The sequence below is a fragment of the Cryobacterium melibiosiphilum genome (genome assembly GCF_003602235.1).
Classification (GTDB): Bacteria; Actinomycetota; Actinomycetes; order Actinomycetales; family Microbacteriaceae; genus Cryobacterium; species Cryobacterium melibiosiphilum.
In genome coordinates this window covers 1-57446 of the sequence record NZ_QZVS01000076.1, presented here as the reverse complement: position 1 = coordinate 57446, position 57446 = coordinate 1, and the positions used below count along the sequence as shown (strand labels likewise).

Sequence of the window (57446 nt, the reverse complement as noted above, 5' to 3'; positions counted from 1 at the left end):
CGGGCCGACGGCCGTCGAGCTCTACGCTGAGACCCGGCTCGCCGGGATGACCCTGAGCGAGAAGGTGTCCAGCCTGCTGATGCTGCACCATCCGGGCACGGATGCCGCCGCGCTGCGGTCCTTCGTCGACATCCATGACCTGGGCGGGCTCATCCTGATGGGGGACAACGTGCCCGGATCGATGCAGCAACTGTCGACTATGACGGCGGCCCTCAGCGCCGAACCGGGACTTCCGCTGCTGATCGGCATCGACCAGGAGGGCGGGGCTGTCTCGCGCATTCCGAGTGACGTGGCACCGGGCGGCGAGGCGCTGCGCGCCCTGCCGCTCACGGCCACGACCGAATCGTTCGCGAGTCGTGGCTCGTTGCTCGAGCAGGCGGGCATCAACGTGAACTTCGGGATCGTGGCCGATGTTCCCGCCGGGCCCGGCGCGTTCCTCTACGACCGGGCTCTGGGCACGACTGCGGAATCCGCCGCCGACCGGGTCGCCGCGGCGGTCGCCGGGGAGACCGGCCGGGTGCAGAGCACCCTCAAACACTTTCCCGGGCACGGTGCCGCGGCAGGGGATTCCCATGTCTCGGTGCCGACCACGGGCATGTCGTATGACGACTGGCTCACCGATGTCGCCCCACCGTTCACGGCGGGTATCGATGCCGGAGCCGGACTCGTGATGTTCGGACACCTCGAATACGGTGCAGTGGATGCCGGACCGGCCAGCCTGTCACCCGAGTGGCACGAGATACTGCGTGACGAGCTCGATTTCGATGGGGTCATCATCACCGACGACATGCTCATGCTGAAACACACCGGGCTTCCCCAGTACGCCGACCCGGTCGCGACGGCGATCGCGGCGCTCGCCGCGGGCAACACCATGCTGCTCTATGTCCTGCCGCAGATCCCCGCCGCCGAGGGCATTGATATCCCGACCCTGATCGGCGCCCTCGCTGCCGCGGTCGCGGACGGCCGGATCGACGAGCAGCTCGTGGACGACAACGCCCGGCGCGTGTTGGAACTACGACGCTCGCTCGCCGATCCCGATGAGTCCGGCACAACGGGGGGATAACACCCGGTGAACAGTTTTCGGATCGGGGAATAACCCCGGCATACATGCGCTTGCATACATCCGAGGGCGAAATTTCATCGGCCCCACTCACGCGAGGAGCACCCATGAGCGAGACCATCACGACCATTCCCGGCTACAAGGCCGGAACCTGGACCATCGACAAGACGCACAGCTCGGTGAGCTTCAGCATCCGTCACATCGTCATCAGCAAGGTCAAGGGCACCTTCGATGATTTCGACGCGACCTTCGTGACCGGTGAGAACCCGCTCGAGTCCAGCGTCACCGCGTCGGCCAAGGTCGTCTCGATCAACACCAACGAGCCCGGCCGCGACGGCCACCTGCGCACCGGCGACTTCTTCGACGCCGAGACGTACCCCACCATCGACTTCGCCTCGACCGGAATGCGCCTCGTCAAGGGCGATTACCTCGTCGACGGCAACATCACCATCAAGGGCGTCACCAAGCCGGCCACCTTCGAATTCGAATTCGGCGGCTTCGGCGGAGACCCTTACGGCAACTACAAGTTCGGCGCCACCGCCAAGACCGAGGTCAACCGCGAGGACTTCGGCCTGACCTACAACGCCGCCCTCGAAACCGGCGGAATGCTGCTCGGCGACAAGGTCACCATCACCCTCGAACTGCAGGCTGCGCTCAACGCGTAACCCCCGGTTATTCCTGGAAGGGCTCCACTTCGGTGGGGCCCTTTTTGTGTGTCGTCGAGTCGGTCGCACGAGGCCCCACGGTAGGCTCGTTCGAACGGGTGTTTATGATTCGCGCGTGTGAGCGTGACGGCCGCACGGCGGCCAGCCCTCGGCATCCGCTGCCGAATCAGCCTGACCGATCGCCGTTGATCGGTCGCGCGGCCTCCTCCTGATCAGAAATGGTTCCACTTTGTCTAAAATTCCACATTCCCGGGCTGGTAAATTCACGCTCGCCGTCACGGCGCTCGTGGCCCTCGCTGGCGGCTTCGTCGGCGTCACCGCCGCCGCCGCGAGCAGCCCCAGTACCGAGGTCAGTGGCGAGACCTACATCATCGGCACCGACACCACCTTCGCGCCGTTCGAGTACCGCGAAGACGGCGAGCTGACCGGCATCGACATGGACCTGGTGCGGGACATCGCCGCCAGCCAGGGCTTCACCGTCGAGATCCAGTCCCTCGGCTTCGACGCGGCGCTGCAGGCGCTGCAGTCCAACCAGGTCGACGGGGTCATCGCCGGCATGTCGATCACCGACGAGCGCGAACTGATCTTCGACTTCTCCGATCCGTACTTCGACTCGGGCGTGCAGATGGCCGTCGCTGAAGCCAACACCGAGATCACCGCGTACGCCGACCTCGCCGGTGAAACCGTCGTCGCCAAGCGCGGCAGCGAGGGGGAGACCTTCGCGAACTCGATCAAGGACGAATACGGGTTCACGGTCAAGGCCCTTGCCGACTCCGCGACGATGTACGACGACGTCAAGGCCGGCAACTCGGTCGCCGTCTTCGACGACTACCCGGTGCTCGCCTACGGTATCAACCAGAACAACGGCCTGAAGTCGGTCACCGAGAAGGAACAGGGCAGCTCCTACGGTTTTGCCGTCAACAAAGGCCAGAACCCCGAACTGCTCGCCGCCTTCAACGCCGGCCTGGCCGAGCTCGAGGCCAGCGGAGCCTACCAGGACATTCTCGACACCTATCTGGATGCCCCCGCCGCGTCGAGCGACACGAGCTTCTTCGGTCTGCTCAGCGACAGCGCGCCGGCCCTCATGAAAGGCCTCGGCCTGACCCTGCTCGCCACGGCACTGTCGATCCTCATCGCGCTCGTGCTCGGCGTGCTGTTCGGGTTCTTCACGGTCTCGGAGAGCCGCATCCTGCGTGGAATCGCCACCACGTACGTCAGCATCTTCCGCGGCACCCCGCTGCTCGTGCAGGCATTCTTCTTCTACTTCGGCCTGCCGCAGCTGACCGGGCAGCCGATCGACGTGCTCGCCGCGGGCGTGCTCACCCTGAGCCTGAACGCGGGCGCATACATGACCGAGATCGTGCGTGGCGGCATCCAGTCCGTCGACGCCGGCCAGACCGAAGCGGGCCGCAGCCTGGGCCTCGGCTACGTCACGACGATGCGTCGTGTCGTGCTGCCGCAGGCCGTGAAGATCATGACGCCCTCCTTCATCAATCAGTTCGTGATGACCCTGAAAGACACCTCGCTGCTCGCCGTGATCGGTTTCGCCGAGCTGACCTACCAGGGGCAGCAGATCTACGCCGCCAACTTCCGCACCGGTGAGACCCTGCTGATCGTCGCGGCGATCTACTTCATCGTCATCAACCTGCTCACCATGCTTTCCAACAAGCTCGACAAGAGGTTCAACAAATGAGCGCCAGCGCCAGCAGCAAAATCAGTGTCCGTGGCCTCCGCAAGTCGTTCGGCAGCAACGAGGTGCTGAAGGGCCTCGACGTCGAGATCGCCGAGGGCGAGGTCGTCTGCGTCATCGGCCCCTCGGGATCGGGCAAGTCCACCTTCCTGCGCTGCCTGAACAAGCTCGACGACATCACCGCGGGCACGGTCGTCGTCGACGGCTTCGACCTCACCGACAAGACCGTCAACCTCAACGAGGTGCGCCAGCACATCGGCATGGTCTTCCAGCACTTCAATCTCTTTCCGCACATGTCCGTGTTGCAGAACATCATGCTCGCTCCCGTCGAGCTGAAACGCGGCAGCAAAGCGGATGCCCGCGCCACCGCCCTGACCCTGCTCGACCGGGTGGGCCTCAGCGACAAAGCCGACGCCCGCCCCGCCCAGCTCTCCGGCGGGCAGAAGCAGCGTGTCGCCATCGCCCGGTCGCTCGCGGTGAACCCCGACATCATGCTCTTCGACGAGGCCACCAGTGCCCTCGACCCGGAGATGGTCGGCGAGGTGCTGCAGGTCATCCGTGACCTCGCCGCCGAGGGAATGACGATGGTTGTCGTCACCCACGAGATGGGTTTCGCCCGGGAGGTCGCCGACCGGGTGATCTTCATGGCCGACGGCCTCGTCGTCGAGGAGGGCACCCCCGCCGAACTCTTCGGCAACCCGCAGCACCAGCGCACCCAGGACTTCCTCTCCAAGGTGCTCTAGGAGCCGGCCCGAGAGCCGCGACGCCCGGTGGGGATAGGGTGGGGAGGTGCAGTCGGACGAGGCAGAACACAGCGTCACGACGGCGAACGTGACGGGCCCCGGTGTCCCCGCCCGTGTCCCCGCCCGATTCCCGGCCGCTCGGCGTCCCTCGCTGTCGCTGAGGCTCTCCGTGCTGGTCGGCGCGATCACGGCAGGCGTCTACACGGTCTTCTCGGCCGTCCAGTGGCGCAGTTTCGCGGCACCGTCCTGGGACCTCGGAATCTTCACCCAGCTCGCCGGCCGTTATGCCACCCTGCAGGCGCCCATCGTTCCCATCAAGGGCGAGGGCTACAACCTGCTTGGTGACCACTTTCATCCGCTTCTCATGCTGCTGGGGCCGGTCTACGCGGTCTTTCCGCACGCTTTCACCCTCGTCGTCGTGCAGAACCTGTTGTTCGGCGTGGCGGCCGCGGTGGTCGCCTCCGCTGCCGCCCGCCGGCTGGGTCCCTGGCCGGGCGCGCTCTTCGGCCTCGCCTTCGGACTCAGCTGGGGCCTGCAGGGCGCCGTGTCGGTGCAGTTCCACGAGGTCGCCTTCGCGGTGCCGCTGCTGGCCCTGTCCCTCGCCGCCTACCTGCGCGAACGCTGGCTCGCCTGCGCCCTCTGGGCTCTGCCGCTGGTCTTCGTGAAGGAGGACCTCGGCCTCACGGTCTTCGCCCTCGGACTCGTTCTGGCCTGGCGCAGCCGCCGCCCCGGGGGCCTCTGGCTGGCCGTCTGGGGCCTGTCCTGGTTCGCGCTGGCCAGCTTTGTGGTGCTGCCCGCCCTGAATCCGGGCGGCCGTTGGGCGTATACCAGCAGCATGGACCTCGGCGGCCTGCTCGCCGACCCGCTCGCTGTCTTCCAGCCGGAGAAAAACGTCACCGTGCTGTTCCTGCTGCTGGCATCGGGCCTCGTCGCCCTGCGGTCTCCACTGGCGCTCGTGCTGCTCCCGACCCTGGCGTGGCGGTTCCTGTCCGATAATCACGGCTATTGGGGTCCCGGCTGGCAGTACAGTGCCGTGCTGATGCCTATCCTGTTCTGCGCGGCCCTTGACGGCATCGCGCGCCTGGGGCACAGCCCGCTGCCCCTGTCTCGCCGGTATAGCCGCGTCGTGGTCGGGGTGATCGTGGTCGTGGCCGCAGCGCTCACCCCACAACTGCCGCTCGCCCGCCTCGCCTCGCCGGCGACGGAGTTCAACACCGAACGGGCAGCGGATGCCGGTGGCGCCCTGGCCGTCATTCCCGACGGCGCCCTCGTCGAGAGTGATATCGGCCTCATGAACTACCTCGTCGAGCGCACAACCGTGTACTGGCTGGGCAATGAGAACCCGGTTCCGGACTACCTCGTCGTCGATCACAGGGCCGGCGGCCTGCCCGGAGAGTGGGACTCGGTGCAGACCGTGGGCGATGTGCTGCACCCCGACGAAACCTTCCGCACCATCTACTCGGCGGGCGGTTACGAGGTCGCCGAGCGCGTGCCGGGCGGCTGATCCACTGTCGCCGACTCACCCGATAGCGTCAGGCGCGTGAGCGGTAGTGCAGGTGGACGACCCCGTTGCCGAAGCGACGTTCCCCCACGAGCTCCAGGTCGAGCCGCACCCCGTCGGGAAAGAAACGGGTGCCGCCGCCCACGATGACCGGTGACAGAAACTGGTGGTACTCGTCGACGAGTCCCGCGACGATGAAAACGGCTGCGAGGGTCGGCCCGCCCACGCCGATGTCGGCATCCGTCGTCGCCTTCAGCTGCCGGATCGCCTCGACGTCGACGCGTCGCTCCAGCCTCGTGCGGCTCGTCGACACGGCGTCGAGGGTCGTGGAGTACACGACCTTGTCGGCCGCCTTCCAGAGGGCCGCGTAGTCGCGCATGACCGCGGGCTGATCGGCGCCGTCGAGGGTCTCCCAGACGGCCATGACCTCATAGAGCCGGCGGCCGTAGAACGAGGTGCCGATGCCGCGTTCGAGATCGTTGACGAAGGCGTGCACCTCTTCATCGGGCATACTCCAATCGAAAACGCCCTCGGCGTCGTTCACATAGCCGTCGAGCGAGGTGATGCCGGTGTAGATCAGCCTGGCCATGAGAGTTTTCCTGCCGTGAGGGGGACGATTTCGCCATCCTAGGCCGGTCTAATCGCCCACGATCTCCTCGCGCACCCGGCGCAGGTCTTCCATGAGTGACCCGATCAGGATCCAGTGGTCGGGGTGCGGCGTCACAATGCGCAGCGGCGCCGTCAGGGCGAGCACCTCCGGCGCCACCGGTTCGGGCGCGACCGTGGTGTCGCCCTCCGCCCGGGCGAGCAGCCGCAGGTCGTGCGCGGCGCGGGCGAGTTCCTTCGAGAACGCCTGCACGCTCGGTTCGTACTGCAGGGCGTGATCGTAGTGGTCGTGCAGGGCTCGTGTCATGCCGATCGCCCGGGTCACGAGCGTCGGCAGCCGGTCGATCATCTGCTGGTCGGCGTCGAGCCCCAGGCGCAGCTTCGCCTGGCGCGGGTTGAGCATGAGGCTTTCCTCGGCCTGCGCGATGGCCTTCTCGGCCGATTCCAGCATCGGGCGCAGCAGGCGCGCCTTGATCATCAACTCCATCAGATTGGCGGGGGACTGCGGCGCCTGCAGGGCGTGCACGATGCGGTCGAAGGTGTCGGCGACCTCCCGCGCGAGCAGGCCCACGGCGTCGCGGGCCGGTGCGATGAGCACCGGGGGAACGATGACGGCATTGACGATGAGTGCCACCCCGGCGCCGATGAACGTTTCGAAGATGCGATCGAGGGCATAGCCGGGGGTCGTGGCCCCGAGGGCGAGCACGAGCATCGCACTGATCGGAATCTGGCTCGCCGAGACCGGCGACAGGCGCAGGGCCCAGCCCACGAGGATGCTCACCACGATCGTGCCGAGCACCACCCAGCTCGACTGGCCGAGGAAGAAACCGATCGAGGAGGCGATGATGACACCGCCGATGACGCCCGCAGTGCGTTCGATCGCCCGGCCGAGGGTCTGGTTCACGCTCGGCTGCACCACGAGCAGCGCAGCGATCGCGGCAAAGATGGGCAGGTCGTTCGGCAGCAGCAGTTGGGAGAGCAGCCAGGCCAGAGCCACGGCCACGGAGGTTTTGACGGTCTGCAAAAAGGGGAGTCGCCGGGAGACTCGCAGGCTGGTGGTTATACGCACGGTCTAGGCTAACCCGGGCTCCGGGTCCAGCAGGGTCGCACCGAGTCCCAAAAATCGACCGTAGTCTCGGATGCCCCGGCGCAGGCCCGCCTGCTGCCTCACCGTGAGCGTTCCAAACGGCTGGGGCGACACCGTCACGGCACGAGCGGATGCGTTCTTGCGCCACGTTCCCACGACCCGCCCACCCGAGACGAGAAGCGGCAGGTAGATGCCGTTTTTGCCCGGGACCACCCGCAGGAAATTCACGTCCGAGATGAGCGCGGTGCGGTCGCGGTAGCCGATCAGGTACTCGTCGAAACCGGGCAGCGCGAGAACGCTGGATCGCTGGCGGGGCGGGCCGCCCGCATCCGCGCCCGTGTCGACGAAGAACAGCGGCGCCGCGTCGGGCGAGGTGCCCGTCTCGAACAGCTCGGTCAGGTGCGGACGAGCAACCGCGAGCCCGATGCGGGCCTGGGTGAGGGTGAGCTGGCTCCACCCGGCGAAGTCGGCGAGGGTGGCCGGACCGTGGCCGGCGAAGTAGCGCAGGGCGAACTCGCCGAGGGCTTCGTCGTGCTCCAGTTCGCGCGGGTTCGGCACCCACTCATCGAGCAGCACCAGGGCCTGCTGGTTGCCCGCCAGCGGCCCCCAGCAGAGGGTTCCGGTCTGGGCGAGAAACCAGATGGTGTGGTACCCGCGCTGCTGCGTGGTGTTGATGCCGCGCGAGTCGAGCAGGGCCAGAAACTCGGCCCGCGTCGCCGAGCGGCCGCCGCCAAGCGCCTCCAGGGCAATCTCACGGGCGCGTTCCAGGATCTGCGTGGTGAGTTCGAGCTGGGCATGTCGGGTCTTCGCCCCCGTGACGAGGCGTGCGGTGCTCAGGCGCAGCATCCAGTGCAGCTCGGTTGCGGGAACGAGGTGCAGGGTGCCGCGCATCGGCCACGACCGCACGATGAGCCCGCGGGTCACGGCCGCATCCACGTCGGCGGCCGTCGTGCCGGGGGAGCGCACGCCCAGCGCCCACTTCGACGCGGCGAAGTCCTGCGCCTGCACCGCGAGCAGTCGTTCGACGACCGCGAGTGGACTCGTGAGGGCACTCGCGCCGCTCATGTCGGCGAGGCCGTGACCCTGCACGCGCAGCCGCACGATATCAGCGAGCGAGGCCGGGTGGGCCGATACGGGAGGCCGAGCAGCGGCCGCATGCGGAATGCCCGATGACATCGGGAAAGCCTCCTCTAGTCGAAGATGTGCACGAGTTGCCACTGGTGCCCATCGTCGTTCCGGCCGTTAGGGTTCTGGTCGTCATCGAAGATCTGGCTGACGTCGAAGATGTGGGTTTCGCCGTCTTCTGCCGTCGCCTGAAAGCGCCAGCCGGCGATGTCGAGCGGCGGATGCCCCACTCCGTAACTGTGATCGGCCAACGGATTCCACCAGTCCGAGGTGCCCACGAGAGTGGTCGGAGTGTCGGTCACACGAAATCTCCGCGTGCGCCAGACCAGCCGCACCGGGTGCCCGGCCTCACTCGTGTAGACGGTCACGGGTTCGTGCAGAGCAGACATGGCATGCCGCCTCATTTCGTCGCATATCGAACACGCGTTCGATACAGCGACTATATCCCGGCACACGAAATATTGCCAGTGCCAATCTCGGCCCTGGGTGGATTGTGCGGTGCACCCGAGTGTGGTGCGCGGTGCCTCTAGCCCAGGTCGTCGTCGGTGCGGGCACCGAAGACGATCTCGTCCCAGCTCGGCATCGACGCACGACCGCGCTTGCCGGCGGCGGGAGGGGTACGGCCCTGGGCTTTTGCGCCCTGGGCGGCCTGGGTCGCCCAGATGTTTCGTGTCGGCGTGGCGGCCGGCTTGTCGGCCGGCTCGACCGCGCTCGGAACGGACGCTGCGGAACGTGCCGAGATCGCCGAAACCGATCCGGCGCCGTCGGCACGCGCGGCGGCCTCGGGCGAACCCTCGCGGCGCCGTCCGGTGCTCGCCGTTGCCGGTCGGGCCGCTCCCTCGTCGAAGCTCGCGGCTTCGCGCTCTCCTCGCCGGCGACGCAATGACTCGAGCAGGTCAGCGGTTTCGCTCATGCTCGAGGGCGGCTCTGCGGCGCGTTTGATGGCCGCCTTGGACACCGCATCCGTCGTGGACAGCGGACGTGAGTACGGAATCGGATCGGGGTGCGGTGCGGTGTCGTTGAGAATCTCGTCGGCGAGCGACTCTTTGAAGTTGAAGGCTCCGCTGTCGAAACGGGACACGTCCGCGGCACTCGTCTCCGAGCCGACCGCGCGCAGCCGGGGAATCAGGGAGCCCTTGAGCTCGCCCTGCTGTGAGAGCGCGATGGCCTCGCTGCCGATCGGCGAGAGCGCGTTCTTCTTGGGCTCGAAGCCCCAGCGGGCGTCGTGGTCGATCTCATCGGCGGTGAAGGACAGCTTGACGATCCAGCCGCCGCCGGGCTCCTTCCAGCTGGCCCAGCGCTCGTTGGTGGCGCCCAACGTGGCGAGGCGCTCGCGGATCACGCTGCCGAAGTTGGCGTCTTCATCGACGGGGTCGGGATCGATCGCGGTGTGCACCGGCACGCTGAGCGCGGAGGAGACCATGTATTCACGTTCGGCGACCACGGGGCCTTCGAATCGGCGCACATAGTCGAGCGACGCGCCCGTCACGGCGGCGACGTCTTCGGCGCTCATGCCCGAGCGGATGTGGGCCTGCACCTCTCGCGGGCTGAGCTTGGGCCCGGCGGGCGGATCAATCTGGGCTTGGCGAAGCCGGGACTGGAGCACGGCGTCAATGGCGATCCGATACCGATCCCCATCTTCGGAGGCTGCAAGCAGCGCACCGTTTTCGACCCCTATAACCTTCAATTCCTGCATGAAGAGCGCCTCTCGCGATTACCGACGCGTGTAAGACTGCCACGGGTCGGGAGAAAAACCGGGGAATACGCCGGGCGTGCCGCAAGTTGATGCCAGTGCCGAGGCGAAGTTTTGAACACGGTTTGCTATTCCACCCGGAATGTTGGAAACTGTGCCCGCCGATTTCGTTTATCGGCGCTACGGAAATGGATGGGCATGGCAACCGACTACGACGCACCGCGCAAGACCGAGGACGACTCAGAGTCAATTGAGGCCCTCAAGGAGCGCGTGCCCGACAAGATGTCCGGCAGCGTTGATGTTGACGACTCCGACAACCCCGGCGGGTTCGACCTGCCGGGTGCGGATCTCTCCGATCTCGACCTCGACGTCGTCGTCCTGCCTCCGCAGGCCGACGAGTTCACCTGCGTGAGCTGTTTCCTCGTGAAGCACCGCTCGCAGATGGGCCACGAGACCAAGCTCGGCCTGATCTGCCTGGAGTGCGACTCCTAAGACGCTCGAGAGCAGCACCACAGCAGTACCTCACCCTCAGGCTGGTCGCCGCGATTCATTGATCGCGGCTGCCAGCTTTGTTGGTTGACGGCTCGACACCAACCAGTACGGAGCGGGGTCGTTCGCGTCCACGATCGGAATGCGCACGATGGGGGAGACCCAGCCGCGAATGAGCATCCATGCCCGGGCATCCAGCAGCGGCCCGCGCTGCTGCGTGGCGTCGGCACCGGTGTACGCCTGCGCTTCGCCGAGCATGTCGACGGTGATGCGCGCCTTACCGGCGCTCAGGATTCCGTCTTTCACGCGTACGACGGGAGACGCTGCGATCAGCAGTGCGACGCAGCCGCCGTACAACACGGCGGCGGTGATGATGCCCGCCAGTAGTGAGATCGGGACCAGCACGAGGATGCTGGCCGGGATGACGAGGGCGGTGGCGATGAAGACCCAGGGTGTGGGCCACAGTTTTTCGCGGTACGTGGGCATTTCGGGGAGCACTGGGGGGTTTTCGGGGAGCACAGGGGGGTTTTCGGGCATGGCTCTATTCGATCAGAGTTCTGGACTACCCTCGACACGTGGCTGAAAGCGTAGAAGTACTGATAACCGCGTCCGTCCTCCCGAACTACGCGCATCCCGGTGATGCCGGGGCCGATCTGCATTCCGCGGAAGCCCTCACCCTCGCCCCGGGAGCGCGTTCTCTCGTGGGTACCGGCGTGTCGATCGCCCTGCCCTCCGGCTTCGCGGCCTTCGTGATGCCCCGCAGCGGCCTGGCGGTCAAGCACGGCATCACGATAGTGAACTCTCCCGGAACAGTGGATGCCGGCTACCGCGGCGAAATCAAGGTCGCCCTGCTCAACACCGATCTGACCGAACCGTTTCGCATCGAGATCGGCGACCGTATCGCGCAGCTCATCGTGATGCCCGTCGCCCACGCCACTTTCATTCCGGTCGAGCATCTTCCCGGCAGTCAACGCGGTGTGGGCGGCTTCGGCTCCACCGGTACCGCACCCGCAACCCCGAACCAGGACACGCCGAACCAGGCAGTCCAGACAGGAGGCGCACTGTGAGTGACGCCGAGACCCCCACCGAGATCGACGCTCCCCTCGAGGAGTCCGTCGAGGCGCCCAACGAAAAGTCGGCCCCCGAAGACCGCGCCACCGAGGGTCCGCTCGACGAGCTCGAGGCGAACCCGGTGCGCCCCTATGTCGATCTCGGGGGAATCAAGATCCTTCCGCGCGATGGCCTGCACCTGCGCCTCGAAATCGAGGAGGGCAGCAAGCGGGTTGTCGCCATCGGCCTCGACTACGCCGGATCGACGCTGCAGGTGCAGCCCTTCGCTGCTCCCCGTTCGACCGGACTGTGGAACGAGATTCGCGATCAGATTCGTGACCAGATCGGCAAGCAGGGCGGAACGACAACCCTGCGCGAGGGCCCGTTCGGTCCCGAACTCCTCGCCGAGATCCCCGTCGCGGCCGGCCAGGGTGCCGGCGGCGTCACGCGCCTGGCCCGTTTCGTCGGTGTGGACGGTCCGCGCTGGTTCCTGCGCGGTGTCATCGCCGGTGAGGGCGCCGTGAATCCCGAGGCTGCGGCCCAGGTCGAAGACCTCTTCCGCAGCATCGTCGTCGTGCGCGGCGCCACTCCGATGCCGCCGCGCGACCTCATTCCCCTGCGCATGCCGACGTCGGCCAAGACCGCTGACGACGCCGCGCCGACAGCGGTCTAGAAACGCCGGAGACCCGCCGCATGACGACCGACGCCGATCCACGCCCGCCCGAGCACCCGTCCGACGGCCCCGAGTCGCCGTCCGAAAAGCCGTCCGAGAAGCCGCCGGCTTCTGTGCAGGGTGCGTTTGCCGAGTCGATGGCCGGTGCGGCCCGTCGCGCTGGCTTCGCTGCGGCGACCGAGGGGGAGGCCATCAGCGGCCACGCCCTGCTCGCCACGATGGGCGGCATCCGGGGACTGGTCGAGGCCGTGCTGCCCGGCCTGGTCTTCCTGGTCACCTATTCGCTGACGATCGATCCGACGACGGATGTCGCGACCGACCCGATCGGCACCCTGCTGCCCTCGCTCATCGCGCCCCTCGTGATCGGGGTGATCTTCGTCGTGCTGCGCGCGGTGACCCGGCAGACCACCACCCCGGCCATCGGCGGTCTCGTGGGCACGGCCATCAGCGTGGCCCTGGCCCTGTTCACCGGCAAGCCCTCCGACTTCTTCCTGGTGGGCCTCTGGACCAACGCCGGCTATGGGGCGGCCCTGCTGATCTCGGTTCTCGTGCGCTGGCCCCTTATTGGGGTGGCGGTCGGCTTCCTCATGGGCGATGGCGTCGCCTGGCGGCTGGATGCGTCCAAACGCCGGGTTATGAACATTCTCACGCTCTGCTGGACCGGACTGTTCCTCGGTCGGCTCGCCGTGCAGCTGCCGCTCTATCTGGCCGACAACGTCGAACTGCTCGCTACGACCAAGCTGCTCATGGGCATTCCGCTCTACGCCCCGCTGTTGGTCGTCTCCTGGCTCCTCGTGCGCTCGGTGTATCGCAAAGCGGATGCCGCGATCTAATCCCGCCGTTCTCGTCCCACCGGTCTGGCAGCTGCTGCTACAGTTATCTTGACGTCAAGATAGTTTTCTATCTTGCTGCAACAAAAAGTTGAACGTGAACGGTAGGCCCGGCATCCGCTGGTAAGGCTTACCTTGCTGGCACGAAGGTGTGTCCGGCCACAAGGATTGAGGATTGCCGCCGGTACCCCGTCGGCTCCCACAAAGGAGAGGGCATCGTGTCTGCGGTAAACAGCTTTGGAGCAAAGGACACCCTGCGCGTTGGGTCGACGGACTATGAAGTCTTTCGTCTCGACTCGGTCGCAGGTTACGAGAAACTGCCGTACAGCCTGAAGGTGCTGCTGGAGAATCTTCTCCGCACCGAGGACGGCAAGAACATCACCGCCGCGCACATCCGTGCCCTCGGCGAGTGGGTCCCCACCAGCGACCCCGACACCGAAATCCAGTTCACGCCGGCGCGCGTGATCATGCAGGACTTCACCGGCGTTCCCTGCATCGTCGACCTCGCCACCATGCGTGAGGCCCTCGTCGACCTCGGCGGCGACGCCAAGAAGATCAACCCGCTCGCGCCGACCGAAATGGTCATCGACCACTCCGTCATCGCCGACCTCTTCGGAACCCCCGACGCCTTCGAGCGCAACGTGGAGATCGAGTACGAGCGCAACGGTGAGCGCTACCAGTTCCTCCGTTGGGGCCAGACCGCATTCGACGACTTCAAGGTCGTCCCCCCGGGAACCGGAATCGTGCACCAGGTCAACATCGAGTACCTGGCCCGCGTCACGATGACGCGTGAAGTCGCCGGCAACGTGCAGGCCTACCCCGACACCTGCGTCGGCACCGACTCGCACACGACCATGGTCAACGGCCTCGGCGTGCTCGGCTGGGGCGTCGGCGGAATCGAGGCCGAGGCGGCCATGCTCGGCCAGCCCGTCTCCATGCTCATCCCCAAGGTCGTCGGCTTCAAGCTCTCCGGCGAGATCCCGGCCGGCGTCACGGCGACGGATGTCGTGCTCACCATCACGCAGATGCTGCGCGCACACGGCGTGGTCGGCAAGTTCGTCGAGTTCTACGGGGCCGGCGTCGCGTCGGTGCCGCTCGCGAACCGCGCCACCATCGGCAACATGAGCCCCGAGTTCGGCTCCACCGCCGCCATGTTCCCCGTCGACGACATCACGCTCGGCTACCTGCGCCTCACCGGCCGCAGCGAAGAGCAGGTCAACCTCGTCGAGGCGTACTCCAAGCTCCAGGGCCTCTGGCACAACCCCGACCTCGAGCCCGTCTTCAGCGAGTACCTCGAGCTCGACCTCTCCACGGTCGTCCCCTCGATCGCCGGACCGAAGCGCCCGCAGGACCGCATCATTCTCTCCGAGGCCAAGAGCCAGTTCGAACGCGACCTGGACAACTACGCCAACGCGCCCGTCTCCCTCGTGGACGCGGCAATAGAGGGTACCTTCCCGGCGTCCGACCCGATCGGCTTCACCCCGCAGGACGAGCAGACGGCGCACAACCACGCGTTCGAGAGCGGACTGGTGCGCCACACGAGCCACCCGACCGTGTCGCACCCGCAGCCGACCGACGTAGTGCTCAAGGACGGCCGTGAGTTCACGATTGACAACGGTTCGGTCGCCATCGCCGCGATCACCTCGTGCACCAACACGTCGAACCCGTCCGTCATGCTCGCCGCCGGTCTGCTCGCCCGCAACGCCAGCCTCAAGGGCCTCAAGAGCAAGCCGTGGGTCAAGACCACGCTCGCCCCCGGTTCCAAGGTCGTCACCGAGTACTACGCGAAGGCCGGCCTCAACGGCTACCTCGAAGACCTCGGCTTCTACCTCGTCGGCTACGGCTGCACGACCTGCATCGGCAACTCCGGCCCGCTCGAAGACGAAATCTCTTCGGCCGTGCAGGAGAACGACCTCGCGGTCACCGCGGTGCTCTCCGGTAACCGCAACTTCGAGGGACGCATCAACCCCGACGTGAAGATGAACTACCTCGCGAGCCCGCCGCTCGTCATCGCCTACGCCCTCGCCGGTTCGATGAACTTCAACTTCGACACCGACTCCCTCGGCCAGGACACCGAGGGCAACGATGTCTTCCTGAAGGACATCTGGCCCGACGCCGACGAGGTGCAGAAGACCATCGACGAGTCCATCGACTCGAACATGTTCGACACCCAGTACGCCGGAGTCTTCGAGGGTGATGAGCGCTGGCAGTCGCTTGAGACCCCCGTCGGCGACATCTTCGCCTGGGACGCCGAGTCGACCTACGTGCGGAAGCCCCCGTACTTCGACGGCATGACCATCGAGACCAGCCCGGTCACGAACATCGAGGGCGCCCGCGTTCTCGCCAAGCTCGGCGATTCGGTCACCACCGACCACATCAGCCCGGCCGGTTCGATCAAGGCCGACGGCCCCGCCGGCCGCTACCTCGCCGAGCACGGCATCGAGCGTGGGGATTACAACTCCTACGGCTCGCGTCGTGGTAACCACGAGGTCATGATTCGCGGAACCTTCGCGAACATCCGCCTGCGCAACCAGCTCCTCGACAACGTCGAGGGCGGCTTCACCCGCGACTTCACCGTCGCCGGTGGCCCGAAGGCCGACATCTATGATGCCGCCCAGAACTACCAGGCTGCGGGCACCCCGCTCGTCATCTTCGGTGGCAAGGAGTACGGCTCGGGTTCCAGCCGGGACTGGGCCGCCAAGGGTACGAGCCTGCTCGGCGTCAAGGCCGTCATCACCGAGAGCTTCGAGCGCATCCACCGCTCGAACCTCATCGGAATGGGCGTTGTGCCGCTGCAGTTCCCGGTCGGCCAGAACGCGGAGTCGCTGGGCCTCGATGGCACCGAGATCGTCTCGATCGCCGGCATCACGGAGCTCAATAACGGCACGACGCCGAAGACCGTGCACGTGACCGCCGTGCCGAGTGAATTCTCCGCGGCCGGCAAGGCCACGATCGAGTTCGACGCCGTCGTGCGCATCGACACCCCCGGTGAAGCGGACTACTACCGTAACGGTGGCATCCTGCAGTACGTGCTGCGCTCGCTCGTCGCGTAGTTCACAGGGTAGGAAACCTGGTTCCAAACCGCTGGCGCGTAGACTCGAAACACTCGGGTCTGCGCGCCGGCGGTGGTTAATCGGCATGACTGTGCGCTCGCGCACGACCCATAAAGCAAAGGTGGCTGGGATGACCCTTCTGGAGACGATCCACGGACCGCGAGACCTTGACGGTCTCACGCACGCGCAGCTGGTGCAGCTCGCCGGCGAGGTCCGCGACTTTCTCGTACGCGAAGTCTCCAAGACCGGCGGCCATCTCGGCCCCAACCTGGGCGTCGTCGAACTGACCATCGCCATCCACCGCGTCTTCGATTCACCGACGGACGCGATCGTGTTCGACACCGGACACCAAACGTACGTGCACAAGCTGCTCACCGGGCGTCAGGACTTCAGCAAGCTGCGCCGGTTGACCGGCCTGGCTGGCTACCCGCAGCGCCGCGAGTCGGTGCACGACATCGTCGAAAGCTCCCACGCGTCGAGCTCGCTGTCCTGGGCCGACGGCATCTCTCGCGCCTTCGAGATGACCGGTCAGCGCGACCGCCACGTCGTGGCTGTCGTGGGCGACGGGTCACTGACCGGCGGCATGACGTGGGAGGCCCTCAACAACATCAGCGACGACAACACCCGCCGCCTGATCATCGTCGTCAACGACAACGGGCGTTCCTATGCGCCGACCATCGGCGGCATGGCGCGCTTTTTGAACACAGTGCGCACCCGCCGCAGCTATCGCACCGCCTACCTGCACAGCCGCGACGTCTTCGACAAGCTCGGCGGCCCGGGCCGGGCGATGTACCGCGGCGTGCGCGGCGGCCTGCACGGCTTCCTCAGCAAGGTGACCAACAACGAGGCGCTGTATTCCAACCTCGACATCAAGTACATCGGCCCGATCGACGGCCACGACGTGGAGGCCATGCAGGAGGCCCTCAGCCAGGCTAAGAACTACGGCGCGCCCGTGATCGTGCATGCGATCACCCAGAAGGGCAAAGGCTATGAGCCGGCCGTACAGGACTCCGCAGACCAGTTCCACGCCGTGGGCCAGATCGACCCCGAGACCGGGGAGTCCATCGAACTGCCTGGCAAGCCCTCCTACACCTCCGTGTTCGCCGACGAACTGCTGCGGCTGGCAACCGATAACGAGCGCATCGTCGCGATTACGGCCGCGATGCTGATCCCCACGGGGCTGCACAAGATGGCCGAGCGTTTTCCCGACCGCGTGCACGACGTGGGCATCGCAGAGCAGCACGCCGTGACATCCGCCGCCGGGCTCGCCTTCGGCGGCCTGCACCCCGTTGTCGCGCTCTACGCGACGTTCATCAACCGGGCCTTCGATCAGGTGCTCATGGATGTCGCCCTGCACCGGGCCGGCGTCACGTTCGTGCTCGACCGGTCGGGCGTCACCGGGCCCGACGGCCCCAGCCACCACGGCATGTGGGACCTCGCGATGCTGCAGATCGTCCCGAACATCCGCCTCGCCGCGCCGCGCGACTCGGCACGGTTGCGGGAGGAACTCGCGGAGGCCGTGCTCGTCGATGACGCGCCGACCGTGCTGCGGTTCCCGAAGGGCAGCACCGGCACCGAGTACGACGCCGTGCGTCGCCTGCCCGACGGCGTCGACGTGCTGCTCGAGTCTTCGGAGCAGGATGTGTTGATCGTCACGGTCGGCCCGATGGCCGGCATGGGCCTCGAGATCGCCGAGCGGCTCGCTGCGCAGGGCATTGGCGCCACCGTCATCGACCCGCGCTGGGTGGTGCCGGTACCGAAGTCGGTCATCGAGCTCGCCGCGCAGCACCGCATCCTGGTCAGCCTCGAAGACGGAATCCGGGTCGGCGGAATCGGCACCCGCATCCGCCAGGACCTCCGCGACGCGGGCGTCGATACCGCCGTCACCGAGCTCGGGCTGCCCGACCAGTTCCTCGACCACGGCACCCGAGCCGAGATCCTCGAACGTGTCGGCCTCACCCCGCAGGCCATCGCCCGCGACGTAGTCGCCATGGTGCTCGGCTCGAAAATCCCCAACGCCAAGCCGTTGCCGGCGAACCGCGCCGACACCGGCTCGATCACGATCACCCGCCGCGACACCTAAAGCTCCTCCCGGTTACGCGAGTGAGCACTTTATGCACCTCCCGCACGTGGGAAGTGCATAAAGTGCTCACTCGCGAGACCCCGCGGGGCGCTGGAGCCGGTTCTTAGGTCAGCTGGGCGACGGATGCCACCCCGCGGATCGCGGGGGAGTGGAACGTTGCCGAGAACACGCGTTCGCTGGCCCCGACCCGGTCGAGGTAGGGGGTGATGCCACCCATCTGGAACGGCCAGCCGGCTCCGAGGATCATGCACAGGTCGATGTCTTCGGCGGCGTGCACCACGTCGTCGTCGAGCATCCGCTTGATTTCGTCGGCGAGGCCGTCCTCGATGCGAGCCAGGATTTCGGCCCCGGTCATCGGCGTGGTGCCGCCGGCGACGATCGCCACGGCCTTCTTGTCGAAGCCGGTGACCCGGCCCTTGGCGTCGCGGGACAGGATCGCGCCGTGCTCGGCGAGGCGGTGCAGGTTTGTGCTCTCGAAGAACCGGTCGGGGAACGCCCCGTGGTGGGTGTCGAGCACGTGAGCGCCGACCGTGAGACCGACCAGCTCGAGCAGCTCGAACGGGGTCATCGGCAGGCCGAACGGTGCCAGCGCGCCGTTGACGACCTCGAACGGGGTGCCGGTGTCTACAGCGTGCATGGCTTCACCGAGCAGCTTGGCCAGTAGACGGTTCACCACGAAGCCGGGGGTGTCCCGGGTGATGACCGCGTTCTTGCGCAGCTTGCCGGCGACAACCATTGCGGTCGACAGAGTGACCTCGTTGGTTGACGGCGTGTTGACGACTTCGATCAGCGGCATCACGGCGACCGGGTTGAAGAAGTGGAAGCCCACCAGTCGCTCGGGATGCGTGAGGTTGGCCCCGATCTGCTCGACCGAGAGCGACGATGTGTTCGTCGCGAGGATCGTTTCGGGCGAGACGTACTGCTCGATCTCGGCGAAGACGGCCTGCTTGACCCCGAGCTCTTCGAACACGGCCTCGATGACCCAGTCCGCGTCGGCGAAGTCGGCCTTGTCGGTGGTGCCGGTGACGAGTGCGCGCAGCCGGTTGGCTTCATCCGCTGAAATGCGCTTCTTGCTTTCGAGGGTCGCGATCTCATTGTGGATGTACGCGACACCCTTGTCGACCCGGGCCTGGTCGAGGTCGGTGATGACCACCGGCACCCGCAGGCGGCGCACGAAGAGCAGCGCGAACTGGCTCGCCATGAGCCCGGCGCCGATCACGCCGACCTTGCCGATCGGGCGGGCGAGCACCTTGTCGGGCGTTCCGGCCGGGCGTTTGGCCCGCTTCTGCACGAGGTTGAAGGCGTAGATGCTCGCCTGCAACTGGTCACCCGAGATGAGGTCGGCGAGGGCGTCGTCTTCGCGGGCGAAGCCTTCGGCGGCGGTGCCGCTCTTGGCGGCCTGCAGCAGGTCGAGGGCCACGTAGGGCGAGCGGGCGACGGTGCCGATGCGGTTCGTGAGCATCTTGCGGGCGATGCCGACTGCGGCGTCCCACTTGACCAGGCGCTCGATCTTGCCGGGAACGTTGGGTCGGGACACCTGCACGGTGCCAGCGATGACCCCATCGGCCCAGGCGATCGACTGCTCCAGGAATCGGGCGGAGGGGAACAGCACGTCCGCGATGCCGAGCTCGAGGGCATCCGCTGCCTTGAGGGTTCGGTTGTTCTTGAGCGGGTTCTCGATGACAACCTTGAGGGCGTTCTCGATCCCGATCAGGTTCGGCAGCAGGTAGGAGCCGCCCCAGCCGGGGATCAGGCCGAGGAAGACCTCGGGAAGGGCGATCGCGGGCACGTTGGCGTCTACCGTGCGGTAGTCGGCGTTGAGGGCGATCTCGAGGCCGCCGCCCAGGGCGAGCCCGTTGATGAACACGAACGACGGCACCCCGAGGGTGGCTTCCTTCGCGAAGGCGAAGTGGCCGAGTTGGGTGAGCAGCTTGCCGACCTCGCGCGAGGGAATCTCGGCGACCTTGCTCAGGTCGGCGCCGGCCGCGAGGATGAATGGCTTGCCGGTGATCGCGACACCGTGGATCTCGCCGCGATCTGCGCGCAGCTTCAGGGCGTCGAGGGCGCCCGCGAACTCAAGCAGCGTGACCGGGCCGAGGGTGTTGGGCCGGGTGTGGTCGCGCCCGTTGTCGAGGGTGACGAGGGCGAGGGTGCGCCCGCCGCTGATCGGGATGTCCCGCACGAAGGAGTGCGTGACGACCTCGTCGGCGGACATTTCCACGAGCGGGGAGAAGTCGAGGGAGGCGTAGTCGGTCGGGCCGGTGGTCGTGGTGGTCGTGTCGGTCATCGCTTCACAGCCTTCTTGTTGAAGTTCGGGTTTTCCCAGATGACGGTGCCGCCCTGGCCGAGGCCGATGCACATGGCGGTCAGGCCGTAGCGCACCTCGGGGTGCGCGGCGAACTGGTGGGCGAGCTGCGTCATCAGGCGCACGCCCGATGAGGCGAGCGGATGCCCGATGGCGATCGCTCCGCCGTACTCGTTGACGCGGGAGTCCTCGTCGTCGATGCCGAAGTGGTCAAGAAAGGAGATGACCTGCACGGCGAAGGCCTCGTTGAGTTCGAACAGGCCGATGTCGGTGATGCTGAGGCCGGCCTTGCGCAGTGCTTTTTCCGTCGAGGGCACCGGGCCGAGGCCCATGACCTCCGGTTCGACGCCGGCGAAGGCGAAGCTGACCATCTTCATCTTGACGCTCAGCCCGAGTTCCTTCGCGGCGTCGCCACTCGCGAGCAGGCAGGCGGATGCGCCGTCGTTCAGGCCGGACGCGTTGCCGGCGGTGATCCGCCCGTACGGGCGGAACGGGGTGCGCAGGGCCGCGAGGCCCTCCATGGTGGTCTCGGGGCGAGGTGCCTCATCGCGGGTCGCGAGCCCCCAGCCCGCGGCGCTGCGGGTGGCGACGGGAATCAGGTCGGGCTGGATCTGACCGGCCTCGTAGGCGGCGGCGACCTTCTGCTGGCTGCGCAGGGCAAAGCGGTCGGAACGTTCCTTCGTGTACGACGGGAACCGGTCGTGAATGCGCTCGGCGGTCGCGCCCATCACGAGGGCGTCTTCGCTCACGAGGCGTTCGGAGAGGAACCGCGGGTTCGGGTCGGCGCCGAAACCCATCGGGTGGCGTCCCATGTGCTCGACGCCGCCGGCGATGGCGACGTCGTAGGCGCCGAAACCGATCGCGGAGCCCATCATGGTCACCGCGGTCATGGCGCCGGCGCACATCCGGTCGATGGCGAAGCCGGGAACCGACTTCGGCAGGCCCGCCAGCAGCGCTGCCGTGCGGCCGAGGGTCAGCCCCTGGTCGCCGGTCTGGGTGGTCGCGGCGATCGCGACATCGTCCACGCGGTCACCGGGCAGGGTCGGGTTGCGTTCCAGCAACCCGATCATGGCCTTCACCACGAGGTCGTCGGCGCGGGTTCCCCAGTACATTCCCTTTTCGCCAGCGCGTCCGAACGGGGTGCGAACCCCGTCTACAAATACGACTTCTGCTCTTTCGGCCACAATGCCTCCATCAAATCAGTTCGGGTCAGGGCCGATCCTAGGGGCGCAACATTTGTGAACGAGAATCGTTTGCCGCTTCCTACGACTCCGCTTCGGGCTCCGGCTCGTCGATTTGGTGATCTTCTACAAAAGCTTCGGCAATTACTTGTGCAGTCGCATCAATTTGCCAGGGGCGGGCGCCGAGCTCGGCGAGGGCCACGGCGATGGATGCCGCATCAGTCGGCTCCGGGGGAGTCCACGCGACGCGACGCAGATAGTCGGGCGTGAGCAGGTTCTCGAGGGGAATCGACAGGGCTTCACCGACCTCCGCGAGGGCCAGGCGGGCGAAACGGTAGCGCACGTCCGCTTCGGGGTTGCGTTCGCTCCAGGCGCGCGGCGGCGGCAGCGTGTCACCGGCGGGCTTGAGCTGCGGCAACTCGGTCGTGGCCTGGGCGGCCTGGATGGCCGCCCACCAGCGGTCGAGCTGGCTGCGGCTGGCGCGCCCGGTGAATTCGCGCAGGTTCGAGAGCGCCTGCCGGGTGGCGGGGTTGAGCTTGGCGGCTGCGATGATCGCGGCGTCGGGAATGAGACGACCGGGGGATACGTCGACGTCGCGGGCGTGGTCGTCGCGGGCGATCCAGAGTTCCCGGGCCACGGCAAGGTTGCGCACGCCGCGCAGCCCGTGCACGCCGCTCAGTCGGCGCCACGGTTCGGCCCGGGCCGGCTTGGCTTCCTTGGCCAGCACCGCCTGGAACTCCTGCTCGGCGATCCCGGTCTTGCGGGCTTCGACGAACATTTCCACCATGCGGTCGTACAGGTCGGGCAAGAGTTCCACGTCGAGGGCCGCGTAGACGAGCCACGGTTCCGGCAGCGGCCGGGTCGACCAGTTCGCTGCCGAGTGCTCCTTCTTCAAGTGGATGCTCAGCAGCTCTTCGACGACGGTGCCGAGGCCCACCCGGGGCAGCCCGAGCAGCCGGGCACCGAGCTCGGTGTCGAAGATGCGCTGCGGGTCGATGCCGACCTCGCGCAGGCAGGCCAAGTCCTGGCTCGCCGCGTGCAGAATCCAGACCTCGCCGGCGAGGGCATCGTTGAGTTCGGAGAAATCGCCGATCGGCGGCGGATCGAACAGAAAGGTGCCGGCGTCGCGGCGATAGATCTGGATCAGGTAGGCCCGTTGTGAATACGTGAAACCGGATGCTCGTTCCGCGTCGATCCCGATCGGACCGGTGCCCGCAGCGAGCAGTGTCGTCGCTGCGAGGTACCCTTCCCGGGTATCGATGACCCGGTGCTTACCGAGGTCGATCGTGTGGCCCTCGGTGATGGTACGGGGCTGGGGGTTCGATGGAACGGGGGGTGTGGCTGTGGTGCCGCGCGGGTCCTCGATCTGGGCGTCCCGACTATCCACGTGCTGCTCGGCGTGCTGACAACATACTGATTCCTTCCCCCGCGGGGGGTAGCCCAGCGAGCATGCAGAGCAGCTCGCCCCAGCCTTCGACATGAGCGGTGAGGTTGTGGTCGAGCGGCGTCCAGGAGGCACGCAACTCGATCTGGGCTCCATCGCCCTGCCGAGCCAATTCACCAAAGCCCGACGATAAAATCTTAGTCGCGGTACCGGATGCCGCAATATACCGGGCTCCGCGGGCGTCGAGGGCGTCGACCAGCCAGGTCCAGGTGACCTCGGCCAGGAACGGATCCAGACCGATTTCGGTCTCCAGCGGCGCTTGCGCAAAGCAGACGACCCGAAAGGCCCCGCCCCAGGCATCCGGTTCCTCGGGGTCATACAGCAGCACGAAGCGGCCCGTTCCGAGGTCGGAATCACTGCCGTGGCGCACCGGTGTGATGTCCGCCGAGAAGGCGACGGCGTAGGGTGCGAGTCGGCTGGGGGCCGGGATTTCGGTGACGACCAGTTCCGGGCGACGCAGTGCGCTGCGGAGCGCTCGAAGCGCGGCCGCGAATTCCGGGGGGAGCGATTCCTCTGTTTCAGGCACGTCTGCAGACTAGAGTTTTTTTTGAGCCCTGCCGTGAGGCACGCCGTCGAGGGCGGAGGTTACGTGTGGCTAATGTTCAGCAAAGTGGAGTAGCGCAGGCCGGCGGGCAGGCGAGAGAGCAGGCGAGGGAGTCTGTCCAGGCGGGCGCGACCGGCCTCGCTGCCGTCGCGGTCGCCGGCATCGTGCTCGCGGCGGTGGGCGTCGTGGTCATGGCGACTGCGACCGTGTTGACGGCGATCATGGCCCGCACGATTGTCACTCCGCCCCGCAGACGCGCCGACGACACTCGGGTGCTCGACGTCGACCAGGACATCGGCAGCGTCTCGCTGCAGGCTACGCCGGACTCCGTCCTGCCAGGCGAGTACAGCCTGTTCTTCGACGCCAATGCGGGGCACGCCCGCCTCGGCGACGTGCTCGGGGTCGCCCCCGGGTCGGTGACCCGCACTCTGCTGGGCGTTTATCACGGCAATCTGGCCACGGCCCGCACCGGCCGCCTGAGCGGATGGCTCTATCGAACTCCCGCAGACCTGGGTCTCTCCTACGAGAACGTGCTGATTCCGACGAGTGCGGGGGACGCACCCGCCTGGCTCGTGCCCGCCGCGTCCGGGACCGGGGCATCCGGCTCGTGCTGGGTGATCCAGGTACACGGGCGGGGCGTGACCCGCGAAGAGGGACTGCGAGCCGTTCCGGTCTTTCGCGAGGCGGACTTCACGTCCCTGCTCATCTCCTACCGAAACGACGGAGAGGCGCCGAAAAGCGGCGACGGTCGCTATGGGCTGGGCGATACGGAATGGCTCGACGTGGAGTCGGCCATCGAGTTCGCGCTGCGTCTTGGTGCGAGTGAGGTGGTGCTGATGGGGTGGTCGATGGGCGGTGCGATCGTGCTGCAGACGGCCACCCGCACTCGGCATCGCGACCGCATCCGTGGACTCGTGCTCGACTCCCCGGTCATCGACTGGGCCGACGTCGTCGCGCACCAGAGCACCCTGAATCGACTTCCGGTGGCCATTGCCCGCGGGGCGATGCACGTGATGGGGCGAAAATGGGGCGGCCTGTTCACCGGCCAGGCGGCGCCGATCGACTTCATGCGGCTGGACTTTGTGGCTCGCGCCGACGAACTCCTGCTGCCGATCCTGCTGCTGCACAGTGATGACGACGGATTCGTGCCCGTCACCGGCTCGCGCAAGCTGGCCCTTCGTCGCCCCGACATCGTCACGTTCGTTCCGTTCACGGTTGCGAGGCACACGAAGCTCTTCAACTACGATCCCGACGGCTGGACCGGCGCGATCCGGGACTGGCTCGCCACCCCCCATCCGCTGCCGGCCGCAGTGGTGACACCGGGATCAGCCGTGCCCAGCGCCACCGACGGGTCGATGTCACCGGGCACGGGTGGCGACGTTCAGCAAGCCTGACGCTAGTGCGGGGCGCGCTCGCGCAACTGGCGCTTGGTGCGGGCGAGCATCGCGGACATGCCGCGCAGCCGCAGCGGCGAGACCGCCCGTCGCAGTCCGATCGAGTCGGGAAAGTCGTCGGGCACGTCGAGCGCCTGCTCGACCGTCAGGCCGTCCAGGCCCTGCGCGATGATCGACACGAAGCCCCGGGTCGTCGGGGATTCCCGCGGGGCCGTGGCGAAGATATGCACGGAGCGGTCTTCCTCCACCTCGACGAAGATGTAGACGGGGGTCTGGCACTCTTCGACCCGCTCGAAGAGATCGGTGTGATCCCGGTAGCGTTCGGGCAGTTCGGGCAGCTCGTTCGAGAACTCGAGCAGCAGCATGAGGCGATCCCGCTCTTCGAGGGCGAGAAAATCATCCCGAATCGCGGCGAGCTGGGTGGGCAGTACTTCCGTGGTCATGAGGCTGTTCCGGTTATCGGGCGAGCACGCCGGCACCGACCGGTGCGGGGGCGATTCCGGCATCGGCGCCGAGTACGATCGGGACACGCACGGCGTTGCCCCACTCGGTCCAGGAGCCGTCGTAGTTGCGCACGCCCTCGAAGCCGAGGAGGTGGGTCAGCACGAACCAGGTGTGGCTCGAGCGCTCGCCGATCCGGCAGTAGGCGATGACGCTGTCGCCCTCGGTGAGGCCGGCCTCGCCCTTGTAGATGGCGTCGAGTTCGTCGCGGGTCTTGAACGAGGCATCGGGCGCGGCTGCACGGGCCCACGGCACGGACGCGGCGGAGGGAATGTGGCCGCCGCGCAGGGCGCCTTCTTCGGGGTAGGCGGGCATCGTGGTGCGGGCGCCGGTGTACTCCTCGGGCGAGCGCACGTCGATCAGGGGGTTGCCGAAGTGTGCGAGCACGTCGTCCTTGAACGCGCGAATCGGCTCATCGTTGCGCTCCACTTCGGGGTACACGGCGGGGGTGACGACCGTCGCATCCGTCGTCACGGCGCGGCCCTCGGCGATCCACTTGTCGCGGCCGCCGTCGAGCAGGCGCACGTCGGTGTGACCGAACAGGGTGAAGACCCAGAGCGCGTAGGCCGCCCACCAGTTGGTCTTGTCGCCGTAGATGACCACGGTCGTGTCGCGGGCGATGCCCTTGGAGCCGAGCACGGCGGCGAAGGCGGCGCTGCCGACGAAGTCGCGGCTGACCGGATCGTTGAGGTCGGTGTGCCAGTCGATCTTGACCGAGCCGGGAATGTGGCCGGTTTCGTACAGGAGCACGTCTTCATCGGATTCGACGACGACGAGGCCTGCGGTGCCGAGGTGGGCCTGGAGCCACTCGGTCGAGACCAGACGCTCGGGGTGCGCATAGGCGGTGAATTTGGTTGCCGGATCGAGTTCGATGGTCAAGATAACCTCCAGGTTGGGACGGAGCCAGGTGGTGCGGTGCCAGATGGTGCCGCACGGCGCGGATGGCCGGTGCGGGGCCGGCTGCCAGCGGATTAGGCTTGGACACCTGACATTCCTTAAGGCTACGCGGAATGGCTGGTGGTCGCCGTCTGCGTGGTCACCGTTCGACACAGAAGCCGAGAATTCGCACACACAAAAGACGGGTTGTTTCAATGACTGCAGCTGCCGCGCAGAAGGCCAAGCGCCAGGTTCCGAGGCTCACCGAACGTTCGCCCACCATCACGGGCGCCGAGATCGTGGCCGAGCTCGTTCCACCGCCGCAGTTCGAGCACGCCTCCTTCGAGTCCTACCGCCCCGACCTGGCCTACCCCTCGCAGATGGGCGCGGTCGAAAAGCTTCAGGCTTTCGCCGGCGCCGGCCAGGGCCAGCGCACCGGCGGGTTCTTCTCCCGCAGCCGCAAGGTGAAGGCCGAGCTTCCCGGCATCTACCTCGACGGTGGCTTCGGCGTGGGCAAGACCCACCTGCTCGCCGCTCTTTGGCACTCTTCGCCGGGTCCGAAGTACTTCGGAACGTTCATCGAGTACACCGCCCTCGTCGGGGCGCTCGGCTACCAGGAGACCATCACCCAGCTGCGCAGCGCGAAGCTCATCTGCATCGACGAGTTCGAGCTCGACGATCCGGGGGACACCATGGTCATGACCCGGTTGCTCGGTGAACTGGTCAAGACCGGAACCCGCGTCGCGGCCACCTCCAACACGCCCCCGAACTCCCTCGGCGAGGGCCGATTCGCCGCCCAGGACTTCCTGCGCGAGATTCGCGCCATGTCCGACAACTTCGAGACCCTCCGCATCGACGGCCTCGATTACCGACGTCGCAAGGCCGAGGGCCACGCCGTAGCCGTGGACCCCGAAACCCTCGACCACATGGTCTCCGCCTTGGAACAGCGCGGTTCCGCCGTCACCCGAGACGATTTTGGCGCCCTCATGACCCACCTGGCCACGGTGCATCCGTCGAAGTACGTCAAGGTGATCAACGGGGTGAGCGTCATCGCCCTCAGCAACGTGTTCCTGCTGACCGATCAGACGGATGCCCTGCGCCTGGTGGCCTTCATCGACCGCGTCTACGACGCGGAGATCCCCATCATTGCCAGCGGTCGCCCCCTCAGCGAGGTCTTCGACACCGAGATGCTCGCCGGCGGCTACCGCAAGAAATATCTGAGGTCCCTGTCGCGCATCGTCGCCCTCACGACCGGAGAGCTGCCGCCGCACGCCGAGTGAGGCTCGCGTTTGTGCCAGCACTGAAACCGACTTTCAGACACTCGTAACACAGCCTTAACACAGCTTTCCCCCGGCAGAAACCTGCCGGGGGAAAGCTGGGCGCATTCGAGCCGTTCGCGTCTGCGAGCGGCCGGTGCGGTCTCGGAAGGGTGGCTGGTCATGGGCACATTTCAAGAGGTAATTTCGGCTGACGCGATCACCGATGTGAACACGAATCTCAGCTCGCTGTGGCTGATGATCGCTGCCGCACTCGTGCTCGTGATGACACCCGGGGTCGCCTTCTTCTACGGCGGAATGGTCAAGGCCAAGAGCGTCATCAGCATGATGATGATGAGCTTCGGGGCCATGGGGCTGATCGGCGTGTTGTGGGTGCTGTACGGGTATTCTCTGTCCTTCGGATCGGGTGACGACTGGCTCATTCCCCACGTGTTGCTGAACCCGTTCCACAACCTCGGGCTGGTCAATTTTCTCGGCATCGACGGCTCCGGCTTCATGGCCACCTCCGACGTCGCCAACACCAATGCCCTCGCCTTCGCGGGGTTCCAGGCCACCTTTGCGATCATCACCGTCGCACTGATCTCCGGGGCGATCGCCGACCGGGCCAAGTTCGGGCCGTGGCTGGTCTTCGCCGGCGTTTGGGCCACCCTGGTCTACTTTCCGGTCGCCAGCTGGGTCTTCAACTTCACCGTCGGCAGCGACGGCGCCATGACCGATGGTGGCTGGAGCGTCTACCTGCTCGGGGTGAATGACTTCGCCGGCGGCACAGCGGTGCACATCAACGCGGGGGCGGCCGGCCTCGCGCTGGCCCTCGTGCTCGGCAAGCGGGTCGGATTCAAGAAAGGGTTGTCGAAGCCGCACAACGTGCCGTTGACCCTGCTCGGCGCCGCGCTGCTGTGGTTCGGCTGGTTCGGATTCAACGCCGGATCCGCGGCCGCCGTGACCACGACATCCGCTATCGCCTGGGTGAACACCCTCGCGGCGCCGGCCGCCGGCATTCTGGGCTGGCTGATCATCGAGCGCATTCGAGACGGCAAGCCCACCTCGATCGGTGCGGCATCGGGAGCCGTCGCGGGGCTCGTCGCGATCACCCCGGCCTGCAACATCCTGACCCCCGGCTGGGCGATCGTTTTGGGCATCCTCACCGGCGCGGTCTGCGCCCTCGCCGTGAACCTGAAGTTCCGGCTCGGCTTCGACGATTCGCTCGACGTCGTCGGCATCCACCTCGTCGGCGGGCTGATCGGAACCCTCTACATCGGTATCTTCGGCACCGGAATCGGACTCATCGACAGCGGTCGGTTCAACCAGCTCGGCGCGCAGGCTATCGGTGCTTTCGCCGTGATGATCTATTCCTTCGTGCTGGCCTATGCCATCGGCTGGGTGATCGAGAAGACGATGGGCTTCCGGGTGCGCAATGAAGACGAAATCGCCGGTGTGGACACCGTTGTGCACGGTGAAGAGGGTTACACGCTCGTCTCCGACTAGCATTCTGCACGGGTTGCGTACCGGTTGTGTGCGGATGTCGTGGGTCGATTGTGATCCTGATCGGGCGGTTCTCTACCCCTGAAAAATCCGTAACACGCAGGAAACACTGCGGTGCACTTGCCGAAACGTCCTCGCACAATACTGGTGCTCACACAGGCCCGGAGTACACGGGCATGGCACAGACAGGCATGGCACACACAGGCACCGCACACAGTGCATACGAGCGTGAGGACAATCAATGGATACCGGAAGCATCGCATGGGGGCTGACAGCCACCGCACTGGTGTTGTTCATGACACCGGGTGTCGCCTTCTTCTACGGCGGACTCGTCAAGGCGAAGAGCGTCATCAGCATGATGATGATGAGCTTCGGCGCACTCGGCCTCATCAGCGTGCTCTGGATCCTCTACGGCTTCAACATGAGCGCCGTCGAGTCCGCCGGCCAGTTCGCAGGCAACCCGTTTGGCGACTTCGGCCTGGGTACCCTGGCATCCGGCGAGACGGCTAACACCGACCTGATCGGTGCCGCCTACGGCGCCACCTTCGCCATCATCACCGTCGCCCTGATCAGTGGAGCCGTCGCGGATCGCGCGAAGTTCGGTTCCTGGATGATCTTCGCCGGTGTCTGGGCGACGCTCGTCTACTTCCCGGTCGCGGCCTGGGTGTGGGGCGGCGGCTGGATCCTCAACCTCGGCGAGACCCTCGGCCTCCCGGGCGTCATCGACTACGCCGGCGGTACCGCGGTGCACATCAACGCCGGAGCCGCCGCTCTCGCACTGGCACTGGTGCTCGGAAAGCGCGTCGGCTTCCAGAAGGGCATCACCAAGCCGCACAACGTTCCCCTCGTGCTCATCGGTGCCGCCATCCTCTGGTTCGGCTGGTTCGGCTTCAACGCCGGCGCCGAGTGGATCAACGGCCTCGCCAACGTCGGCCTCATCGTCATCAACACCCTCGGCGCGACCGCGGCCGCCATCATCGGCTGGATGATCGTCGAGAAGTTCAAGGACGGCAAGGCCACCTCGATCGGTGCCGCCTCCGGTGCCGTCGCCGGCCTCGTCGCCATCACCCCGGCCTGCGCCAACCTGACGCCCGGCTGGGCCCTCGTTCTCGGAATCGTCGCCGGCGCCGTCTGCGCCATGGCCATCGAGCTCAAGTTCAAGCTCGGCTTCGACGACTCGCTCGACGTCGTCGGCATCCACCTCGTCGGTGGCGTGCTCGGCACCCTGTACCTCGGCTTCTTCGCCACCGGCACCGGCCTCTTCACCGGCGGCGGCGACCTCGGCCAGCTCGCCGTGCAGGCCATCGCGGCCTTCGGAGTGCTCATCTACTCCTTCATCGTCGCCTACCTGCTCGGCATGGCGATCGAGAAGACCATCGGCTTCCGCGTCAAGAACGAAGACGAAGTTGCCGGCATCGACACCTTCGTGCACGGCGAAGAGGGCTACGCCCTCGACCGCGTCTAACGCGCTGTAGCAAGACCACGAAGGGCATCCGCCAGATGGCGGGTGCCCTTCTCCGTGCGTGCTGGGTGTGTTCTGCCCGCCGCTGGTCCCGCGCGAGTCTCGGCGCGAGTTCGCCGCAGCCGCGTGGGTACAGCGCACAGGCGCAGGTACAGCGCAACGGCGGAGGTGCAGCGCAACGTCGGAGGTGCAGCGCAACGGCGCAGGTACAGCGCAACTGCGGACAGACCGCGTTGGTGGCGATTCTGTCGGGCTGTTCAGAGCCGCGCGGGAGTAACGCCGCTGCGCGGTAGGCGCGCCCATAGCGCAGCGGCGTTACTACCGCGCAGCTGGCCGCACCGGACCCTGCATCGGCGAGACGGTCGCGATGCGCGGTAGTTGCGCCGCCGCGCTGGTCCAGCCGTGCCGCGATGCGCGGTAGCTGCGCCGCCGGTCTGATCCAGCCCGGTCGCACCAACCGCTGTGCCGCGGGGTGCGCGGCATCCGCTCGAAAAAGTTAGCCGCGCACGCAGGTGCCGGAGGAGACGGGAGCGCTCAGGGCTGCGGCGCCGTTCGCCACCGGGGCGACCTCTTCCATGGCGAGGGCGTAGCCCACGTTGGCGGTGTCGGTGGACTTGGCGAAGATGACTCCGGCGACCTGGCCGGCATCGTTGAGCAGAGGGCCGCCCGATTCACCCTGCTGCACGTCGCTCGCCAGGGTATACACCTGGCGCGGGGTGGGGTCCTGGCCGTAGATGTCGGCGACGCTGAGGGAACCGACCGAGAGCACCTCGGCGGGGTCGGAGACGAAGGGGCCGCCGAAGGGATAGCCGTCGGCGACGGCGAGGCTGCCGGGTGCGAGGTTCTCGGTCAGCTCGAGGGGCGCGGCCGAGAAGCCCTCCACAGCGATGACGGCGAGGTCGTCGACCGAGTCGAAGTAGACGATCTCGCCCTGCAGCGATTCGCCCGAGGGGGACTCGATGACGGGGGAGGTGACACCGGCCACGACGTGGGCGTTGGTGACGATGCGGTCCTCGGACACCACGAAGCCGGTGCCGGACTGGCTCTGGCCACAGGAATAGGCCGTTCCGGTGATACGCACCACGGACTGCTCGGCGAGGGCCAGGGCCGGGTTGTCGGTGTCGAAGACAGGAATTTCGGGGGCGGGTCCGGTGAAGGCATCCACGACCCGGGGCAGCCCCTGGTTGACCGCGGCCGAGCGCAGCTGGGCGATGAAGGTCTTGACCGGGTCGGGGGTCAGACGGTCGATTCCGCCGATCACCGTCGACGAGGCAATGGCGGGGGAGAGGAACGGAACGCCGAGCGAGCCCACGCTCATGGCGACCATCGACGCGACGAGTGCGGCGGCGGCGGCGGAAAAGACGCCGCCGAGAACCCGGTCGACGGGCCCGAGTTTGATACGGGCCACGCCGCGGCGCAGGGCCGAGCCGATCGCCCCGCCGATGGACAGTCCGATGAAGATGAGCAGCAGGGCGGCGGCAATGGATGCCGGGGTGCGCCATTCGGGTTCGGGCACCCACGACCCCACGAGGGGAACGACGAAGTAGGCCGCGATGCCACCGGCGATCAGTCCGAGAATGCCGAACACACTGCGGAACAGGCCGCTGCGAAAGCCATTGATGAGGGCCGCGATCAGGAGCAGGACGAGCAGCAGGTCGAGAATTGTGGATCCGGCCATGCGGGCGTTCGTCCAATCGATAGTGGGGTTGACGGGTGTCAGTAGTGGGGGTGCCGTGTGGCGATCGGGCGGGCCGTGGTGAGAAACCCACGCTCAGATCAACCCCTTATGTCTACACGGGCAGTCCGGGCAACTGCTGAAAGAACAGGGCGGCAACCTGTATCGGAGCAATATGTCTATATGTCCTGACATTAACCACAAAACGCGCTAAGGTCGGAGTATTCCGTTTCGGACCAGCCCTGGACCACGACTCAGAAAGTTGTACAACGACGTATGTCTGATTCCCTCGATTTCCCCGCTCCCTCCGCGGCCCCCGTCCGTGCCCTCGATGTGCTCACGATCGGCCGCGTCGGCATCGATCTCTATCCCCTGCAGGACGGCCTGGGCCTCGAGCACGTCGAGACCTTCGGCAAGTACCTCGGGGGCAGCGCCACGAACGTGGCCATCGCCGCCGCGAAGCACGGCCTCCACTCGGCCGTCATCACCCGAACCGGCAACGACCCGTTCGGGCGATACGTGCATAACGAACTGCGCCGCCTCGGCGTGGACGATCGGTTCGTGTCACCCGTCGAGGGTCTCAACACTCCGATCGTGTTCTGCGAGATCTTCCCGCCCGACGATTTTCCGCTCTACTTTTACCGCGACCCCATCGCCCCCGACCTGGTGATCAACTCCGACGAGCTCGACCTCGCGGCGATTCGCGACGCTCGCATCTACTGGTCGACGGTGACCGGCTTGTGCGCCGAGCCCAGCCGAGCCGCGCACCACGCAGCCTGGGCGGCGCGGGGACGCGCGCCCCTCACCATCCTCGACCTCGACTACCGCCCCATGTTCTGGGACTCGCCCGCTGAGGCCAGCTCCGAGGTCGACCGCGCGCTCGAACAGGTCACGATCGCCGTCGGCAACCGGGAAGAGTGCGAGATCGCCGTCGGAGAGACCGAGCCTCTGCGCGCAGCCGATGCCCTGCTCGAACGGGGCGTCGAGCTCGCCATCGTCAAGCAGGGCCCGAAGGGCGTGCTTGCCAAGACCCGTTCCGAAACGGTCGAAGTGCCCCCGTATTTCGTCGACGTGGTCAACGGCCTCGGCGCGGGAGACAGCTTCGGTGGCGCCCTGTGCCACGGACTGCTGCAGGGCTGGGACCTGCAGCGCATCCTGCAGTTCGCCAACGTCGCGGGCGCGCTCGTGGCCAGCCGGCGCGAGTGTTCGACCGCCATGCCGACGACCCTCGAGGTCGAATCAATCCTGGAAGGAATCCGATCATGACCTCTCGATATCCCGTGGATTTCGCGGCCCTGCGGGAAACGCGGGCCGCGCATCCGGAACGCGTGGCCGAGATCCTCGCATCTCGCACCCGCCGCGACCTGGTGCAGGGCGACGGTCGTCTCTTCATCGTCGCGGCCGACCATCGTGCCCGCGGCGCCCTCGGCGTGAACGGCGACCCGATGGCAATGTCCAATCGGTACGCCCTGCTCGAGAGCCTGGCGATCGCCCTGAGCCGACCGGGCGTCGACGGCGTGCTGGGCACGCCGGACATCATCGAGGACCTCGCCCTGCTCGGCCTCCTCGACGACAAGATCGTGGTCGGTTCGATGAATCGCGGCGGCTTGCGCGGAGCATCCTTTGAAATGGACGACCGCTACACCGCATACGACGTCGAGCAGGTGAAGCGAGATCGCCTCGATTTCGCGAAGAACCTCGTGCGCATCAACCTGAGTGACCCCGGCTCGCTGAATACCCTCCAGGCGACGGCCCGCGCGGTCAGCGACGCCGCCGACGCCGGCATCCCGATCATGCTCGAACCCTTTATGAGCACCTGGGTCGACAACCAGGTGCAGAACGACCTGTCGACGGATGCCGTGATCCTCTCGATCGCCATCGCCGAGGGCCTCGGGCACTCGAGCGCGTACTCGTGGCTGAAGCTGCCGGTCGTTCCCGACATGGAGCGCGTCATGGCCGCGACGACCCTGCCGACCCTGCTGCTCGGCGGCGACCCGGCCGGCGACCAGGACGAAACGTTCGAATCCTGGCAGAATGCGCTGCTGCTGCCGGGCGTGCGCGGACTCGTTGTCGGTCGCAGCCTGCTCTACCCCGCCGATGGCGATGTCGTCGGCGCCATCGACACCGCAGCCGCGCTCGTGCACGGGTCGCCGGCACCGGCATCCGCAGCGCCTCCCAAACCGGCCTTCGCCGTACACGCCCACGTTTCCCACCAGTAAGAAGGAGTACCACGATGACCAACACAGCTACCGAAAACGCCCCAGCGACCACCTCAGACCTTCCCGTCGTCGCGCACTGGATCGATGGCGCCGAACGTGTCGGGGCCTCCGGCCGCACAGCTCCGGTGTTCGACCCGGCCCGCGGTGTGCCGACCAAGCTCGTGCCGCTTGCCAATGGCACCGAGATCGAAGCGGCCATCGCCAGCGCCAAGGCTGCCTTTCCCGCCTGGCGTGACCTGTCGCTGGCCAAGAAGCAGACCATCATCTTCAAGTTCCGCGAGCTCCTGAACGCCCGCAAGGGTGAGATGGCCGAGATCATCACGAGCGAGCACGGCAAGGTCCTCTCCGATGCCCTCGGTGAGATTTCGCGCGGCCAGGAGGTCGTGGAATTCGCCTGCGGCATCCCGCACCTGCTCAAGGGCGACTACTCCGAGAACGTCTCCACCGGCGTTGACGTGTATTCCACCCGCCAGGCGCTCGGCGTCGTCGGCATCATCAGCCCGTTCAACTTTCCCGCGATGGTCCCGATGTGGTTCTTCCCGCTGGCCATCGCCGCCGGAAACACCGTCATCCTGAAGCCCAGTGAGAAAGACCCGAGCGCGGCCATCTGGATGGCCAAGCTCCTGAAAGAGGCCGGCCTGCCCGACGGCGTCTTCACCGTGCTGCACGGCGACAAGGAATCCGTCGACGGCCTGCTGGAGCACCCGGACGTGAAGGCCATCTCCTTCGTGGGCTCCACCCCGATCGCCCAGTACGTCTACGAGACCGGCACCCGCAATGGCAAGCGCATCCAGGCCCTCGGCGGTGCGAAGAACCACATGCTCGTGCTGCCCGATGCCGACCTCGACCTGGTCGCCGACTCGGCCATCAACGCGGGCTTCGGCAGTGCGGGCGAGCGGTGCATGGCCATCAGCGTCATCGTCGCCGTCGAACCGGTCGCCGACGACCTGATCGCCAAGATCGTCTCGCGCATGAAGACCCTCACCGTGGGTGACGGTCGCCGTTCCTGCGACATGGGCCCGCTCGTGACCGAGGTGCACCGCGACAAGGTCGCCAGCTACATCGACATCGCCGCCGCCGACGGTGCCACTATCGTCGTCGACGGCCGCGGCATCGAGATCGACGGTGACCCGAACGGGTTCTGGCTCGGCCCGACCCTGATCGACGCGCTGCCGACGACCTCGAAGGCCTACACCGAGGAAATTTTCGGCCCGGTGCTGTCGGTCGTTCGGGTCGACAGCTACGAAGCGGGTGTCGAGATCATCAACGCCGGCGCCTTCGGCAACGGCACCGCGATCTTCACGAATGACGGCGGCGCGGCGCGTCGTTTCCAAAATGAGATCGAAGTAGGCATGATCGGCATCAACGTGCCCATCCCGGTACCCGTGTCCTACTTCTCCTTCGGTGGTTGGAAGAACTCGCTCTTCGGCGACACCAAGGCCCACGGCGTCGAGGGCGTGCACTTCTTCACCCGCGGCAAGGCAATCACCAGCCGCTGGCTCGACCCGAGCCACGGCGGCATCAACCTCGGCTTCCCGCAGAACGGTTAAGCAGTAATGACAACGCCATCCGCTGGTCGGCCAGCACAGGACTGGTTTTTTGCCCGGGGTTCCCTCGAGCGTGAGGGGTGGGAATCGGTCGTCGATCAGACCATCAGCGGATGGCGCTACACCGGCATTCGGGTCGCCGCCCTCTCCGCGGGCGCCTCGGCAACGCTTGCCGCCGAGGCGGTGGAGCGCATCGTGGTTCCCCTCGCGGGCTCCTTCACGGTGCGCTACACCCTCGCGGGGGAAACCGAGGAGCGTTCGCAGCTTCTCGCGGGCCGGGCATCCGTTTTTCACGGCCCCACCGACACCCTCTACCTGCCGACCGGCACCGCGCTCTCGATCCAGGTCGAGGGCGCGGCTGTCGGCCGCGTCGCGGTGGCCGAAGCGCCGACCGACGAGAGCCTGCCGGTCGCGTACATTTCCGGGGCGGATGTCCCGATCGAGCTGCGCGGGGCCGGTCGCTCCAGCCGCCAAGTGCACAACTTCGGAACCCCGGCCAGCCTTGCGGCTGACCGGCTCATCGTGTGCGAGGTGATCACCCCGGCCGAGAACTGGTCGAGCTACCCGCCCCACAAACACGACGAGTACAAGCCGGGGGAGGAATCAACGCTCGAGGAGATCTACTACTTCGAGACGGCGGTCACCCGTGGCCAGGCCGCTCCGAAAACGGCGAAACCGTTCGGGCTCATGCGCACCTATGCCTCCGAGACCGGCGCGATCGACATCATGGCGGAGGTACATACCGGCGATGTCGCCCTCGTGCCGTTCGGCTGGCACGGACCCTGCGTCGCGGCCCCCGGCTACGACCTCTATTACCTCAACGTGATGGCCGGCCCGGATCCCGACCGCTCGTGGCGCATCAGCGATGATCCGGCGCACGGCTGGATTCGCGACACCTGGCTGGGCCAGGAATTCGACTCGCGGCTCCCGTACACCCCCTAACTTTTCCCCGCAGCAGTGAAAGGACACAACGTTGTGACAACCCGACGTATGACAGTCAGCCAGGCGCTCATCGAGTTTCTGGGCCATCAATTCACCGTTGACGGCGACGTACGGCAGCGCACGATCGTCGGCACCTTCGGCATCTTCGGCCACGGCAACGTGGCAGGTGTCGGGCAGGCCCTCAAACAGCTGTCCGTCGAAGATCCCACCCTGATGCCGTACCACCAGGCACGCAACGAGCAGGGCATGGTGCACGAGTCCATCGCGTACTCGCGCATGACCCGTCGCCGGTCCACCTTCGCCTGTGCGGCATCCGTCGGGCCCGGGGCCACCAACATGCTCACCGGAGCGGCCGTCGCCACCACCAACCGGCTCCCGGTGCTGCTGCTGCCCTCGGACACCTTCGCAACCCGGGTCTCCGACCCCGTGCTGCAGCAGCTCGAGCTTCCGCACGACGCGAGCATGAGCGTGAACGACGCCTTCAAGCCGCTGTCTCGCTTCTTCGACCGGGTCAATCGACCCGAGCAGCTGTTCTCGGCCGCGCTCGGCGCGATGCGGGTTCTCACCGACCCGGTCGAGACCGGCGCGGTGACCATCTCGCTCCCCGAAGACGTGCAGGCCGAGTCCCTCGACGTGCCGACGGAATTCCTCGCCGACCGGGAGTGGCACATCCGTCGCCCCCGCCCCGACCGCGGCATCATCGCCGAGGTCGCCCGGGCCATCTCCCGTGCGAAGCGGCCGATGATCGTCGCCGGTGGCGGCGTTCTCTACTCCGACGCCGCTGCGGCGTTGCGCGCCGTCGTCGACGCGACGGGCATCCCGGTGGGTATGTCGCAGGCCGGCGTCGGTTCGCTCACCTGGGACCACCCGCAGAACCTCGGCGCTGTCGGCGCCACCGGCACGACGGCCGCCAACCGTGCCGCGGCCCAGGCCGACCTCATCATCGGCATCGGCACGCGCTACAGCGACTTCACCGCGGCGAGCCGCACCGCCTTCCAGAACGCCGACGTGCGGTTCATCAACATCAACGTGGCCTCCTTCGACGCGTTCAAGCACGGCAGCGCGATCCCGGTGGTAGCGGATGCCCGCGAGTCGCTCCTCGAACTGTCCGCGGCCCTCGCAGGTTTCCAGATCTCAACCGAGTATCGCGCCGACTACACCCGCGAGAAGGCCACCTGGGATGCGGCGGTCGACGACTCCTTCGTCGACCAGAGGCTCGCGCTCCCCAGCCAGTCCGAGATCATCGGGGCCGTACAGCAGGCCTCAGACCCGCGCGACGTGGTCGTCTGCGCGGCCGGGTCACTGCCGGGGGACCTGCACAAGCTCTGGCGCGTGCGCGACGAACTCGGCTACCACGTCGAGTACGCGTTCTCCTGCATGGGGTACGAGATCGCCGGCGGCATCGGCGTCGCTCGCGCCGACACCACCCGCGACTCGATCGTCATGGTCGGCGACGGCTCGTACCTGATGATGCACTCCGAGATCGTGTCGGCGGTGGCCGAGGGCATCAAGTTCATCATCGTGTTGATCCAGAACCACGGCTACGCGTCGATCGGCCACCTCAGCGAGGATGTCGGGTCCCAGCGCTACGGAACGCTCTACCGCTACCAGGACAAGGACGGCAACAACTTCGAACAGGGCGAGGTCCTGCCCATCGACCTCGCCGCCAACGCCGCGAGCTACGGCCTCGATGTCATTTCGATCGAGCCCACCGAGAACGCGATCGCCGACCTGTCGGCGGCCATGAAGACGGCCAAGGCCTCCACCCGCGCCACCATGATCCACATCAACAACGACCCGCGGCTCTACGCACCCGACGGCGAGGGCTGGTGGGACGTGCCCGTCGCCGAAGTCTCCCGTCTCGAGAGCACCGAAGCCGCGCACGTCGACTACCTCACCCACAAGAGCCAGCAGAAGTCGCACCTCGGTGCCGGCGCCGTTGAAAGGAACAACTGACATGAGCACCTCACTCGCAAGCACCGAAACGCTGGCGACCACCCAGCAGCTGCGCATCGGCACGGCTCCGGACTCCTGGGGCGTCTGGTTTCCGAATGACCCCAAGCAGATCCCGTGGGAGCGTTTTCTCGACGAGGTGCAGGCCGCCGGCTACCACTGGCTCGAGCTCGGCCCGTTCGGCTACCTACCCACCGACCCCGCGCAGCTCGAGGACGAGCTCGCCAAGCGTGACCTGAAACTCTCCGCGGGCACGGTCTTCACCGGTTTCCACAAGGGTGACGACCAGTGGAAGCGCGCCTGGGACCAGGCACTGGATGTCGCCGGTCTCGTCTCCAAGCTCGGCGCCAGCCAGCTCGTGGTGATTCCCGACCTGTGGCGCAGCGACGCGACCGCCGAGGTGCTCGAGGCCCGCACGCTGAGCGACGAGCAGTGGACCCGGCTCGCCGCCGGCCACGACAAGCTCGGTAAGGCCCTGCTCGAGGAGTTCGGCGTGAGCCAGCAGTTCCACTCCCACGCCGACAGCCATGTCGGCACCTACCAGGAGGTCGAGCGCTTCCTCGCCGAGACCGACACGGCCTTCACCAACCTGTGCCTCGACACCGGTCACTTCGCGTACTACCTCGGCGACAACCTGAAGCTCATCGAGGCACACCCGGAGCGCATCGGCTACCTGCACCTCAAGCAGGTCGAGCCGAACATCCTCGCCGACACCCTCAAGAACGACCGCCCGTTCGTTGAGGCCGTCGCCCTCGGCGTCATGTGCGAGCCGCCGCTCGGCATCCCGGAGCTGGCCCCGATCATCGAGGCCGTCAGTCGTATCAACCCCGAGATCTTCGCGATCGTCGAGCAGGACATGTACGGCTGCGAGATCGACTTTCCGTTCCCCATCGCCACCCGCACCCGCGAGCACATCTTCGGATGCACGCAAGCGGCGCGCATCCGCTAGACCTACTTTCACGTTTTCCATTCACGACTTTCACTCACCGAGGAGTAGAACCATGTCAGAACTTCGTATTGCCGTCGTCGGCGCCGGCCAGATGGGCGCCGACCACATCAACCGCATCACCGAGCGCATCGTCGGCGCCCGGGTCAGCGTCGTCGTCGAACCCGACGTCGCCCGCGGCGCCGCCGCCGCTGCGCTCGCGCCGGGGGCGGTGGCCCTCACCAACTTCGCGGATGCCCTGAAGCGCGACGACATCGACGCTGTGCTCGTGGCCACGCCCGGGCAGTTCCATGAGACGGTGCTGCTTCCCGCCCTCGCGGCCGGGCTGCCGATTCTGTGCGAGAAGCCGCTCACCCAGGACCCGGTGTCGTCGTTGCGGGTGCTCGAGGCCGAGCAGGCCACCGGAAAGCAGCTCATCCAGGTGGGGTTCATGCGCCGTTTCGACCGCGAGTACGCCCAGCTGAGGGCCTTGATCGAATCCGACCGCACCGGCGCGCTCCTGGCGCTGCACTGCGCCCACCGCAACCCGACCACGGGTGAGGGCTACACCGACAGCATGATGATCACCGACTCGGTCGTGCACGAGATCGACGTGGTGCGCTTTCTCACCGATTCGCCCATCGTGTCGGTCGAGGTCAAGCGCCCCAAGCGCAACTCCCTCGCGCCGAGCTGGCTGCAGGACCCGATTCTGGTGCTGCTCGAAACCGAATCCGGAATCCTCGCCGACGTCGAGATGAACGTCAATGTGCAGTTCGGCTACCAGGTGCGCACCGAGGCGGTCTTCGAGAAGGGCATCGCCGAGATCGGCCGCACGGCCGGCCTGACCCTCTGGCAGGATGGCCAGTATGGGGGAGCGGAGCACACCACGTTCAAGACCCGCTTCGCCGACGCCTATGACGCGCAGATCCAGCGCTGGGTGACGGCGACGAAGAAGGGTGAGATCGACGGTCCGAGCGCGTGGGACGGCTACCTCGTCGCCGCCGCGTGCGAGGCCGGCGTGCGGGCGCAGGAGACCGGCGAGCGAGTCGAGGTCGAGTACGTGCCGCGGCCGGCTTTCTACAGCCACGAGCTCGTCACCAGCGTCACCGTCTAACGTCCGCGTCTAACGTCCGCGCCCAACCTCGAGCCGAAAGGACCAGTCGTGAAGATCGCTCTCGACCCCACCCCGTTCCATCATTCCCACACGCTGCTGGAGTTTCCGCGGGTGGCCGCCGACCTCGGTTATGAATGGTTGCAGCTCACGCCGCACGCCGACATGATCCCGTTCTTCAACCACCCGAAGGCCGACGACGACCTCGTGGCGGCCTTCAAGAAGGCGTGCACGGATGCCGGGGTCGGCATCGCGTCGGTGCTGCCGGTGCTGCGGTGGTCCGGCCCCGACGAAGACGCCCGCGAAGCGGCCGTGCGCTACTGGAAACGGGCGATCCAGATCACCGTCGACCTCGGCGTCGAGACCATGAACACCGAGTTCAACGGGCGGCCGGAGCTGGCCGAACAGTCGGAACGGGCGTTCTACCGGTCCATGGAGGAGCTCGTCCCGATCATCGAACGGGAAGGGCTGACCGTGCTGATCGACCCGCATCCCGACGATTTTGTCGAAGACGGGCTCGCCGGCATCCGCATGATTCGGGGTATCAACTCGAAGAACTTCGGCTTTGTCTACGTGGCTTCCCACACGTTCCACTACGGCAACCGGCCGCTCGAGATCATGCGGGCGGCGGGGGACATGCTGCGCCTGGTGCACGTGTCCGACACCATGGACCACAACGCCTCGCACGGGCTGCGCTACATCACGAACCCTCCGGGCAACGCGGTGCGGGTGCACCAGCACCTGAAAATGGGCGACGGCGACGTCAACTGGCCCGAATTCTTCGGCGGCCTCAGGGAGATCGGCTTTCTCGACCGGCCCGATACCGTCATGGTTTCGAGTGTTTTCGCCGAGAACGAGGCCAACACCGCGACCGCTGTTTTCCAGCGCGAGAGCATGCTCAACAGCATCAGGCAGGCCTGACGAAACCGTCGAAAATCCACAGAATGCCCCGGAGAAATTCGGGGCATTCTTGTTGGCCAGGGGCCGGGACGACTCGGGTATCCACCCGGGTCGTCCTTGTTTCCGTGTGTGCGGTCGACTTTGATAGGACATGGCAGTTTGACAGGACATACTGTCATATGAAACGATGGTGTAATTGCGGGCCGCATCGGAGCGGTCCCAGACACAGGAGTCGCGATGACCAGTTCCGACATTCAGACGGGTGCGTCCACCAAACGCACCCTGCCGCCGCTGACACCCGGCCCATACAAGAAGCGCCTGGGCGTTGTCGCCCTGATCGCCACCTTTGGTGGCCTGCTCTTCGGCTACGACACGGGCGTCATCAATGGTGCCCTCCGCCCCATGTCCGAGGAGCTCGGGCTCACCGCCTTCACCGAGGGCGTCGTCACCAGTTCGCTCGTCTTTGCCGCGGCGATCGGTGCCCTTGTCGGCGGCCGCATCGCCGACTCCTGGGGTCGACGCAAGACGATCATCCTGCTGGCGGCGCTCTTCTTCATCGGAGCGGTCGTCTGCGTGGTGACTCCCAGCTTTGAGGTTCTCGTGTTGGGACGCGTTCTCCTCGGCCTCGCCGTCGGTGGAGCATCCGGTGTCGTTCCGGTGTACCTCGCGGAGATGGCGCCCTACGAGATCCGCGGATCGCTCGCCGGACGTAACGAGCTGATGATCGTCGTCGGCCAGCTGGCCGCCTTCGTCGTCAATGCGATCATCGGCACGATCTGGGGAGACGTGGCGGGTGTCTGGCGCATCATGCTGGCGATCTGTGTCCTCCCGGCGATCGCGCTCTTCTTCGGAATGTTGCGGAATCCCGAGTCCCCACGCTGGCTTGTTGAAAAGGGCCGGAATGATGAAGCTCTCGCGATCCTGCGCACCATTCGCCCGGAGAATCGCGCCGAGGCCGAACTCGCCGAGGTGCAGAGCGTGTCGAACGCTGAGCGTGGCCAGCACCAGCTTGGCTGGCGCTCGATCCTCACCAACAAGAACCTCTTGCGCATCCTGCTCATCGGGATCGGGGTGGGTATCGCCCAGCAGCTCACCGGAATCAACTCGATCATGTACTTCGGCCAGACCGTGCTCATCGAGTCCGGCTTCTCGCAGAACGCCGCGCTCATCGCCAACGTCGCCCCCGGCGTGATCGCGGTGGTCGGTGGCCTGCTCGCCCTGGCCATGATCGACCGCATCAGCCGACGCAAGACGTTCATCATCGGCTTCGCTCTGACCACGACGTGCCACCTGCTGATCGGGTTCTCTTCGCTGGTGCTGCCCGTCGGCAATCCGATCCGCCCGTACATCATCCTGTTCCTGGTCGTCGCGTTCGTCGGTTCGATGCAGACGTTTCTCAACATCGCGGTGTGGGTCTACCTGTCCGAGATCTTCCCGCTGCACATGCGCGGTTTCGGCATCGGCGTGTCGATCTTCGCCCTGTGGGTGACGAACGGGTTCCTGTCGCTGTACTTCCTCACCCTGGTGGAGGCGGCCGGGATCACCGGCACCTTCTTCCTGTTCGCCGGTGTCGGTGCCATAGCCCTGGTCTTCGTGATCACGCAGGCGCCGGAAACGCGCGGGCGCACCCTCGAAGAACTCGAGGAGAACGTCACCACCGGCGCAATTTACACCGTGTCGGCCAGGCAGGCTCGGGCTCGCAAGCGCCGCTGACGCGCAGAGAAGCACGCGCAGAGAAGCACACGCAGAGAAGCACGCAGAGAAACAGACGCAGAGAAGTACAAGGCCCCGCTCGTCTCAGACGAGCGGGGCCTTGCTGCGTCCCGGCCTACTTCTCGACCAGGGTGACCTCGAAGGAGTAGAGGTCGGGGCGGTAGCAGTGGTGGCCGAATTCCACGGCCCGGCCCGAGTTGTCGAACGCGGTGCGGTCCATGGTGAGCAGGGCCGAATTTTTGTCGATCTCGAGCAGGGTGGACTCCTCGGCCGTCGACTTGCGGGCACCGATGCGCTGCCGGGCGACCCGCATGGTCACCCCGCGGGAACGCAGTACCTGATACAGACCGTGCTGCACGAGGTCGTCGGGCTCGATGCCGATGAATTCCTCGGGCAGCCAGTTCTCCATCACGGCCACCGGAACGTCGTCGGCGAGGCGCACTCGGCGCAGGTGCAGGGTGGGGCTGCCCTCGGTCACGGCCAGCTTCTCCGCGGTCGCCGCATCAGCCGCGACCGTCTCCAGCACCAACAGGGTCGTTGAGGGGACCTTCTGGGTGTTCGTGAGGTCGTCGTAGAGGCTGGTCAGTTCCACCTTGCGGGTGACCTGGCCGTGCACCACCTGGGTGCCGATTCCCCGTCGACGCACGAGCAGGCCCTTGTCGACGATTTCCTGGATGGCCCGGCGCACGGTGGGGCGGCTGAGGCCCAGCCGTTCGCCGAGCGCCACCTCGTTCTCCAGGCGGCTTCCGGCGGGCAGTTCGCCGCTCAGAATCGCCTTTTCGATGCGCTGGGAGACCTGGAAGTACAGGGGGATGGGGCCGGACCGCTCGAGATCCATGAACAGGCCGTTCGGCAGAATCGTCTCCTGCTTGTCCATCGCCATGTCACACGCCTTCCCTTACACCGACCAGCCTTTGGCAAGTTGTTATGACATTAGCATCTCAGTACGATAACGGGAAGAAGCCCCGCCGGATGATCTTCCTCGGACTGAGAGGCGTGAGGGCCGGGTATTCTGGACCCAGACGAACATCGGAGACCAGATAACGGATGCCGCCGCGCTGCCCATCAGCGCCATCGCGCCAGCCCTCGTCGGCCGGGCTTCGGCCAGCCAGCGCTGGTCGAACCTGGTCTTCATCCACTGGCGGGTCGACGCGGCCGACGTGGCCCCGCTGTTGCCGCCGGGGCTGCGCCCCGACGAGTTCGACGGCTCCAGCTGGGTTGGCCTGATCCCGTTCGTGCTCGACCGGGCGACCGTGTTCGGCAGCCCGCCGGTGCCGTACTTCGGTAACTTCGTCGAGGTCAACGTGCGCCTCTATGCCGTCGACGCCCAGGGTCGACGGGGTGTGGTCTTCGTCTCGCTCGAGGCCAGCCGCCTGGCCGCGGTTCTCGCCGCCCGTGCGCTGTTTCGCCTCCCGTACATGTGGTCGCGCACCCGGCTCGCTGCGTCCGATTCGGTCGCCGCTCGGGCGGACTCGGCGCTCCTGACCTATACCTCGGTGCGACACGGTGCCGCGGCGGCCCACAGCACCATCGTTGCCCGGCCGCGGACAGCGGCGGTGGTGGGGGACCCGCTCGCGGACTTCCTGACGGCGCGCTGGGCGCTGTTCACGAGTATCCGCGGCCGACTGGTGCATCTGCGCAACCACCACGAGCCGTGGCAGCTGTTTACCGCCGACCTGGTGCGCCTCGAGGACACGCTGCTCGCCGTTGCCGGGTTTCCGGGCCTGTCAGAGCGGGCACCGGATTCGGTGTTGTACTCGCCCGGAGTCACGACCTGGTTCGGCACTTCCGGGCGCGCATAAAACCGTAGGGAAAAGTCCAGCATTCACCCAGATTCGGCTGGGATCGTTGACGGACTGACTCAAAATCATCGCCACCACCACACAGGAGAACACCATGGGCTTCCTCGATTTCATTCTCGGCCGCAAAGAACAGTCTCCCGAAAACCTCTCTCGCCGCGAGTCGGCGCCCCGCGCGCCGCAGCGCACCGACGATGAAATCGCCGTTGAGCGCTACCAGTACCTGCTGCGCACGGCCCCGCCCGAAACGATCGAGCAGGTGCACACCGAGGCGTTCAGTAAACTCACCGATGAGCAGCGTGACCTGCTCTTTCGCCAGCTCACCGAGACGGTAGCGCCGAGCGAACGCCCGAAGGACGCTCAGCCGGCCTCCCTCGCGAAGGCGGCCACTCGCGCGGAGTTGCGTGAGCCCGGCACGCTGACCCGGTCGTTCGGCGACCAGGGTGGTCAGGGTGGGCAGCGCGGCATGGGCATGGGCAGCATGATCGGTGGCTCACTGCTCGGCACGGTGGCCGGTTTCGTCATCGGCTCGGCGCTCGTGAGCGCCTTCATGCCGATGGACGGCGGCGGGGCGGATGCCGCGTCCGAGGGTGACGCGGGCAGTGACGCCGGCGCCGACGGCGGAGACGCGGGCGGCGACGCTGGTGGCGACTTCGGCGGTGGAGATTTCGGTGGTGGCGGAGGCGACTTCGGTGGCGGCGACTTCGGCGGGGGCTTCGACTTCTAGCGCCTCCGTTCTCGCGAGGGAGACGGGTCAGCCGGCGGAGGCATCCGTCGTGCCGGAACGCACCCGCACCACGGTCTCCCACGCAGCGACGACCACGAGTGAGCCCACGCTGAGGGCGCCGAGGCCGAGCGGGGAGATCACGGTGGGCTCGCCGAGCACCGCGAAGGTGAAGACGAGGCCGAGCAGGCCCAGGCCCACGAGGTAGGACACGAGCACCTCGCCGGTCACCCGGAGTCGAAACAGGAACATACCCACGATGTACAGGAACGGGCCTCCGGCCACGATCACAGCTGTGGACAGGGTCATCGCGTCGGCCGGATGTTCCAGGATCTCCTTGTCGGCGACGGAGCAGAGCACGATCCCGGCGATGATGACGGCGTGCACATAGGTGTAGGCGACTCGTGCGATCCGGCCGGGTTCCGCGGACTGTTCGAGGGCCTTCGCGCCGGCGCGTTCGCTGTGGTCGAAGTACAGCCACCACATCGAGAGGCCGCTGAGGAACGCCAGCAGCAGGCCGATCACTCCGGGGAGCGAGGATTCCTGCGCCACGAACGCGAAACCGGTGACGAGGAACGACTCGCCGAGGGCGATGATCACGAACAGGGCGCTGCGTTCGGCGATGTGCGGCCCGGACAGGTCCCAGCTTTCGACACCGGATCGGCCAAGGCCCGGCACCCGAAAGCCGAGGCTCGCGGAGACGTACTCGATCGCCAGGGCGGCCAGCCAGAGCGGTAAACGGTATTCGAGGGGGAGAAGCGCCCCCACGATCCAGAACACGCCGGCCACAACCAGCCACACCAGGATGCGCACAAAGGTGCGGTGCAATTCCCGGTCGTGCCGGGCGGCGGCGAGCAGCATGAACCCGGTGCGCCCGAGCTGCAGCAGAACGTAGGCGATGGCGAAGACGATTCCACGGTCCCCGAATGACTCGTAGATCGACGTGCTGACGACCAGGCCCACGAGAGCGAGGCCGATGACGACGCCCCGCACGGTGAGCTTGGCCGGGTCGAGCCAGTTGGTCACCCAGGTCGTGTACACCCACACCCACCACAGGGCGAGCACGAGCACGGCGGATTCGAGGGCACCGACCCAGGACTGGTTCTCGTAGAGATACCGCGACAGCTGGGTGAGGGCGAAAACGAAGATCAGGTCGAAGAACAGCTCGATGTAGGTGACGCGGTCGGCGCGTTCCGAGGCATCCGGTCGCAGCAGGTTGCGTCTGATGCCGTAGCCCGCGTCGAACGGCGGCCGTGTTAACGCGCTGTCGGTAGTCACGGCCTCATTCTGCCCCGGCCGGCGGCTACGCGCAGAGCACCACGCAGGTAAGTCCGAGGAACTGCGCACCCAGCGTGAGACAGGCGAGGCTCACGGCGAGAAAGACTCCGACCCAGATCAGCCCGGGAACATGGGTGAGCCGGGCCAGCTGGTCGGCGTCCGAGCCGGAATTGCGCCGCCGGGAACGGGTCACCTGCAGCTCGATGACCGTGCGCACCGCGCCGAGCAGCAGGAAGGCGGTCACCAGCAGGCCGAAGATGCTCTGCACGATGCTCGACCCGAACCAGGTCACCGAGAATACGATCGCGGCGGTCACCAGCACCGACCAGAGCCCGAACCAGTTGCGAATCTGCACGAGCAGCAGCGCGAGGGCGGCAAGCAGAACCCAGAGGAGCCCCACATCATAGCCGAGGCCGAGCAGGCGGGCGGCGCCGAGGCCGAGCAGTGCCGGAGCGGTGTACCCGGCGAGGAGGGTGAAGAGCATTCCCGGCCCGGTGGGGCGCCCGCGGCTGACCGTGAGGCCGGAGGTGTCCGAGTGCAGGCGGATGCCGCTGAGCTTTCGACCGCTCAGCGACGCCACCAGCCCGTGGCCACCCTCGTGCGCGATGGTCACGACGTGGCGGGTCACCTGCCAGGTCACAGGCAGGGCCACGAGCAGGGCCGCCGTCGCGATGGTCAGCCAGGCGGTAGAAAGGGGGAGCGCATCGTTGCGAGCGCTGACGCGCGCCCAGATGTCGAGCAGAAAATCCATGCTCTGAGCTTATGGTGGCTCTGAGCTTATGGTGCCGCTCTAGGGAGGCTCGAACAGCAGCGCACGTTCCGATTAGCGCACGTTCCGATTAGCGCACGTCCCGATTAGCGTGGTCCGATCAGCGCAGTCCCCGCAGCACGTTGTCGGCCATCAGGCGGAGGCCGGGCTCGGCCGCGCTTGCCGAGACATCGCGCACGCGGCTGCGCAGCTCCGCTGACGGTTCGCTCGGCACCGACCTCAGCGCGAGCTTCTGCACCCCGGAGTCCGCGTCGACGACAAGATCGGTGAGCACCCGGCTGGCGGAATCGGGGCCGAGCAGCGCGGCAGCGGATGCCGCCGCCACCCGCACGAGGGCGTCCTCGCTGGCCGCTGCCGCAGCGAGCACCTCTTCGGAGCGGTCCCCGCGAATCTTGCCGGCCAGGTAGGCGGCCTTCGCCGCGAGCCCCGGATCGGTGTCCGTCACGAGGGTGAGCAGGTGTTCGAGGGCCTCCGGGCCCAGGCGGGCACCGGCGGTGTAATCGACCTCGTCGGGGTCGAGCACGGCACGCACGTCGCGCATGGATACGGTCATGGCAAGCTCCTCAGTGTTCACGAATCTCAGTGTTCACGAATCTCAGTGTTCACGGTCCTAAATGTTCACGGTCAGCGGGCTGTTATCCATCGTGGCCCGCTCGGAGTCGATGAGGTCCGGTGGCGGGTTGGTGATGTTCCAGGTGCCGTTGCCCATCATCAGCCGGTCAGCCGGCGTGACGTGTTCCAGCCCGAGCACGTGGCCGATCTCGTGCCCGAGGGTCCAACTGCTCGAGGTGGAGGAGACCACACAGCCGGGGCGTCCGGCGGGGTGGGCGGCGCATCCGTTGCCCGGAGGATTCGTCGACCGCACGAAATACGCCACGATGTGGTTGGCCCCGACACTGTTGCGGTTGGCGAACAGCTGGTTCTGCTCGGTCGTCGTCGTGCCCATGATGCAGGTGCTGACGTCGATGTCGGTCAGCAGCGGCAGGTCGAGGGTCTCCCGAGAGCCGACGGCGACATTGATGCCGCGGCTGGCATACACGTCGCGCATGGAGGCGACCATCTGGTCCACGGTGAACGAGGTCGGGTTGGTGAGCACCTTGAGGTGCAGGATCACCGTGGGCACGAGGCTCCATGCCTTCGACCAGACCGCGCCGTCGGTGCCGCGCACGAAGACGTGTTCGTGGCTCGGACCCATGGTGCCGAGGGCGGGTTCGCTCGCGAGCACTGCGCCGTCGTCATGGCGGCCCCACGCGTGCCAGGAACCGTCGAAGTAGGCCTTCTGCCAGAGGGCATTGTCGGCGCCGCGCACGTAGATGTTGCAGACGCCGCTGTTGCGGCTGACGACGGTGGGTCCGCCGTTCATTCCTCCGGCGGGTGCGCCGTGGTTGAACCAGCCGGACCATCCGCCGGCGCCGTTCCAGGCCTTGGACCACACCGCGCCGTCGGTGCCGCGCACGAAGACGTGCTCGTGGTTGGCGCCCATCGTGCCGAGGGCCGGTTCGCTCGCGAGCACGGCGCCGTCGTTGTGGCGGCCCCAGTTGTGCCAGCTGCCGTTGAAGAACGCCTTCTGCCAGAGGGCGTTGTCGCCGCCGCGCACGTAGATGTTGCAGACCGTGTTGTTTCGGCTGACGATGGCGGGCCCGCCGTTGATGCCGGCAGCGGGGGCTCCGTGGTTGAACCAGCCGGACCATCCGCCGGCACCGTTCCAGGCCTTGGACCACACCGCGCCGTCGGTGCCGCGCACGAAGACGTGCTCGTGGTTCGGACCCATCGAGCCGAGGGCCGGTTCGCTGGCCAGCACGGCGCCGTCGTTGTGGCGGCCCCAGTTGTGCCAGGCGCCGTTGAAGAACGCTTTCTGCCAGAGGGCGTTGTCGCCGCCGCGCACGTAGATGTTGCAGACCGCGTTGTTGCGGGACACGATCGACGGGCCACCGGCGAAGCCGGCCGTCGGCGCACCGTGGCTGAACCAACTGTTCCAGGTCATCAAGGACTCCTTCGACGACACCACAGTGGCCCGGCTGGCGTTACTGCGGCGTTATTCGTGCTGCGGTGTTAGTCATGCTGCGGTGTTCGTCATGCTGCGGTATCAGTCATGCCGCGGAGTGAGCCATTACTTCGCCGCGATGATGTCGAGCAAGCGGATGTCGGGATCCTTCGCGAGCAGGGTCGGGCCGTAGTCACCGAGGGCTGCAGGGATCGCGCCGGCCAGGTGGGCCTGCCGGCCTTCCTCGGTCTCGAAGGTGTCGAAAATGCCGAAGGTGCTCTCATCGACCCGAAAGGCGTACCAGGTCACCGTCGCGGGTTCGCCGAGCACGATGTCGCGTCCCCCCTGCAAGAAGTCCCAGACTGCCTGCTCCTGTCCGGGTTTCGCTTCGACCAGGGCCAGTATGGCGAATTTCAGGGTCATCGGAGTCTCCTTGCGCCGCATCCGTTGCCCGGGCAGCCGCTCGAGCGTGTCGCGAGCCTATGCACGTGCCCCGGCGCAGGCAACCCCCGTGCGCCGGCACCCCCTCCCGGATACGGCATAGCCCCGGTGCGTGATCATCGACCATGATGGGCAGTATGACCCCGCCCCGGCCTGACCGTAGTCTTCTCATCGTTCTGGGGGTGATCGCCGTGCTGGTCGTGGTGTCCCTCGTGGTGGTCTTCTCCCGGGGGGAACCCGAGGCCCTCGACCCGGACACGCCCGAGGGGGTGGTGCAACGGTATTCCGCGGCGGTCATCGCCGGTGATGAGACCGCAGCGATGGGATATCTCACACCCGACGTTCGGGACGGCTGTGAACGATTCTCCGATGCGCAGACCGACAACCTGCGCGTGGTCCTCGTGTCGACTACGGAGCGCAGCACCTCCGCTGATGTGCGGGTGTCGATCGTGGCGAGCTATGAGGGCAACGGGCCCTTCGGAGCCTCGGAGTTCGCCAGTGAGCGCACCTTCGACCTGGTAACCGTTGATGGCGAATGGCTGATCGAGTCCAGCCCGTGGGAACTTGCGATCTGCACGAACGGGGCGCGCAACTGATGACTGCCGACGCCCGTGACCCTTCCGCCCTGCCTCCCGCCGCCCAGCCTGTGCCGCCTGAATCGTGGGCCGAACCGGCCCTTGGTCTGCCGGCCGCAGGTGCAGCCGCGCAGACGGTTCGGCGGCTGATCGTCTTCATCCTGCTCTTTGTGCTCGTCACCGTCGCCGCGATCGGCCTCAGCGGGCTCCTCGGTCGTCTCTTCGAGGGGATCCCGGGCGATCTGCCCGGCGGTGTCGACGCGCTCGCCGGGGACGCGACATCCGGTCTCGCGTCCTCTCTCGCGTTCACCCTGATCGGCGGCCCGCTGGCGGCACTGCTCTGGTGGTTCGTGTGGCGGCGCGCGGCCGACCCGGGCGAACGGGCGGCGCTGACGTGGGGGCTCTACGTCGCGGGAATGTCGACGGTCGCGCTCATCACCGCATCCACCGCGCTGCTCGCCACCGTGGCGGCCCTCGTGGATGGGCAGTGGCGGCCGCGCGAGCTCGGCACCGGTCTGGTCTGGGCCGCGGTGTGGGTCTGGCACACGCGCATTCCCGGCCACCCCGTCAAGAGCCCGCGTCGCCTGGTCACGGTTGCCCTCGTGATCGGTGGCGTCTACGGGCTGGTGGTCGCGGCCGCCAACGCGGTGTCCCTGTTGTCGAGCCTGTTCGAGGTTGCTCTGCAGGACGCCGCGCAGACCATGGTGGGTGGCCCGTGGTGGGCGTCCGTGCTCAAGGCTCTGGTGTGGTTGGTGGGGGCGACGCTGATCTGGTGGTGGTACTGGTCACGTCTCGGAGCTCGCCTGGTCGCCACAAACTTCGCGGCCGTAGTGCTCGTTCTCGTCGGAGTCCTCGGGGCCAGCCTGCTGGCACTCGGCGGCTTCGGGGTGCTGCTCTACCTGCTGCTGCGCCTGGCCTTCGATCGGGTCGAACCGGTGGCAGAGCTGCTCGACCCGGCTCCGGCGGCGCTCGCCGCGGCTCTGGTCGGCCTGCTGGTCTGGCTGTACCACCGCGGCATCGCCGAAAGCCGTTCCCGTGCGACCCGCCAGGCCGGCCGCCTTGTCACCAGCGCCGCCGGCCTCGCCGCATCCGCATCCGGTATCGGGATCCTCGTGAACTCGATTTTGGCCGTTTTCGGGGACCCGTTGGCCGGCGGCGACCTGCGTCCGCTGCTGCTCGGCGGCATCAGCTCCCTCGTCATCGGCGGCCCGGTGTGGTGGTTCAGCTGGAGGCCCCTGCAACGGACCGAACCGCGTGAGCGTGCCTTCCCCGGGCGACGGGTCTTCCTCATCACGGTGTTCGGCCTGAGCGCTGTCGTCGCCATCGTTGCCCTGCTCATCATCGGCTTTCAGGTGTTCGAGTTTGTCCTCGGGCCCGCCATCGTCGGCAGCCTGGTGGAACGGGTGCGTGCTCCGCTGGGGGTGCTCGTGGCGACGACGCTCGTTGCCGGGTACCACTTCGGCGTGTGGCGCGCGGACCGTGTCGCCATCGCGGCGGATGCCCCCGCCCGCCCCCGCACAATCGCCCGGGTCACGCTCGTTGTCGGTCCTTCACCAGGCATGCCCGGCACCGACCCGGCCGAACTGGTCGACGCCGCTCGCGAGGCGACCGGCGCACAGGTGACGGTGTGGCGCGTTGCGGGGCCGGGGGAGGCATCTGCTGCCCCGTCAGACGGCATGACCATGTCGGTCAGCGCCGCTGACCTGGCCCAGGCCCTCTCCGGCGTGACCGGCAACCGGGTGCTGGTCATTTGCGGCCCGAGCACTCGCATCGAGGTCATTCCGCTCGCAGACTGACCTGCTGGCCCGCTTCGGCGCGCCGAATCCAACCTGCGCCGCCAGCGAGCCGGGGCGACGGGGGCTCCGGCCGGGGCGGCCCAGTCGAACAGCTCGGCGTAGTACCGCCGCAGCTTCTCGGGGTCGGGGCCGATGATCTCAAAGTGTACGACGGGATTGGCCATGGGAACCTCCTGTGAGACGTGACCGGCGATGAGCGGATGCCGTCCACTCAATTCGCCGCCGGTCACACCCCGATGTCGCGCTGGCGCAGCACGAACGCGGTGACCGCGCCGAGCAGCAGGGACAGTCCGAAGAACGCGGCCACGGTGCCCCAGTCGGCGCCGTTCGTCATCGGGTTGGCGCTGAACGCCCAGCTGTAGGGCGACAGGTTGTGCAGCCACTCGAGGTCGGGGCTCTGGTTGCCGATCGCGTTGAAAACGTAGCCGATCACGGCGACCGCGGCACCGCCGGCGATGCCCCAGACGCGTCGCCCGGTGAGGGCGCCGCACAGGATCGCGACGCTGCCGGTGAAGAGGATCAGCCCGGCGAAGAGAGCGCTTGTGCCCAGGAGGTTTTCAACTGCAATGTTCAGTTCGGACGGCTCGTCGAGCACCCACACGGCCAGAAAAAGTATGCCGGCGAGGATGAGGATCTTCACGGCCATCGCGAGGTAACGCTGAACGGCGACCTCGATCCGGGTCACGCCGTGGGCGAGGGTGAGTTCCAGCTGGCCGCTCTCCTCGTCGCCGCCGAGCGCCGCGGCACCCCAGCTGATCGCCGCGATGCTCAGCAGCAGAAAGCCCATCAGGCCGAACAGCGTCGCCTGCGCGTAGCCGGATCCGGTGCCGATCTGGTCATAGTTGATCGTGCGGGTCAGCTCCGGCGGCAGGCTGTTGATGAGCTCCTGCATGGACGCGTCGCCGCTCATGCTCGGAAACAGCGGCAGATAGAGGGCGGATGCCGCGGCCAGGCCCGCTCCCCACCCGATGAGGGAGCGCCAGCTGTCGGTGAAGACCTTGCCGAAGATGGGGAATGGCGCCCGGCGTACGGTCGGCGTGATTGCGTGAACGGGTGCCGTCGGCACGATGGTGGTCATGAGCGATCTCCCATCGCAGCGGAGGATCCGGCCGGCGCGGTGTACAACCGCAGCACGGACTCTTCCAGGTCGGGTTCCTCGAGCACGAGATCGGTGAGCTGCAGGGTTGAGATCGCCTGGATGAACGGGGCAATCTCGCCGCCGAGGGTGGCCGTGGCCTCGGTGGCCCCGGTCGGGGCGAGGGTGCATTCGAGGTTGCCGACGCCGTTGAGTCCGGCCAGCAGGCCCTGTATCTCGGCCGGGCTGACGCCGGTCACCATCATTCTCAGGTGACGGATGGCGGTCTGCCGCAATTCCTCGACGCTGGCGATGGTCACGATCTTGCCGGCGCGCAGGATCGCGACCTCGTCGGCTGCCTGCTGGATCTCGCTGATCACGTGCGAGGAGAGGAAGACCGTCTGGCCAGCCTCGCGTGCTTCGCTCACGAGCGCGAGAAACTCCTGCTGCATGAGCGGATCGAGCCCGCTCGTCGGCTCGTCGAGCACGAGCAGTTCGGGTTGGTGCATGAAGGCCTGAACGATGCCGAGCTTCTGCTTGTTGCCCTTCGACAACTTGCGTACGGGCCGATCGAGGTCGAGCCCGAAACGCCCGGCCAACTGTTCGATCATTCCGCGCGGCACCGGGCCGGAGATGTCGACGTAGTGCTGCAGCAGGCGCCGCCCGCTGGTGCGACCCTCCAGGATTAGTTCGCCGGGAAGGTAGCCGATGCGTCGTCGTAGTTCCGGGCCGGCGTTGCGGGAATCGGTGCCGAGCACGGTCGCCCGGCCCGAGGTCACCCGGATGATGTCCAGCAGCGCCCGCATCGTGGTGGTCTTGCCGGCGCCGTTCGGCCCGATCACGCCGAAAACACTGCCGCGGGGCACCGAGAAGCTCACCCCGGCCAGGGCGAGGTTGCTGCCGAACTTCTTGACGAGGTCGACGGCATCGATCGCGGCGTCGCGGTCGACGACGGATGCCGCCCCTCGCCTCGGCGCTGTCTCTGCGGTCTTCACGTGGCTCATGAGACGTGTTCCTCTCGGTGTGCATCCTGCTGCGGGTCTGTGGCGTGCACGGCGGCCAGCGCCTGCTGCGTCGTCACCAGAAAGGTGTCGTCGGTGTACAGACCGTGGGTGTACAGCTCGAGGGAGGGGAGCGCCATCCGCTGCAGCACGGCCGGTCCCATCATTTCGAAGCCGAGCGATCGCGCAACGACGGGCGCGAGCGTCATCATGGCCAGGCTCGACATGGCGATGAAGACGGCGAGTGCGCGGGGGTCGGAGGAGGGGCGCATGCTGCCGTCGGCGATGCCCGCCAGGACGATCGCTTCGGACTCATCGATGATGGTGTCCACGAAGCGCCGGGCGGTGGGGGAGCCGTCCTTGATCGCCCGGCCGATGTAGTCGAGGTGTGACTGGTAGTCGGCGGCATTGCTCGTGTAGCGGCGAATCACGTCCTGCAGCCCTTCGGGGCTGGTCTCGTCGTGGGCGGTGCGCATGAGGTCGCCGAGTACGAAGTCGTCGCAGGCGGTGCGCAGTCCGGCTTTGCTGCCGAAGTGGTGCAGCACCAGCGCGGCGCTGACCTCGGCGGTGGCGGCAATCGCGCGCAGGTTGGCCTTGTCGAAGCCGTCGGCGGCGAAGTGACCGATGGCGGCGTCGCGGATGCGGGCCTGGGCGGTGAGATCGGCCGGGGGAATGTCCTTTGCTGTACGCACGTTCAACATGCTAAACGCTTGTTTAGTCTTGCGCAAGACTGACACTTCGGTGAGGCGAGCGGGCATAAAAAAACCCCCGGCGAACCGGGGGTTTCTTCATGTGGGGTATGTGGGCGATGCGGGACTTGAACCCACGACCTCTTCCGTGTGAAGGAAGCGCGCTACCAGCTGCGCCAATCGCCCAATCTTCAATTATGGCCGCAGATGACTTCCAAACGAATTCAACCGCGGTTACTGATACTAGCCCAGACCTCCGGTATCTCGTGCATCGAGTGCGGGCAACACGCCGCCGTGGGGCGGTTTTGTTTATTCGGGGTTGCATCGGCTAGAGTCTTCAAAGCACGCAGAGATGCGGGCAGTGCGGATGTGGCGCAGTGGTAGCGCATCACCTTGCCAAGGTGAGGGTCGCGAGTTCGAATCTCGTCATCCGCTCGAATGAAATGGGAATCGGCCGAGAGGCCGGTTCCTCTCATTTTGAGCACTCGATTGTGAGTGACCCACGCGGTGGATTGGCCGAGAGGCGAGGCAGCGGCCTGCAAAGCCGTATACACGGGTTCGAATCCCGTATCCACCTCCATTCGTTGAAGGCGTAGCGACTCAGTGAGTCGCGTCGTGCGCACGATGAGACCTGGGCGATTGGCGCAGCGGTAGCGCGCTTCCCTGACACGGAAGAGGTCACTGGTTCGATCCCAGTATCGCCCACCAGCAGTATGCCCAACCAGAATGACCCCCGATTGTTCGGGGGTCATTTTTGTTTTAACCCCTGATGAGCTGATTTTTAGTGGGTGTGACGGTCGTGAAGAGGGCATGGATGCGTCGTGTGTTCACGAAGGTCGAAAAAATCAGCTAGAGTCTTCTAAGTGCGCAGCGATGCGAACAAAACATGCGGATGTGGCGCAGTGGTAGCGCATCACCTTGCCAAGGTGAGGGTCGCGAGTTCGAATCTCGTCATCCGCTCGAATGTTGAGAATCAGCCTCCGGCTGGTTTGATGACATTGTATTAAAGTCCAATTGGGCGATTGGCGCAGCGGTAGCGCGCTTCCCTGACACGGAAGAGGTCGCTGGTTCGATCCCAGTATCGCCCACAGCAAAACCCCCGGTAATTCGGGGGTTTTTTTGTACCCGCAGTGGGTTGTGTGAACTGGCCCGCCTTTGTGCCTGTTAGGGGATCGGCTAGTACACAGCTCTTATTTTCTTGCCACAATTCCTGAATAATGCTCGAGTTTTGGGGTGGGGTGTGGGAAAATAGAGGCATGACCATTTCACGGGAAATGCCAGATGAGGAGCCGGATAGTCCGGTTCCGCCGCCCGATCGTCCGCCCGACACGTCGTGGCTAATTGAGAACACACTGACGATTGACGGGCAGGCTGGGAATCCGGCTTTGTTGGATCCGGGCCTGCTCGATCCGGGCCCGCTCGATCCGGCACTTCTGGATCCGGCACTGTGTGTTCCCGGGCTCTCTGCTGCGGTGTTGACCGATTCGCTGCTGGTCGAGCCCGCGCTGGCCGATGC

At 66.7% G+C, this 57446-nt stretch carries 51 protein-coding genes and 6 tRNA genes (1 of these 57 running past the window's edge); 34 read left to right on the top strand and 23 right to left on the bottom strand.

The genetic code is table 11. The features are described from left to right. From D6T64_RS07910 to D6T64_RS07890, 5 genes are all read left to right on the top strand, one after another. A protein-coding gene (locus D6T64_RS07910) for a glycoside hydrolase family 3 N-terminal domain-containing protein (protein WP_119973931.1) crosses the window boundary here: on the top strand, positions 1-1063 show its 3' portion. 83 nt of this gene lie to the left of the window's left edge; the window shows 1063 of its 1146 coding nt (coding positions 84-1146); the start codon falls outside the window, past its left edge; the stop codon is at positions 1061-1063. A 104-nt stretch (positions 1064-1167) separates the two neighbouring features. Then, the gene (locus D6T64_RS07905; protein ID WP_119973929.1) at positions 1168-1725 is read left to right on the top strand and encodes a YceI family protein; all 558 of its coding nucleotides are present in this window, start codon (positions 1168-1170) and stop codon (positions 1723-1725) included. Between the two features lie 229 nt (positions 1726-1954). Further along, a complete protein-coding gene (locus D6T64_RS07900) occupies positions 1955-3418 on the top strand; it encodes an amino acid ABC transporter substrate-binding protein/permease (RefSeq protein ID WP_233550934.1) in 1464 nt (487 codons plus the stop codon). Next, positions 3415-4158, top strand: coding sequence for an amino acid ABC transporter ATP-binding protein (locus tag D6T64_RS07895; protein WP_119973927.1), 744 nt, complete (start codon positions 3415-3417; stop codon positions 4156-4158). Before D6T64_RS07900 ends, D6T64_RS07895 begins: the two co-directional genes overlap by 4 nt. Before the next feature lie 46 nt (positions 4159-4204). Then, positions 4205-5662: a DUF2079 domain-containing protein gene (locus D6T64_RS07890; protein ID WP_119973925.1), complete on the top strand. Its 1458-nt coding sequence runs from the start codon at positions 4205-4207 to the stop codon at positions 5660-5662. Positions 5663-5690: 28 nt separating this feature from the next. On the opposite strand, the gene D6T64_RS07885 is transcribed toward D6T64_RS07890, so the two are convergent. From D6T64_RS07885 to sepH, 5 genes are all read right to left on the bottom strand, one after another. Then, positions 5691-6248 (bottom strand): dihydrofolate reductase family protein, encoded by a 558-nt coding sequence (locus D6T64_RS07885; protein WP_119973923.1) that lies wholly within the window; start codon positions 6246-6248, stop codon positions 5691-5693. 48 nt (positions 6249-6296) lie between these two features. After that, a complete protein-coding gene (locus tag D6T64_RS07880; RefSeq protein WP_119973921.1) occupies positions 6297-7334 on the bottom strand; it encodes an FUSC family protein in 1038 nt (345 codons plus the stop codon). A 3-nt stretch (positions 7335-7337) separates the two neighbouring features. After that, the gene (locus tag D6T64_RS07875) at positions 7338-8528 is read right to left on the bottom strand and encodes a winged helix DNA-binding domain-containing protein (RefSeq protein WP_119973918.1); all 1191 of its coding nucleotides are present in this window, start codon (positions 8526-8528) and stop codon (positions 7338-7340) included. 14 nt (positions 8529-8542) lie between these two features. Further along, positions 8543-8866, bottom strand: coding sequence for a DUF6504 family protein (locus D6T64_RS07870; protein WP_199719108.1), 324 nt, complete (start codon positions 8864-8866; stop codon positions 8543-8545). A 137-nt stretch (positions 8867-9003) separates the two neighbouring features. Further along, positions 9004-10173, bottom strand: a complete 1170-nt coding sequence (gene sepH / locus D6T64_RS07865; RefSeq protein WP_119973916.1) for a septation protein SepH — start codon at positions 10171-10173, stop codon at positions 9004-9006. Between the two features lie 195 nt (positions 10174-10368). Between sepH and D6T64_RS07860 the strand changes: the two genes are divergently transcribed. Beyond that, positions 10369-10662 (top strand): DUF4193 domain-containing protein, encoded by a 294-nt coding sequence (locus tag D6T64_RS07860; protein WP_119973976.1) that lies wholly within the window; start codon positions 10369-10371, stop codon positions 10660-10662. Between the two features lie 36 nt (positions 10663-10698). On the opposite strand, the gene D6T64_RS07855 is transcribed toward D6T64_RS07860, so the two are convergent. Continuing rightward, entirely contained in the window at positions 10699-11196 is a 498-nt protein-coding gene (locus D6T64_RS07855) for a DUF3093 domain-containing protein (RefSeq protein ID WP_233550932.1), read from the bottom strand. A 38-nt stretch (positions 11197-11234) separates the two neighbouring features. Here D6T64_RS07855 and dut point away from each other — a divergent pair, with 38 nt between their 5' ends. The 5 genes from dut (at position 11235) to dxs (ending at position 18348) form a co-directional block, all read left to right on the top strand. Next, positions 11235-11726: a dUTP diphosphatase gene (gene dut, locus D6T64_RS07850; RefSeq protein WP_119973912.1), complete on the top strand. Its 492-nt coding sequence runs from the start codon at positions 11235-11237 to the stop codon at positions 11724-11726. Beyond that, on the top strand, positions 11723-12382 hold the full coding sequence (locus D6T64_RS07845; RefSeq protein WP_119973910.1) for a DUF3710 domain-containing protein: 660 nt from the start codon (positions 11723-11725) through the stop codon (positions 12380-12382). Before dut ends, D6T64_RS07845 begins: the two co-directional genes overlap by 4 nt. A gap of 20 nt (positions 12383-12402) precedes the next feature. After that, positions 12403-13215, top strand: a complete 813-nt coding sequence (locus D6T64_RS07840; protein ID WP_119973908.1) for a DUF3159 domain-containing protein — start codon at positions 12403-12405, stop codon at positions 13213-13215. 215 nt (positions 13216-13430) lie between these two features. Further along, positions 13431-16265 (top strand): aconitate hydratase AcnA, encoded by a 2835-nt coding sequence (gene acnA, locus D6T64_RS07835; protein ID WP_119973906.1) that lies wholly within the window; start codon positions 13431-13433, stop codon positions 16263-16265. Between the two features lie 130 nt (positions 16266-16395). Continuing rightward, positions 16396-18348 carry a 1-deoxy-D-xylulose-5-phosphate synthase gene (gene dxs / locus D6T64_RS07830; RefSeq protein ID WP_119973904.1) on the top strand — a complete coding sequence of 651 codons (1953 nt, stop codon included), beginning with the start codon at positions 16396-16398 and terminating at the stop codon, positions 18346-18348. Between the two features lie 103 nt (positions 18349-18451). Here dxs and D6T64_RS07825 read toward each other — a convergent pair whose 3' ends face one another. The 4 genes from D6T64_RS07825 to D6T64_RS07810 all read right to left on the bottom strand — a co-directional run bounded on the left by D6T64_RS07825 (position 18452) and on the right by D6T64_RS07810 (position 23804). Further along, positions 18452-20563 carry a 3-hydroxyacyl-CoA dehydrogenase NAD-binding domain-containing protein gene (locus D6T64_RS07825; protein WP_233550936.1) on the bottom strand — a complete coding sequence of 704 codons (2112 nt, stop codon included), beginning with the start codon at positions 20561-20563 and terminating at the stop codon, positions 18452-18454. A 68-nt stretch (positions 20564-20631) separates the two neighbouring features. Further along, entirely contained in the window at positions 20632-21837 is a 1206-nt protein-coding gene (locus D6T64_RS07820) for a thiolase family protein (protein ID WP_119973899.1), read from the bottom strand. A gap of 79 nt (positions 21838-21916) precedes the next feature. Continuing rightward, positions 21917-23137: an HRDC domain-containing protein gene (locus tag D6T64_RS07815; protein ID WP_119973974.1), complete on the bottom strand. Its 1221-nt coding sequence runs from the start codon at positions 23135-23137 to the stop codon at positions 21917-21919. A gap of 76 nt (positions 23138-23213) precedes the next feature. Continuing rightward, positions 23214-23804 (bottom strand): DUF3000 domain-containing protein, encoded by a 591-nt coding sequence (locus D6T64_RS07810; protein WP_119973897.1) that lies wholly within the window; start codon positions 23802-23804, stop codon positions 23214-23216. A 65-nt stretch (positions 23805-23869) separates the two neighbouring features. On the opposite strand from D6T64_RS07810, the gene D6T64_RS07805 reads away from it, so the two are divergent. Then, positions 23870-25216, top strand: a complete 1347-nt coding sequence (locus tag D6T64_RS07805) for an alpha/beta hydrolase family protein (RefSeq protein ID WP_119973894.1) — start codon at positions 23870-23872, stop codon at positions 25214-25216. A gap of 2 nt (positions 25217-25218) precedes the next feature. On the opposite strand, the gene D6T64_RS07800 is transcribed toward D6T64_RS07805, so the two are convergent. Together D6T64_RS07800 and D6T64_RS07795 are read right to left on the bottom strand one after the other, a co-directional pair. Then, entirely contained in the window at positions 25219-25659 is a 441-nt protein-coding gene (locus tag D6T64_RS07800) for a SufE family protein (RefSeq protein ID WP_119973892.1), read from the bottom strand. 13 nt (positions 25660-25672) lie between these two features. After that, the gene (locus D6T64_RS07795) at positions 25673-26596 is read right to left on the bottom strand and encodes a sulfurtransferase (protein WP_119973890.1); all 924 of its coding nucleotides are present in this window, start codon (positions 26594-26596) and stop codon (positions 25673-25675) included. Between the two features lie 212 nt (positions 26597-26808). On the opposite strand from D6T64_RS07795, the gene zapE reads away from it, so the two are divergent. From zapE to D6T64_RS07780, 3 genes are all read left to right on the top strand, one after another. Then, positions 26809-27873 (top strand): cell division protein ZapE, encoded by a 1065-nt coding sequence (gene zapE, locus D6T64_RS07790; RefSeq protein WP_119973887.1) that lies wholly within the window; start codon positions 26809-26811, stop codon positions 27871-27873. A gap of 234 nt (positions 27874-28107) precedes the next feature. Next, entirely contained in the window at positions 28108-29355 is a 1248-nt protein-coding gene (locus D6T64_RS07785) for an ammonium transporter (protein WP_119973972.1), read from the top strand. A 238-nt stretch (positions 29356-29593) separates the two neighbouring features. Next, positions 29594-30817, top strand: a complete 1224-nt coding sequence (locus tag D6T64_RS07780) for an ammonium transporter (RefSeq protein WP_119973885.1) — start codon at positions 29594-29596, stop codon at positions 30815-30817. Positions 30818-31310: 493 nt separating this feature from the next. Here D6T64_RS07780 and D6T64_RS07775 read toward each other — a convergent pair whose 3' ends face one another. Then, a complete protein-coding gene (locus D6T64_RS07775) occupies positions 31311-32492 on the bottom strand; it encodes a MarP family serine protease (protein WP_119973883.1) in 1182 nt (393 codons plus the stop codon). Between the two features lie 273 nt (positions 32493-32765). Between D6T64_RS07775 and iolC the strand changes: the two genes are divergently transcribed. The 9 genes from iolC (at position 32766) to D6T64_RS07730 (ending at position 43799) form a co-directional block, all read left to right on the top strand. Continuing rightward, positions 32766-33755 (top strand): 5-dehydro-2-deoxygluconokinase, encoded by a 990-nt coding sequence (gene iolC / locus D6T64_RS07770; protein WP_119973881.1) that lies wholly within the window; start codon positions 32766-32768, stop codon positions 33753-33755. Continuing rightward, positions 33752-34708, top strand: coding sequence for a class I fructose-bisphosphate aldolase (locus D6T64_RS07765; RefSeq protein ID WP_233550927.1), 957 nt, complete (start codon positions 33752-33754; stop codon positions 34706-34708). Before iolC ends, D6T64_RS07765 begins: the two co-directional genes overlap by 4 nt. Before the next feature lie 14 nt (positions 34709-34722). Then, positions 34723-36258, top strand: a complete 1536-nt coding sequence (locus tag D6T64_RS07760; RefSeq protein ID WP_119973880.1) for a CoA-acylating methylmalonate-semialdehyde dehydrogenase — start codon at positions 34723-34725, stop codon at positions 36256-36258. Between the two features lie 6 nt (positions 36259-36264). Continuing rightward, positions 36265-37197, top strand: a complete 933-nt coding sequence (iolB, locus tag D6T64_RS07755) for a 5-deoxy-glucuronate isomerase (protein WP_119973879.1) — start codon at positions 36265-36267, stop codon at positions 37195-37197. Positions 37198-37245: 48 nt separating this feature from the next. Then, positions 37246-39153 carry a 3D-(3,5/4)-trihydroxycyclohexane-1,2-dione acylhydrolase (decyclizing) gene (iolD, locus tag D6T64_RS07750; protein WP_119973878.1) on the top strand — a complete coding sequence of 636 codons (1908 nt, stop codon included), beginning with the start codon at positions 37246-37248 and terminating at the stop codon, positions 39151-39153. 1 nt (position 39154) lies between these two features. After that, complete coding sequence (locus tag D6T64_RS07745) at positions 39155-40099, top strand: sugar phosphate isomerase/epimerase family protein (protein ID WP_119973877.1); 945 nt, start codon at positions 39155-39157, stop codon at positions 40097-40099. A gap of 52 nt (positions 40100-40151) precedes the next feature. Then, entirely contained in the window at positions 40152-41189 is a 1038-nt protein-coding gene (locus D6T64_RS07740) for a Gfo/Idh/MocA family protein (protein ID WP_119973876.1), read from the top strand. Positions 41190-41237: 48 nt separating this feature from the next. After that, on the top strand, positions 41238-42107 hold the full coding sequence (locus D6T64_RS07735; RefSeq protein WP_119973875.1) for a sugar phosphate isomerase/epimerase family protein: 870 nt from the start codon (positions 41238-41240) through the stop codon (positions 42105-42107). Positions 42108-42323: 216 nt separating this feature from the next. Next, on the top strand, positions 42324-43799 hold the full coding sequence (locus D6T64_RS07730; protein ID WP_119973872.1) for a sugar porter family MFS transporter: 1476 nt from the start codon (positions 42324-42326) through the stop codon (positions 43797-43799). Positions 43800-43914: 115 nt separating this feature from the next. Here D6T64_RS07730 and D6T64_RS07725 read toward each other — a convergent pair whose 3' ends face one another. Next, a complete protein-coding gene (locus D6T64_RS07725; RefSeq protein ID WP_119973870.1) occupies positions 43915-44676 on the bottom strand; it encodes a GntR family transcriptional regulator in 762 nt (253 codons plus the stop codon). A 151-nt stretch (positions 44677-44827) separates the two neighbouring features. Between D6T64_RS07725 and D6T64_RS07720 the strand changes: the two genes are divergently transcribed. Further along, entirely contained in the window at positions 44828-45601 is a 774-nt protein-coding gene (locus D6T64_RS07720) for a YqjF family protein (protein ID WP_325049784.1), read from the top strand. 94 nt (positions 45602-45695) lie between these two features. After that, positions 45696-46325, top strand: a complete 630-nt coding sequence (locus tag D6T64_RS07715) for a hypothetical protein (RefSeq protein ID WP_119973865.1) — start codon at positions 45696-45698, stop codon at positions 46323-46325. A gap of 27 nt (positions 46326-46352) precedes the next feature. Here D6T64_RS07715 and D6T64_RS07710 read toward each other — a convergent pair whose 3' ends face one another. The 5 genes from D6T64_RS07710 to D6T64_RS07690 all read right to left on the bottom strand — a co-directional run bounded on the left by D6T64_RS07710 (position 46353) and on the right by D6T64_RS07690 (position 50776). Beyond that, entirely contained in the window at positions 46353-47600 is a 1248-nt protein-coding gene (locus tag D6T64_RS07710; protein WP_158594843.1) for a low temperature requirement protein A, read from the bottom strand. A gap of 25 nt (positions 47601-47625) precedes the next feature. After that, on the bottom strand, positions 47626-48351 hold the full coding sequence (locus D6T64_RS07705) for a M50 family metallopeptidase (RefSeq protein ID WP_119973861.1): 726 nt from the start codon (positions 48349-48351) through the stop codon (positions 47626-47628). A 118-nt stretch (positions 48352-48469) separates the two neighbouring features. Then, the gene (locus D6T64_RS07700; RefSeq protein ID WP_119973858.1) at positions 48470-48922 is read right to left on the bottom strand and encodes a HEAT repeat domain-containing protein; all 453 of its coding nucleotides are present in this window, start codon (positions 48920-48922) and stop codon (positions 48470-48472) included. 57 nt (positions 48923-48979) lie between these two features. Continuing rightward, entirely contained in the window at positions 48980-50353 is a 1374-nt protein-coding gene (locus tag D6T64_RS07695; protein ID WP_119973856.1) for a hypothetical protein, read from the bottom strand. Positions 50354-50479: 126 nt separating this feature from the next. Further along, entirely contained in the window at positions 50480-50776 is a 297-nt protein-coding gene (locus tag D6T64_RS07690; RefSeq protein WP_119973854.1) for a putative quinol monooxygenase, read from the bottom strand. Between the two features lie 155 nt (positions 50777-50931). Here D6T64_RS07690 and D6T64_RS07685 point away from each other — a divergent pair, with 155 nt between their 5' ends. Both D6T64_RS07685 and D6T64_RS07680 read left to right on the top strand, forming a co-directional pair. Continuing rightward, positions 50932-51390 carry a hypothetical protein gene (locus tag D6T64_RS07685; RefSeq protein ID WP_233550925.1) on the top strand — a complete coding sequence of 153 codons (459 nt, stop codon included), beginning with the start codon at positions 50932-50934 and terminating at the stop codon, positions 51388-51390. Then, positions 51390-53165 carry a DUF5671 domain-containing protein gene (locus tag D6T64_RS07680; protein WP_233550923.1) on the top strand — a complete coding sequence of 592 codons (1776 nt, stop codon included), beginning with the start codon at positions 51390-51392 and terminating at the stop codon, positions 53163-53165. Before D6T64_RS07685 ends, D6T64_RS07680 begins: the two co-directional genes overlap by 1 nt. A 226-nt stretch (positions 53166-53391) precedes the next feature. On the opposite strand, the gene D6T64_RS07670 is transcribed toward D6T64_RS07680, so the two are convergent. The 4 genes from D6T64_RS07670 to D6T64_RS07655 form a co-directional block, all read right to left on the bottom strand. Beyond that, positions 53392-54243, bottom strand: a complete 852-nt coding sequence (locus tag D6T64_RS07670) for an ABC transporter permease subunit (protein WP_119973849.1) — start codon at positions 54241-54243, stop codon at positions 53392-53394. Beyond that, on the bottom strand, positions 54240-55244 hold the full coding sequence (locus D6T64_RS07665; protein ID WP_119973847.1) for an ABC transporter ATP-binding protein: 1005 nt from the start codon (positions 55242-55244) through the stop codon (positions 54240-54242). Before D6T64_RS07665 ends, D6T64_RS07670 begins: the two co-directional genes overlap by 4 nt. Then, a complete protein-coding gene (locus tag D6T64_RS07660; protein ID WP_199719107.1) occupies positions 55241-55933 on the bottom strand; it encodes a TetR/AcrR family transcriptional regulator in 693 nt (230 codons plus the stop codon). The genes D6T64_RS07665 and D6T64_RS07660 overlap by 4 nt, the downstream gene beginning before the upstream one ends. A 110-nt stretch (positions 55934-56043) precedes the next feature. Then, positions 56044-56116, bottom strand: a tRNA-Val gene (locus tag D6T64_RS07655). A gap of 177 nt (positions 56117-56293) precedes the next feature. Between D6T64_RS07655 and D6T64_RS07650 the strand changes: the two genes are divergently transcribed. The 6 genes from D6T64_RS07650 to D6T64_RS22235 form a co-directional block, all read left to right on the top strand. Continuing rightward, positions 56294-56365 (top strand) — tRNA-Gly (locus D6T64_RS07650). Positions 56366-56436: 71 nt separating this feature from the next. Beyond that, a tRNA-Cys gene (locus tag D6T64_RS07645) sits at positions 56437-56510 on the top strand. A 53-nt stretch (positions 56511-56563) separates the two neighbouring features. Beyond that, positions 56564-56638: transfer RNA gene (locus D6T64_RS07640), tRNA-Val, on the top strand. Between the two features lie 180 nt (positions 56639-56818). Beyond that, positions 56819-56890: transfer RNA gene (locus tag D6T64_RS07635), tRNA-Gly, on the top strand. 56 nt (positions 56891-56946) lie between these two features. After that, positions 56947-57018: transfer RNA gene (locus tag D6T64_RS07630), tRNA-Val, on the top strand. Positions 57019-57186: 168 nt separating this feature from the next. Further along, positions 57187-57446: hypothetical protein (locus tag D6T64_RS22235; RefSeq protein WP_199719106.1), on the top strand; the 260-nt coding region annotated here is incomplete at its 3' end.

Excerpts from the sequence above, each read along its gene's own strand:
- D6T64_RS07885 (WP_119973923.1), bottom strand. The coding sequence starts at position 6,248 with ATGGCCAGGCTGATCTACACCGGCATCACCTCGCTCGACGGCTATGTG.
- D6T64_RS07685 (WP_233550925.1), top strand. The coding sequence starts at position 50,932 with ATGACCCCGCCCCGGCCTGACCGTAGTCTTCTCATCGTTCTGGGGGTG.
- D6T64_RS07780 (WP_119973885.1), top strand. The coding sequence starts at position 29,594 with ATGGATACCGGAAGCATCGCATGGGGGCTGACAGCCACCGCACTGGTG.
- D6T64_RS07825 (WP_233550936.1), bottom strand. The coding sequence starts at position 20,563 with ATGTCCGCCGACGAGGTCGTCACGCACTCCTTCGTGCGGGACATCCCG.
- D6T64_RS07745 (WP_119973877.1), top strand. The coding sequence starts at position 39,155 with ATGAGCACCTCACTCGCAAGCACCGAAACGCTGGCGACCACCCAGCAG.
- sepH (WP_119973916.1), bottom strand. The coding sequence starts at position 10,173 with ATGCAGGAATTGAAGGTTATAGGGGTCGAAAACGGTGCGCTGCTTGCA.
- D6T64_RS07670 (WP_119973849.1), bottom strand. The coding sequence starts at position 54,243 with ATGACCACCATCGTGCCGACGGCACCCGTTCACGCAATCACGCCGACC.
- D6T64_RS07840 (WP_119973908.1), top strand. The coding sequence starts at position 12,403 with ATGACGACCGACGCCGATCCACGCCCGCCCGAGCACCCGTCCGACGGC.
- D6T64_RS07875 (WP_119973918.1), bottom strand. The coding sequence starts at position 8,528 with ATGTCATCGGGCATTCCGCATGCGGCCGCTGCTCGGCCTCCCGTATCG.
- iolC (WP_119973881.1), top strand. The coding sequence starts at position 32,766 with ATGTCTGATTCCCTCGATTTCCCCGCTCCCTCCGCGGCCCCCGTCCGT.
- D6T64_RS07700 (WP_119973858.1), bottom strand. The coding sequence starts at position 48,922 with ATGACCGTATCCATGCGCGACGTGCGTGCCGTGCTCGACCCCGACGAG.
- D6T64_RS07855 (WP_233550932.1), bottom strand. The coding sequence starts at position 11,196 with ATGCCCGAAAACCCCCCTGTGCTCCCCGAAAACCCCCCAGTGCTCCCC.
- D6T64_RS07800 (WP_119973892.1), bottom strand. The coding sequence starts at position 25,659 with ATGACCACGGAAGTACTGCCCACCCAGCTCGCCGCGATTCGGGATGAT.
- D6T64_RS07690 (WP_119973854.1), bottom strand. The coding sequence starts at position 50,776 with ATGACCCTGAAATTCGCCATACTGGCCCTGGTCGAAGCGAAACCCGGA.
- D6T64_RS07665 (WP_119973847.1), bottom strand. The coding sequence starts at position 55,244 with ATGAGCCACGTGAAGACCGCAGAGACAGCGCCGAGGCGAGGGGCGGCA.
- D6T64_RS07695 (WP_119973856.1), bottom strand. The coding sequence starts at position 50,353 with ATGACCTGGAACAGTTGGTTCAGCCACGGTGCGCCGACGGCCGGCTTC.
- D6T64_RS07740 (WP_119973876.1), top strand. The coding sequence starts at position 40,152 with ATGTCAGAACTTCGTATTGCCGTCGTCGGCGCCGGCCAGATGGGCGCC.
- D6T64_RS07715 (WP_119973865.1), top strand. The coding sequence starts at position 45,696 with ATGGGCTTCCTCGATTTCATTCTCGGCCGCAAAGAACAGTCTCCCGAA.
- D6T64_RS07895 (WP_119973927.1), top strand. The coding sequence starts at position 3,415 with ATGAGCGCCAGCGCCAGCAGCAAAATCAGTGTCCGTGGCCTCCGCAAG.
- iolD (WP_119973878.1), top strand. The coding sequence starts at position 37,246 with ATGACAGTCAGCCAGGCGCTCATCGAGTTTCTGGGCCATCAATTCACC.
- D6T64_RS07725 (WP_119973870.1), bottom strand. The coding sequence starts at position 44,676 with ATGGACAAGCAGGAGACGATTCTGCCGAACGGCCTGTTCATGGATCTC.
- D6T64_RS07765 (WP_233550927.1), top strand. The coding sequence starts at position 33,752 with ATGACCTCTCGATATCCCGTGGATTTCGCGGCCCTGCGGGAAACGCGG.
- D6T64_RS07860 (WP_119973976.1), top strand. The coding sequence starts at position 10,369 with ATGGCAACCGACTACGACGCACCGCGCAAGACCGAGGACGACTCAGAG.
- D6T64_RS07785 (WP_119973972.1), top strand. The coding sequence starts at position 28,108 with ATGATCGCTGCCGCACTCGTGCTCGTGATGACACCCGGGGTCGCCTTC.
- iolB (WP_119973879.1), top strand. The coding sequence starts at position 36,265 with ATGACAACGCCATCCGCTGGTCGGCCAGCACAGGACTGGTTTTTTGCC.
- dxs (WP_119973904.1), top strand. The coding sequence starts at position 16,396 with ATGACCCTTCTGGAGACGATCCACGGACCGCGAGACCTTGACGGTCTC.
- D6T64_RS07760 (WP_119973880.1), top strand. The coding sequence starts at position 34,723 with ATGACCAACACAGCTACCGAAAACGCCCCAGCGACCACCTCAGACCTT.
- D6T64_RS07680 (WP_233550923.1), top strand. The coding sequence starts at position 51,390 with ATGACTGCCGACGCCCGTGACCCTTCCGCCCTGCCTCCCGCCGCCCAG.
- D6T64_RS07705 (WP_119973861.1), bottom strand. The coding sequence starts at position 48,351 with ATGGATTTTCTGCTCGACATCTGGGCGCGCGTCAGCGCTCGCAACGAT.
- D6T64_RS07730 (WP_119973872.1), top strand. The coding sequence starts at position 42,324 with ATGACCAGTTCCGACATTCAGACGGGTGCGTCCACCAAACGCACCCTG.
- D6T64_RS07905 (WP_119973929.1), top strand. The coding sequence starts at position 1,168 with ATGAGCGAGACCATCACGACCATTCCCGGCTACAAGGCCGGAACCTGG.
- zapE (WP_119973887.1), top strand. The coding sequence starts at position 26,809 with ATGACTGCAGCTGCCGCGCAGAAGGCCAAGCGCCAGGTTCCGAGGCTC.
- D6T64_RS07870 (WP_199719108.1), bottom strand. The coding sequence starts at position 8,866 with ATGTCTGCTCTGCACGAACCCGTGACCGTCTACACGAGTGAGGCCGGG.
- D6T64_RS07775 (WP_119973883.1), bottom strand. The coding sequence starts at position 32,492 with ATGGCCGGATCCACAATTCTCGACCTGCTGCTCGTCCTGCTCCTGATC.